The following is a 57,671-nucleotide window of genomic DNA, read 5'->3' as shown; positions in this document are numbered from 1 at the left end:
TTGTCGGGTCCATGTCGGCGGGGAAAGTTTACGCGCTCTCCGGCTTTCAGGATGGCAAGGCTACCAAGATACGAACCATCGCCTCCGACCTGAGCATGCCCGCAGGCGTCGCCTTCCATAATGGGGATCTGTATGTGTCTGACATCACCCATATTCTGGTGTTACGGGACATAGAAAACCATCTGGATGATCCGCCGGAACCAGAGGTTGCTGCCGATAACCTTCCGTATGAGGAAGGGGATCACTCCTGGAAATTCATAGCGTTCGGGCCGGATAACCGCCTGTATGTGCCTATTGGGTCACCGTGCAATATCTGTAATGTCGGGCAGCAGTTTGGCCGCATCATCAGCATGGAGCCAGACGGGACGGATCGGAAAGATGTGGCATATGGTATCCGGAATACGGTTGGCTTTACCTGGCGACCACAGACAAAGGCTTTGTGGTTTACGGATAACGGACGGGACATGATGGGGGATGACCTGCCATCAGATGAACTGAATACCGTAACAACGCCCGGGCAGTCCTTTGGGTACCCTTTCTGCCATCAGGGCGATGTGCCGGACCCGGAATTTGGCAAGAAATATGCGTGTTCGGACTTTACGCCGCCCGCCGTTAAACTGGGGGCTCATGTGGCCGCACTGGGGCTGAGGTTTTATGAAGGAACCCAGTTTCCATCATCTTACAAAGGGGCTCTGTTCATAGCCGAGCATGGGTCATGGAACAGAAGCAGGCTGTCTGGTTATCAAGTGGTGGCCGTGCCGTTTGGCAAGGATGGTAATCCGCTGGCACCGCAGACTGTGGTCAGCGGCTTTCAAAAAAATGAGCATTCCTGGGGGCGCCCCGCCGATGTGCAGCCCTTGCCCGATGGAAGCCTGCTGATCAGTGATGATAAAGCCGGGGCGGTGTATCGGCTGACATATGGTTCCGGGCAGTAGAAAACCGTAGGAAGGCTAACCCGCCTTTCACCTGTGTAAAGGAGAAAGGCGGAGGAAGCGTGACGGTCTATTTGGTGCCGAACAGCCGGTCGCCCGCATCGCCCAGGCCGGGGCGAATGTAGCCGTGTTCATCCAGCCCGCGATCAATGGCGCAGGTAATAACCGGCACATCCGGGTGGTGTTCTTTCAGGCAGGCTATGCCTTCCGGGGTGGAGAGCAGGCATACAAACAGCAGCCGCTTTGCTCCTTTTTCCTTCAGGCGTGTCAGGGCGGCGGCCGCGCTGTGCCCTGTGGCGAGCATGGGGTCCACCACCACGCACCGGCGGGAGGAAATCTGGCTGGGCAGTTTGAGGTAATATTCCACCGCTTCCAGCGTTTCCGGATCACGATACAGGCCGATATGGCCAACTGGGGCAAACGGCACCAGATCCAGCATGCCATCCAGCAGGCCGTTGCCCGCGCGCAGAATGGAGATAAAGCACACATCCGGGCCCGCAAGCTGTTCTGCCTGCATGGTTTCAAGCGGGGTGGTGATCTCCACCGTTTCCATGGGCAGGTCCCGCGTGGCTTCATAGCACATCAGCAGGCTGAGTTCCCGCACCAGACGGCGAACCCCTGCTGTTGAGGTTTCCACCTTCCGCAGACGGGTGAGTTTATGCCGGATGAGGGGATGGTCCAACACAATAGGGGAGGACGCAAAGGGAGAAGGCTGTGTTGTCATGCCCGCTCTTTTAGCGGCAGACGCGTGGGGGCGCTATGGCAGAAAAGCCGCGCATGCAGGCAAAATTTCCCCTCTTACCCGTTTCGATATGAGAAAGACTGGAGGGGAGAGGCGTTTTGCTCTTCCCCTACAGTCTCAGGGCCATTCTGCTCAGGAGGCCGGAACCCGACGAATCGGCATTTAACGGTGACGCTGTGATGGCCGCTGCGGCGTGGTTGCCGCGCCAACCGCGGCTCCCGTGGCTCCGCCCGCCAAAGCCCCTACCGCCGCCCCACCGCCGCCGCCCGCAATGGCGCCAATGGCCGCGCCGCCCCCTGCGCCAATCAACGCGCCGGAGCCAGCGCGGGCACCTGTATTATAACGGTCTCCGCACCCGCCAAGAGCTATCACTATTGTCAGAATGGCAGCGGTTGCGACGTTCTTTGAGATCGCAGGCATGGTTTTTCCTTTGTTCCGCCAGTGCAGGCGGCTCTTTCGGCCGCTCTGTGTGTCATCAGCAAGTTTCATAACTGTATAAACAGATTTTGCAGGAAGACGTTTCATGACAAAGCGGAAAACCATTGTTTTTCCAGCGTTTGAGCCGCCTCTCTCAGCTCCGTTTTTAGCGTTGTCGCCAGATCGGCAAGGCTCATATCCCTGCCCAGATGCACAGCCTGTCCGGCCCAGAGGGAGAGATGTTCTCCATCCTGCTGGGCAGAGGCCCGGCGCAAGGGCTGGGTCAGGGCATTTTGTATGGGGTAGGGCAGTGTCGGCTTGCCGCGCCCGGTTCTTAAAAAGTCATTCTGCAGGCCGCGGGCATAGCGGCCGGAGAACGCGTTTGTCAGTTCCGTGCTTGTGCCAAAAGGCTTGTTCAACAGAGCAGCGCGATAGGGCGAAGGCAGGGAGAGGTCACTGCTGGGCAGCAAGGCCGTGCCGATCTGGGCCGCGCAGGCCCCAAGGGCCAAGACCGCCAGAATGGCCCCGCCCGTGGCAATGCCGCCTGCCGCAATAAGCGGAAGCGGCACAGTACTACGGATTTCCTGAAGCAATGGCATAAGCCCCATGCCTTGATCCTGCGCGGTCAGAAAGCTTCCCCGGTGCCCTCCGGCTTCAATGCCCTGAGCACAAATGGCATCAGCCCCCACTTCTGCCCACGCCAGCGCTTCCGGTGTGCTGGTGGCCGTACCGACCACGGCGATGTTGCAGGCATGGCACGCAGAGACCTGCTCCTTGGAAAGCAGGCCAAACGTGCAACTCAGCACGGCAGGCGCTTCCGCAAGAACAGCGTCAAACTGGGCAGGGAAGGACGGTGCAAATTTCTCCGGAATGGAGAAAGGAACGTTGTGCCAGGCATACAGATCAGTCAGCCAGCTAAGGGGTGCGAGATCGGGCGTTCCCGAAGCGGGGTCTTCCAGCACGAACAGATTGACGCAGAAGGGGGCCGGCGTGGCGGCGCGAATGGCGCGGATTTCCTGCCGGATTGTTTCTGGCTCCATCATGCCAGCCCCCAATGCCCCCAGAAAACCAGCCTGAATGGCCTTAACCACAACCGCACTGCCTGAAACGCCAGCCATGGGCGCCTGAATGACCGGAAAGTCAGGGGCGAGGAGGCTGGATATGTGAGCGACCATCAGATGACCTATAAGGTGTGTAAAATATATACCTATTGTAACGTGAGCAGCCTTGTAAATGTTCCCCAGAGGGGCTGCTTGAAAAGTTACAGGGTGAGGTCAGGAAGAGGAATTTGAAGCCTGAAAAGGCGGATATAACGGCGCGATACGGGGCTATCAGGACAAAAGAAGCCCGTGCTTTCTGTTTCAAAAATCTTGCGGGGCCGCTTTGGCAGGCTGTTCAGACAGCCTCGACGCTTAAAGGAACTCGATCAGCCGCATGCCCCAGCTTTTATTCCCCTCAACCGGAGGATATGGCAGAGACAGGGCTGAAGAGAGAATGGTGGAACTGGCGCAAGGGCAACGAGCGACCCTTTGCGCAGAGGGTAAAAAAGGGAGCGTGTTTCATGCAGCAGGAACCAGTGCGCATCTGGATAGATGTGGAAGACCTGTTTGTATATGCCCGCACCGCCACGCGGCCCAGTGGTATACAGCGTGTGGTTCTGGAAATCTGCCACGCCTTGCGGAATGATGCCCACATATGGCCCGCCATTCGCTTTGTGCGCCACACTCCCACAGGCACGGACTTTGTGCCGGTGGCGTGGGCGGAGGTAGAGGCCATCAGCGTGCGTCTGGCAGGGGGAGCCGCTGCGCAGGTTACGGGGCAAATGGTGACAGCAGGCACCGCCCAGAACGCGGAGCACGTTTCCCGCTTGCGGCGTATGGCGCAACACATCCCGACCTCCCTGCGGGTTCCGGCAGGCCAGATGGTGCGGAGCCTGCTTGCGGCGGGGCAGGCGCTCGGGGCTTTAGGGCAAGCTTCAGGCACGTTTGTAAAGGATGTTGCGCAGGCCGAATGGCGCAACCGTCAAGGCCGAGGGAGCCCCGCGCAAGAGAACGGTACATTCACGCCAAGGGCAGGCGATGTTGTGCTTACGCTTGGTGCCTCTTGGACGCATGCGGCTTATGGGGCGTTGTTGCATCGCAGCAAAGAGCGTTACGGCGTGCGTGCGGCTGTGTTGGTGCATGATCTGGTGCCCCTGCTGTGGCCGGAGTGGTGCCGCCCCGGTCTACCATCCGTTTTCCGCCGGTGGTACGCAGCCGTTTTGCCAGAGTGCGACGTCATTTTTGCGAACTCCGAGGCCACGCGGCAGGATGTTCTGGCGTATGCCGCGCAGCACGCGCAGACTGTGAGGGCGCCCGTTATCACGCTTCCCATGGGCAGTGGATTTGTGACGAATACAGCGCGCCCAACAGCGGAAGAAGCACGTCTTGTGGCCGGATTGGGGGCATATGTGCTGTGTGTCGGCACGCTCGAAGCCCGGAAAAACCATGCTGTATTGTTCCGCACATGGCGTCGGCTGTTACAGGAACGCCCAGCCGAGGAGGTGCCCAAACTTGTGCTGGCGGGGTGCCAAGGCTGGCTAGTGGATGATCTGATGCAGCAAATCCGTAACAGCGTCTGGTTGGAGGGGCATGTGGTGTGGGTGGACGCGCCATCTGATGCGCTGATGGCTCATTTGTATCAGAATTGTCTGTTTACGGTTTTCCCTTCTTTTTACGAGGGGTGGGGCCTGCCGGTTACGGAAAGTCTGGCATGGGGAAAAGCCTGCCTTATCTCTGATCGCTCCTCTCTGCCCGAGGCCGGTGGCGGGCTGGCAGAGGCGTTTGATCCGGATAACGGCACGGACCTTCTGGCGCGAATCAGACGCTGGTTGGATGACCCACAGGCATTGGCGGCACAGGAAGACGCTATTCGGGCCGGATTCAGGCCTGTTGCGTGGGGGAATGCCGTTGATGTGCTGAAACAGGCCCTGCTGACAGAAAAAACGCCCGAAAAGCCGGAAACGGGTTTGCAGCAAAGCCGCCACTAGTGGCAGAAGGACCGCGGACGGGCCGGGATCATCTGGTCACGATAGATATTGAGTAGGGAAGAAGCGCCAGATGGCCGTAAATTACGCGACTGTCACGTGGGATCAATTGCACCGGGATGCCCGCCTGCTGGCTGAAGAGCTTGTGGCGAACATGCCGATCAAAGGCATTGTGGCCGTAACGCGTGGCGGGCTGATTCCGGCTGCCATTATTGCGCGTGAACTGAACTGCCGCCTTGTCGAAACCATTTCCGTGGTGACGTATGATGAGGAAGAACGTGGTGAGCCGCGTATCATCAAAGCACCGGAAGCTGCTGGTGATGGTGAAGGCTTTCTGGTGATTGATGATCTGGTTGATTCCGGTGTCACCGCCCGCGTGGTGCGGGAACGTCTGCCCAAGGCCTATTTTGCCTGCCTGTATGCCAAACCAGCCGGCAAAGCGCTGACAGACCGTTTTGTGGTGGAAGTGCCGCAGGAAACCTGGGTTCTGTTCCCGTGGGATACGGCGCCGCTGTTTGTTCCGCCGCTGGCCAGCAAGCCGATTGAAAGCGATAGCTGATTTTTTACCGTTATGGGCTTGCCAGCCGGAAGAATGCCGCTTAGGTTCCGCTGCATTCGGGGCGTGGCGCAGCCTGGTAGCGCGCTTGTTTTGGGTACAAGAGGCCCCCGGTTCGAGTCCGGGCGCCCCGACCATATAACATCTGGAGGCATTGTGATGCCGGCACGGATTTACAGGCAGCCTAAGCCAGCAGGTCAGTCAGGATTGGCAGGCACGCGGGAGTGGGTGTTTGAATATGGGCAGAGCGCCCCACGGCATCAGGATAGCCTGATGGGGTGGACTGGCAGCAGCGATACGCGTGCCCAGCTTAAGCTCTATTTTTCAAGCTGTGATGACGCTGTAGCCTATGCGCAGCGGGAACATATCGCGTTTGAGGTTGAAAAGCCTGCAGAACGGATCCGTTCTCCTAAAGTCTATGCTGATAATTTTGCTTCTAATCGGATTCAGAACTGGACCCATTGATTTTCCGGTTATTCCTCGGTATCCGGAACGAACATCACGCGCCCTTAGCTCAGTTGGATAGAGCAACAGCCTTCTAAGCTGTGGGTCGCTGGTTCGAATCCAGCAGGGCGCGCCATTCTTTTTAATGGACCCGAACAAGATAGGTGTCCTTGAAGGATACCTGTCTTCCTTTCTCCTGATAAAGTATTTTCCTATCTGCAAGCGCAAAGCATCCGCCAGGTTGCCTGTGTGTATGGCGGTGGGCATGTTACGCTTCAGGAAAATAGGTCGTTTGCCGTAAAGCCCTTTTTCTGGTGCAGAAGCTTCCGCAGAGGAGCGAGATATATTCGCTCCGTCTAAAAGGCCTTCATTCAAGGAAAAGGTTTTTGTCGCTTTTGAAATACTCTTGAAAAAGCGCCCGGTTACTTTTCTCAAATCGTTTGAGAAAAATCTCTTTCTCTCTGGTGTCTGATTTTTGGGGTGATGGCCCCGGTATCTGGCAAACAAGCCAGATCAGCCTGTCTCTTATCCATGAATACTGCCCATTCTTCCTGTATCTGGGAAAAATCCTGTTAATGAGTCGTGCAACGCGTATTTGAGGCTGAGAGAGACTTTTATTCGGTCTTTCTTTCCCGAAATGGAACTCTGTTTTGTCGGGAAGGTGAGGGTCAAGGAAAGATAGAAAATCTTTCCTCAAATCATATCCTCGCCAGTTTTTTTGTTCAAAAAGTCTTGGGTGAATGTTTTTCTGGCCGAATTGATCGGCCCATTTTGAAAGCATTAAATGGTAATTATAATAAGGAACACTGTCATCCACATCATCCTGAAACAAGGCGTAAGGTGTGGTTTCTCCGTGTTTGATGGCCGTGCTGAACAGGCTGTGCCTTAAAGAATATTGATCCCGCAGATAGCAGATGATTTTTATCTCTGAAAATAAAGGTTGAAGAAATAATTTGAGGTTTTCAATATCTTTCGGATCTTGCAGACGACTGTGAAAATGTTCGGAGCTTATGACTAAAACGGTATGGTTTTTCCGTAACCTCTCAATTTCTTGGCTGAACCGTTCCAGAAAGCCGGTAAAATAATCTGCTTTTCCTTCTTCAGTCCTGATGCCTCGGTCCCACATGGCGTCATCCAGATAAGACTGGAAATAGCTGCATAAAGCCCGGTTATTATTGCACCATAAGACGTGGCTGAGTGCGATACCGTGCCCGGAGAGTGCAGCTTCATTCTGGTACAGCCAATCCTGAATGGCTGTTGATCCGGTTTTTTCCGTGCCGATGTGCAGGATACATTTCACCTGCTTAAGCCCGAATACGTTTTTGAAGGAAAGGGATGCGCTGCTTGTGTTTGTAAGTCATGACAATTTTCGCCATCAGAACCACGAGAGTTCTAGACAGACATTAAGGCTGAGATGGTGCTCATTTGTTTCTGATATGAAATTAAAGCTGATAAATATTTCTCTGGTATTGTTGCGTGGTTGTTTGTGGAGAATAAATTCAATGGTAATTTGATGTATTATTTAGAATTGTATGTAGATAATTAAATTAAAAATACAAATTTAAGTCATTATTATGTGATTTTCTCAGGTAATATCGAAGAGGGTCTCAGAAAAAAGAGTCGCACCTTCGGAGGGAGCTTTCCCAAACAGGCTCAACGTTCTGAGGGGGCTTGATGGTCCGGCCAAGGTGTGCGTTCGTTGTGTGGTGTGTCAGCAGGGCATGGGCTTTGCGTCCTTGAGAAGCCGGGTGCGGGAGCGAACAGTCCTGCCAGGGTTAGAAAAGACCCCCGTTGCCTTTAGGACGTTTTGCTGCGTGCTGAGAAAGTGCTCTTTTGATTTTTTTCAAACGGTTGAAAATATGCTTTTTCAAGCAGCGTTTCAGGCTCTGTGGTAAACACAGGCCCGCCTTCGTGCGCCGCCAGGTGGTTTGATCAAAGGGATAGTCGTTTTCATGCTCACTGTTCTGCATACTCTTATTTGCCCTGAAGCAGATATTGAGCATTGCGCGGAAATGTATTTTCGCGGCGGCATGCCTGGCGTGGAAGCTTCAGGAACAGGGTTCTCCTTGCCTGATAATGTGCTTCTTTCAGCCGATACGTTTTATAATGGTCTGTCTGTCGGGAAGTGGAAAAGTCTGGGCACGATCAACTCGTTGAGTCTGATGCTTCGGGTTCGGGGGCAGCTTGTGCTGGAACTGTGGCACCATGCTGCGGATGGGGCATCATCCTGCTTGCAAACCCATGAATTTGAGGAGCCGCAAGCCCGCACTCATGTGCTTCCCGTTTCGGAATGGTCCGGTATGGCGGAAGGCATGCTCTTTCTACGCCTGAAAGGGAAGAAGCAGGCTGTTGTAGAGCAGCTTTGTTTTGCCACCGATGCTCCGCCATTGATGCAGCCAAAACTTGGTGTGGTTATCACGCATTTCAACCGTGTTGCGTACGTCACCCGTTCCATTGCCCGTGTGCGGCAAGCATTGCTGTCTGATCCTCGGTATCAGCAGGTTATTGATTTTATTGTTGTTGATAATTCGGACACTCTCGACCCGACTGAACTGAAAGGGGCGCAGATCATTCCCAACCAGAATTATGGGGGGAGTGGCGGCTTTGCACGCGGGCTTCTGTATCTGAAAGATCAGAACACCTACACACATTGCCTGTTCATGGATGATGATATCTCGTGCGAGGTGGAATCCATCAGGCGCGCTTATGCTGTGCTCTCTTACAGTCCAGACCCAAAGATCGGGTTGGCGGGCGTGTTGCTGGATGCACAAAAACCTTGGAGCGTGCAGGAAAAAGGGGCGGAGTTCCATCAGGGCCTGTTTCGTCCACTGCACCAAAACGAGGAAGTCCGATCAGTTTCGTCTTTGCTGGCGCTGGAAAAGGACAAGGGAAATCCGGTGTATGGCGGATGGTGGTTTTTTGCCTTCCGGCTGGATGCGGTGGACTACTATCCGTTTCCGTTTTTTGTGCGCGGGGATGATGCTCTGTTCGGGCTGATCAACCGCTTCAATGTGTTTACGCTGAATGGTATTGCCTGTTTTTCAGACCATTTTCTGTCCAAGGAAACTGCGTTCACGCGGTATCTGGGGTTCCGGGCGTCTCTGGCCGTATTCCTGATGGAAGACGGTGGGAGCGTTACAGCAGCGCTGAAACTGCTGTCTGCCAGCTTCCTGTGGTGCGCGCTTTCATACCGGTATCAGAGCGCAAAGGCCATCACTCTGGCATTACGGGACGTGAGCAAAGGTGTTTCCTTCTGGCGGCGTACGCTCACTTACCCACCAAGCCTGAAAGAGATTGGCCGGGAACAAAGCCGGGCGGAAGAGGCCGCTTATTTCACGGCTCATCCCTTTGTGGAAAAGGCGGGTTCTGAATCACGGTTTCGTAAAATGGCAAGGGCAGCCACGTTGAATGGTCACCTGCTGCCAGATGCGTTCATGCGTAAAGCGCCTGTTTATGTCGGGGAGTATACGCCGGGCCTGTTGTCTTCCGTTTTTTTGCGTCAGCGGGTGATCTATCGCAAATACGAAACGCAGAGCGTGTTTGAGGAACAACTGAACAGAAAAACGTTCTGGGACAATGTCTGGGCGTTCGCATGGCATGCCGTGTGGTTTGCCGTGCGTTTTCGTGCGCTTGCCCGTGAGTACCGGGTAAACGCCAAACAGTTGTGTTCGGAACATTTCTGGCGGAGTGTTTACGCTCAAAAGAAGCCGTAAGCGCTTGTGTCTTACACAGGTATGCTATGGTTCATTACACATGAGGCATTATTTTATCTGAGCAAGAATTGAGGATAGACATGACGCAAAGCACGGCAGGAACAGACCGCACGGTGTATTGGGAAAAATCTTCTCGCAAGAAATCACGTGCTCGGGCGTGGCATCGTGCGGCGGCACTGTGCCTGACCACCGCTCTGGCTGTATGGGGTGGTGGTGTGCCGGGGGCCGTTGCTGCGTCTGAACAGCAGGTCTCTCCCAAGGCGTATGCGCCCATAGATCCGCAGCGGATGTCTGATGTGATGCGTGTTCTTGCGTCTGATGCCTTTGAAGGACGCGCTCCCGGCACGCAGGGGGAGGAGCGGACTGTTGCATGGCTGATAGAACAGTATCAGAAAATGGGGCTGGAACCGGCAGGGGAAAACGGAGGCTGGACGCAAACTGTGCCATTGCTGCGCACCCGTGTGGGCCAACCTACTGTTTCCGAGGTACGCTTTCTCAAGCAGACGCTTCCTTGGCAGCAGAACAAGGATATTTATGTCTCCACGGTGCGGCCGGTCAAACAGATCGCGCTGAGCAACGTGCCCATGGTGTTTGTCGGTTATGGCGTGCACGCACCAGAGCGGGGATGGGATGATTTCAAAGGTGTTGATCTGAAAGGCAAGGTTGCCGTTTTTCTGGTCAATGATCCGGATTTTGAAGCAACGCCCCAAGATGCCGCCTATGGTCGCTTTGCTGGCCGAGCCATGACCTATTATGGCCGCTGGACTTATAAATATGAGGAAGCTGCCCGCAGAGGGGCCGTTGGGGCATTGATTGTGCATGATACGCCCGGAGCATCCTACGGTTGGCAGACCGTTATTGCCCCCGGTGGGGAAGCCTTCGATATTGTGCGTAATGGTGATGACCAACCTGTGTTGATGCAGGGCTGGATCTCAGGAGAAGCAGCGGAAAAGCTGTTTGCCGCTGCGGGCCTTGATCTGGCTGTGGAACGTGCCAAGGCACGGCAGACCAGTTTTGCGCCAGTTACGTTGAAAGACGCCACGTTTTCTCTGAAAGTGCCGGTACAGACGGAAAACCTGAAAAGCCAGAATGTTCTTGCAAAAATAACCGGCGCAAAACAGCCTGATCAGAGCGTGATGTTTGGCGCACATTGGGATGCCTTCGGCACCAGTACCAATGCCGAAGGCCAGATGGTGATGCGGCGCGGCGCGATTGATGATGGTTCCGGCATTGCGGGTGTTCTGGAAATAGCACGTGCGTTCAAGGCTGGGCCACAGCCGGACCGGACTGTCGTGTTTGCTGCGTGGACAGCGGAAGAGCGCGGGCTGTTGGGCTCAGTCTGGTATGCCACACACCCCTTGGTTTCTCTTGAGAAAACGGCAGCCAATTTTACAATGGATGTTTTGCAGATGGCCGGACCATCCCGCACGGCGTTTATGGTTGGCGCGGGCCAGAATACGGTTCAGGAGGATGTAGCGGCAGCGGCCCGGCGGCAGGGGCGTGTCATGAAGCCGGAAGCCATGCCGGAACGCGGGGCGTTTTATCGGGCGGACCACCTGCCGTTTGCGCGGGCCGGCGTGCCCGTTGTAGCCATGATGGATATGGCCGGTTATCCTGATCTGCTCAAAGGGGGTGTGCCCGCAGGCAAGGCATGGCTGGAAGGGTACATGGCCTGTTATCATCAGGCGTGTGATGCCTGGAGCCCTGACTGGGATGTGCGCGGCGCTGCGGAGGACGTCGCGTTGCTCTATCGTGTGGGGCATGATCTGGCGTTTTCGCAAAAATGGCCGCATTGGAAACAGACATCTGAATTTGCGGCCATTCGGGATGCCAGCAGGGCCACGCGCGGGGATTAAGCGTTTCTCAGCGCGCCCGTTTCCAGCCTTTGTCTTCCTGCCGCCAGTAGGCCAGTTCATGCCCGGCGGCTTTCAGGCTGGACCAGCGGGTGCGGGCTGCAGCCACGGCGTCTTCATCATGGCCGTCGAACAGATCAAAAATCCGGTCAAAGCGGGCGCAGTCCTCACAGGCGCGGCTTTCCAGCAGAAACAGGAAAGGGGCGTTGTTCGGGGTATCGTCTTCCAATGTCAGCCAGATGGGCTGGCGCTCCGGCAAAAGCACTCCCGCGCTGCCATGGGGGAGCCATGTGGGGGAGGAGACTTTCCAAAGGGCTTTATCCACATTGTCCAGCGTGGCTTTGCTGGCGCACCACACGGCGGCTTTCTGGCCGCTGGCCAGCGTGCGTGACAGAAGCTGCGGCAGGGCTTCTGTCACACTGGTGCGGGTAAGGTGGTAAAAGCCGATCTGCGTCATGATCCCGGGTGTCCTGTGCTCTGGCGGGCGGAGTATAGCAATCTTGCTGATGGACAGAAGGGGGGACGGTGTTTTGCGCCCTGCGTGAAAGGCCCGGGTTCTCCCATGTGTGACAGACATGCGAGCGTCCCTGTGGGGAACGATCTTTTTCCGTGTGCGCTGGCATAGCATGAAATGACTGATGGCGTGCGCAGACCATAGCCCTCAAACCCGAGGCGCAGCCCATGCAAGAAGCCGGTTGAACGGCCTTATGGGGTTGCCGGGAAGAGGGATGATCTGCGCGCGCCGTGTGAACAAGGAAGATGAGACACCATGCAAAAGACCGTCACGCTGGCCGATGGCACTGTTTTGCCTGCACTGGGAATGGGCACCTGGAACATGGGGGAAGGAGATGCAGACAAAAGGCGGGCGGAAATGGCCAGCCTTCAGTATGGCATAGATGCCGGGCTGAAACTGGTTGATACCGCTGAAATGTATGGAAGTGGCCGCTCTGAAAGCTTGGTAGGGGAGGCTCTTTACCGCGAGCGTGACAAGGTTTTTCTGGTGACAAAAGTGCTGCCCTCCAATGCTTCGGAAGAAGGAGTGGCCAAGGCCTGCCGCAATTCCCTCCGCCGCTTGGGGACGGACTGGATTGATCTTTACCTGCTTCATTGGCGGGGCGGCGTGCCGCTTGAAGAAACGGTGCAGGGGTTTCGCAAGCTCAAGAAGGAAGGGCTGATCCGGAACTGGGGTGTTTCAAACTTTGATGTGGAAGACATTCTGGAACTGGAAAACTATGTGCAGCCCGGTGAGTGCCAGGTGAACCAGATTTTATACAGTCTGGAACATCGCGGTGTTGAATATGACCTGCTGGATGCTGATCGGTACCGCAATATCGTGACAATGGCTTACTCACCCATCGGGCAGGGTGGAGCCTTGTTGCAGAACAAGGCGCTTCAGGCGGTAGCCAAGCGGCATAAGACCTCAACGGGCCCGGCAACAGCCGCGCAGATTGCTCTGGCATGGGTGCTGCGGCAGCGGAACATGATTGCCATCCCCAAGGCAGGGTCTATTGACCATCTGAAGCAAAATATTGCCGCGCAGGAAATCACGTTGAACGATGCCGATCTGGCTGAACTGGACCGCGCATTTGCACCGCCGGAAAAGAAAGTTTCTCTTGAAATGATCTGAGAAAAACGAAAACCAGTCACCCCTGTCCGCGTAGATAGTGGCCCAGACAGGGAGCTGGCATTTGCACGCCTGGCCACCAGTGATAAGCACGGCAGTTCTTGCAGGGGGCCGATTTGAAAAAAGCCTGGTTAAACCAATAAAGAGCGGTTTAACCAGGCGACGTTGGTTCCTCAGAGCGTGACGTTCACACCGAACTGGAAGGAGCGGACGACAACCCCTTTCTGAGACCAGGAGGAGTTGTAAAGGTAAGAGCCGTATGTTCCGAAATCATACGGAGAGCGGAACCCGAGCAGGTTGTAAACCGTGGCATAAAGACGCCATTTCCGATTGATGTTGTAGCTGACATTCAGGTCAACATCCCACCAGTTGCGAATATGGCACTGTGTGGTGGGGGCGGCGGAACTGCCCACCAGCAGATTGGCGCTGTCCGCGCAGCTGCGGGTGCCGGGGCCGTTGGTGTCTTCAGCAACGTTCTTGTAGCCGCTGGTGTAATATACGGTTGGCGTAACAGACAGGTTTTTCCAGATAAACGTGTTGGACCAGTTGGCACGCCAGCGTGGTGTACCGGAAGCCGCAACCGCGTTATAGGGGGCCAGTGTGCCCGCCCAGTGCTGTACCTGCCCATCAGCCATGGTCAGGTTGAAGGAGCGCACAAAAGTTGCCTGCCCTATACTGATCAGTCGGACATCATGCAGGATGCCGGGCAGACGGGTATTGGCGTTAATCTTCATGTCAACACCATCTGTTACCAGACTTCTGGTGTTCACATAGCCAAGGTTCACCATGTAGGGGCGGACTTGCCCTGTTGGGTTCTGGGCATCCACCAGGTCTGGTGTCACGCTTACGCCGCTGGGGAGTGCGGCATCTCCGCCAGCAAGCCAGGCGTTGGCAATGGTGGAGGCACCAAGCGGATTAGCTGCGATGTAGCGGTTCTTTTTGATGTAGTAGTAGCCAAAGGTCAGGTTCAGCCAGTTGGTCGGGCGGATGACGGCATCACCCGTGAAGTTGGTGGAAATTTCCGGCTTCAGGTTGGGGTTGCCAGCGGTGTTCTGCCCCAGAGAATACGCCTGAGCATAGCTGTTGGGTGTGCCGTTGGCGTTCAGATGCTGGTTGATGAAGTTCTGGTTGGTGATGTTGTATGTGGTGTACGCCACGTTCATACCGTTGGTTTCCGCAAAGCTGGGCACGCGGAACCCGCGGGAGAACGTGCCGCGCAGTGTGAACTGCCTGACAGGCGTGACGCTGAGCGAGGCTTTGGGAGAATAACGGCCAAAGCCTGCGCCCTGTGCGTAATGGTCATATCGGCCAGAGATGTCCGCAGTTACCATCTTGTGGAACGGTAGCCCCAGTTCCCAGTAGCCGGCTTCTACCCAGCGGCTGCCTTGCGCGTTGAAAGGGTTGATGTAGCCCGTCCACTGGGCATCTGGGTTGTTGCGGTCATAGGGGTTTGCGCTTGGGTCGTTCAGGGCTTCCCAACGGATATTGCCGCCAATGGCCAGATTGGCCATGCCGCCCGGCAAGTGGAACAGCCCTTTGGTAACATGCATGTCACCTGAATATTCCTGAGAGCGGGCGTTCATCACGTTCTTCGGCGCAATGGAGTTCAGGACTGCTTCACTGTTTTGGGAGGGATCAACAAAATTGTAGGTCCCGTTCAGGATGGCGTTCTTTATCCCTGCAATGGTTGGTACGCCGGTAATGGTCTGCTGGAGCATGGTGTTCATGCCCGTGAAATTGACATCCCAGTTCCAGTCAGACCCCCAATGAGACGCTGCCGAGCCAGTGTAGCGCAGGGCCCCGCGAAAGTTCTGGCTGTACTCATTTGTGGTGGGCATCAGATCACCAAATTTGTAGTAAATCTGGGCTTCTTGCCCCTGTGCCGCAAACGGGTTGTTGGGGTTCAATTCCCCATTGGGTAGGTAAACTGGCAGCGGGGTGCTGTATGTATCAGCATTGCGGGACTGAGAATATGCACGGGCGTTATACGGTGTTCCCGTAAACTGGGAGAGCGCCTGTGAGTAGGTGAACATCGCAGTGAACTGAGAGCGCGGGGTAACATCCACGGTCAGGTGGGCTGTAGCGCTGATACGCCGCAGCGAGGGGGAAACCTGATAATAATCCTTGGCAAGATTTTGCGAACACGCCTGGCTGGTGCCAGAAGCCCCCGCTACGGAGCCTGTCACGACGGAGCCGTATTTGCCGCAGCCTGCGGCCTGATTGAGAAGCTGCCACGCGCCCGTGCCGCCATCGCTACCGTCACTGGGGCGTACAAGGGCTACGGGCGTTGCCGCAAAGTTGGAAATACCACCCGCACCGTCTGAGACGTTGGTGATGCCGTTGATGCCGCCCAGGCCAGAAAGATCACTGGTGTTGTAAGGATAATTCAACTGCCGGTTATAGATGGCGTCATCCTGCTGGTATTCGGAGTTGACGTAGAAATTGTAGCCATCCTTGTGCAGATCACCCACGCCATAGGTTGCGTACAGTTTCTGGTGCCCGCCATAGCCGCCCTGTGTCAGGCCGCCTTCAGCGTTTCCTTCAAACCCTTTGATTTCCTTGCGCGTAACATAGTTGATGACCCCGGCCACAGCATCCGCACCGTAGAGGGAGGAGCCTGCGTCTTCCATGGTGTCCACTGTTTCCATAATGGAAGAGGGCATCCAGTTGGTATCAACAAAGTTCCGCTCTCCATCATCAGAAAGCGGATAGTAGGACAGGCGCATGCCGTCCATCAGCACCAGGGTTGAGTCGGTGGAAAGGCCACGCAGGGAAGGGGCGGAGGCCCCGCTTGCAAACGCGCCGTTGGCCGAAAAGGAGTTGGTGAGTGTACCCGATCCGTTGGAGGAGAGGGACTGCAAGGCGTCCGTCACGTTGGCAAAGCCACGGCGCTGCATATCCAGGCGGGAAATACGTGTGATGGGCGACATGCTTTTCAGGTTCGGGTCCCGAAACAGCGAGCCCACAACAGTCACGTTTTCCTGTTCTGGTTCTGGTGCCTTGATGGATTTTGCTTTTGCAATGGTTGCGCGCGCATTGTTCGGCGCGGCTGCCGGGGCGGCAGGTGTGGCTGGCTTGGGTGTGGCTTTTGCCTTGGTGGCGGCACGGGCTTTTTTGCTTGGTGCAGGCTGGGCTGTAGAAGCGGCAGGGGCAGCCGTGCTGGCCGTTTGGGCGTAAGAAGCTGAAGAAAAGACAAAGCTGCTCATGGCTGAAACAGTCAGCAGGATTAGCTTTTTATTATAGAGACCACGGGGGGGCTCGTGGCTCAGAGGGTACACGCCCATATAGTCTGTCTCCCGAGCTTGTAGCGGGTTTACGTTACGTTATTGAGTTGTTTTTCTTCGCGCATCAGAACAGAGCGTATAATATTGAGGAGAGGGAATACTGTATTCTTCCTGTCCAGAGGCAAGTATTACTTTGCGGAAGGACGGAAGGCGCGAAAAAGTTCTCAGGCAATACATGCCTGCTCCAGATAAAGTACATTCAGTTTTGATGTGCAACGTTCTGAAATTTAGGAAGAGATCAGCCATTCAGTCAACACGCGTTAGGTATGCAGAAAGATAAAAGCTGCGCCCTGTTGCAAAGATGAAACAGGGCGCCTTGATCGTGCCCTCTTTATGTCAGGGTTGAATCAAAAGAGATCTGTGATGAAATCTAGATGAATAGAACAGCAATTTTTGAGATTTTGAGCGCGCGAAAATTGCCTCAGCATGTGTGCAGAGGGTTCTGAGACCAGATTTTTTTGACCATTTGGTAAAAGCGGGAAGAGGCGACTCAGTCTTCCGAGCGTGGGCGGCGGCCGATATGCACTGTCAGCACCACCGGCTGGTTTTTACGCTGTACGGTAACCTGAAGGTCACTATTGGGGCGGGCAGCGGCAATGGCGCGAATCATGCTGCGGGCCGTATCCATATGTTCGCCCGCCATGGCGGTAATGATGTCACCTTTTTTCAAACCCCCATGTGCGGCCGGGCCGTTGCGGTCCACTTCTGCCACCAAGGCGCCGTTATGGGTGATGATGTCCTCCAGCGTGGCGCCAAGCCAGCCCCGGTCAAGGTGGCCGTCATGCCAGAGCGAGTTGACAATGGGGATGACAATTTCGGACGGAATGGAAAATCCAAGCCCCACGGAGCCTCCGGTCGGGGAGACAATGGCGGTATTCAGCGCAATCACCTGCCCGGCCAGATTGAAGGTGGGGCCGCCGGAGTTGCCGGGGTTGATGGGCGCATCAAGCTGAAGGAAATCATCAAACGGCCCGGTGCCGATGTCCCGCCCGCGCGCGGAGACAATGCCCGCCGTAACAGATGAGCCCAGACCGAAGGGGTTGCCGGCTGCAACAATCCAATCCCCCACCTGCACAAGGCGGCTGTCACCCCACTGCACATAAGGCAGGGGGGTGTTGCTCTGAATCTTGATGACGGCAATATCCGTCAGGGTATCAATACCAAGAAGCTGGGCGGTGTATTCCTTGCCGTCCACCAGGGCGACGGTGATTTTGTCTGCATCTTCCACCACATGCCCGTTGGTGACGATCACGCCGGATGGGTCAAGGATAAAGCCTGAACCCGCGCCCAGCACTTCATCGCCATGCCTGCGCATCCGTTCACGGAAGCGGCGTTCTAACGGTGTGCCTTTGACGGCGGAAGGCAGTTTTTTCCGTTTGTCAGAATCGGAATCCCGCGTCACGGCAATATTGACAACCGCAGGCACAACCTTGCGCACCAAGGGCGCAAAGGAAGTGGGGCCGGGCGGGGCGACCAACGGGACTGCAGGTGCAAAGGTGGGCAGAGGTTGCGCCTGGGCAGTGCCTGCTATGCTCGGTGTTGCGGGCAGGCAGGTGGCAGCAAGAACAGGCAGGCTGCGCAGGAGTGTCTTCATCGTGCCGTGGTCAGGTTTCCAATCATGGTTACTTCTGCCCTTGTTTCCTGCTCTGACGCAATGGTGATGTGTTCTTGTTGTAACAAAACCGCATGAAATGTCATGAAAACATCACTCGTCACTGGCAGCATTATCGCTTTGGTGTGCGTGGTTTTGCGGGGGCAAGGGCCGGGTTTTCGGGCCATTCGTGCCGGGGGTAGCGGCCGCGCATATCACGCCGCATGTCTGCCCATCCCCCTTGCCAGAACCCGGCCAGATCCGCCGTGATGGCCTGAGGCCTGCCTGCGGGAGAAAGCAACGCCAGACGCAGCGGCACACGTCCACCCGCAAGTTGGGGTGTTTTGTCCGTGCCGTAGAACACCTGCGCCCGTGCCTCGGCTACCGGAACGGGCTGTGTGTAATCCACCTTGGCTGAGCCCCCGGGAAAAGGCAGGCTTGCGGGCAGGTGGGTATCCAGCCAATGAGTGCGGGCGTAACCCAGATGGTTGCGGAGCAGGGTGGTCAGGTCCAGCCCTTTGAGGTCTGTCAGGGAAGAAAGTCCTTCCAGCCAAGGCGCCAGCCAATCCTCCATGCTTGCAGCCAGTGAGCTGGCTGAAAATTCGGGCCAGTCTTCTTCCACCCCATGCGTGCCGCCGGGCAGGGTGCGCGCCCATTCCACGCGGGCCTGAAGCTGGCGTGCGGAATCACTCCATTCAAGTGCGGTTTCGGGTGATGCCTTGGCTTGGGCCAGTAACAGGGCGCTGGCGTCTCCGCTCTGCACCTTTTCCGTGCGGTCCCGCAGGACAAGGCAACCAATACGGGTGCGGCGACGTGCGAGAATATTGCCCGATACGGAATCAAGCGAGGTTTCAACCTGTTCCTTCGTGCGGTCCAGCAAGGCCGACGGCAATGCGTTGAGGTCGAGTGGCGCGGCCATCCGGATTTCGGCTGAAGTGCGCAGGTGCAGACTGGCCACCGCCAGCAGTTTTTTCTCTGCCAAAGTGTCATCACGGCGCAGGCGGGCATTGGTCCCGCTTGAAAGCCGGAAAGTGCCGGCCTCCCCGCGCGAGAGGGCAATGCGGTCAGGAAAGCCTGCGGCCAGTAGGGCGGCTGGGTCTCCGCCCGCCGGGTGTCGGGCTTTCAACCCAAGCCGCAGGCGGAAGCGGGCGGCTGCCTGCCGAATACGGGCCAATGCGCCCCGGTCTGCATCAGGGTGATCTCCACCTGCTATCAGGTCCAGGCGCAGAGAAATATCAGCCGGAGGAATGGGCGGAGGGCCAGCACGGCCAGCAGCACGGGGGCGCAGTGGATCACGCTCTTCAAGCAGGGCGGCAAGGTCAGCAGCCAGCGCGGCTTCTTCTTCTGTATTGGCCGCCAGCATCATGGCGGCCAGACGCGGGTGCGTGCCCAAAGCGGCCATATTGCGCCCAAGTTTTGTAATTTTACCGGCGTCATCCAGTGCGCCGAGCATGGTCAATAGCTCCCGCGCTGCCGCTACGGCGCTGCCGGGAGGTTGATCTGGCAGAGGGAGGGGGGCGTCATTTTCCCCCACGCTATCGGCCCACAGCGCTGTTGCCAGCACAAAATCCGCCAGATCGGCTTCCAGAATTTCCGGGCGGTCATGTTGGGGCAGACCGCGCTCTGTGGCAGTTGTCCATAAACAGATAGCGGTGCCGGGGGCTTCTCGCCCCGCGCGGCCTGCGCGCTGACGGGCCGCAGCTTTGGAAATGCGCACCGTTTCAAGGCGGGACAGCCCGGCCCCGGCGTCAAAGCGCGGTGCCCGTCTGAAACCGCCGTCAATCACCACACGCACGCCTGGAACGGTCAGAGATGTTTCAGCAATGGAGGTGGCCAGAATCACGCGCCGTTCTCCTTCCGCGCCGGGGCGCAGCACGCGGGCCTGTTCGGCTGGGGGGAGTTCGCCATGCAGGGGTAGAACGGTGGCTGCGCAGCCGTCCAGAAGCTGCATGGTGCGCCGGATTTCGCCCGTGCCAGGCAGAAAAACCAGAATATCGCCTTCCGTGTCCGCCAGCGCCTGCCGCACGGCGGCGGCGGTCACGTTTGTCAGATCACGTATGTGGGGAATATCGCGCTTGGCGTGCTGCACCGTCAGGGGGAACATCCGTCCCTCACTGGTGAGCACCGGTGCATTCATCAGGGCGGCCAGCCGTTCTGTTTCCGCTGTGGCGGACATGGCGACAAGACGCAGATCTGGCCGCAATGTGCGTTGCAGATCCAGGCAGAAGGCAAGGGCGAGGTCTGCTTCCAAAGACCGTTCATGCACTTCATCCACGATCACGCAGGCCACATTTTCCAGCATGGGGTCACCCAGCAGGCGACGCAGGAACAAACCTTCCGTGAGCACTTCAATGCGGGTGCGGGCGGATATGGCGGCATCCAGCCGAGTGCGATAGCCCACAAAGCCGCCGACCTCTTCACCCATCAGCGCGGCAATGCGTTGCGCTGCGGCACGGGCCGCCAGCCTGCGTGGTTCCAGCATGATGATGCGATCTGCCTCAGCCCGCCACGGAGCCTGCGCCAGAACCGGCGGCACGGTTGTGGTTTTACCCGCCCCCGGAGGCGCCACCAGAATGGCGGAGGGAGGATGCGTGTCAGACGGTTCCCGCGTGAGGGCGGCGTAAAGGCCCGGCAGCGCTTCCTGCACGGGAAGGCCATCAGCCAGAGAAAAGAGATCCTGAGAGTGAGGTGACGTTGGCATAGGCGCTTTATGACGCTCCGCTGCGAGGGCGGCAATGTTTGCGCGGCACGAAGTGGGGACGGAGTGAGGAGAAAAAATCGGAGCAAGACGTGTTGTTGTTGCTATTTATCACAAAAATGTTATATGAGAATAATTCTCATTCACTAAAAGAAAGCAGGGGCACGGTGGCACTCAAACGGTCGGCGGCACAGACGGCACAACAGGAGAGGCAGAAACTGACGGCGCGCAAGGCGTGCCATTATGGTGTTTTTCTGTGGAGTATGGCCACTGGCCTGCCTGTTATGGCGGCACAGGCAGCCGACACGGATGAAGACGCCAAAAAGAAAAGCCAGGAGCAAACCGCCGAGAGCGACGTGCCCAACAGTGTGGAAAATCTGGTGGTGCAGGGGGAGCGGCACAAAAACGCCACAACGGATGGCACCGGCAGTTACGTTGTAAAAGCCGTTTCCATGGGCAAGATGCTGTTGCGTCTGGATGATATTCCGCAGTCGGTTTCCGTTCTCAGCCGTCAGCAGATGCGTGACCAGAACCTGAATACTGTGGATGATGCGCTCAAGCAGGTGCCGGGCGTGAATGTGAACCTGTATGGTGATGGCACCGCAGGGATGACGGCGCGCGGTTATACGCTGACCCCTCAGTTTGATGGCGTGCCCTCAACTGGTGGCTTGCAAATGAGCCAGCAGTTTGATGTGGCAATTTATGATCGGCTTGAAGTACTGCGCGGCCCCAACGGCATGTTTCAGGGATCAGCCCCTCCCGGCGGCAGTGTGAATTTTGTACGCAAGCGTCCGCTTGATCATTTTAAGGCGCAAGGCTCTTTCAGTGGTGGGTCATGGAACAATCTCCATGCCGATGCAGATGTGACAGGCCCCCTGACGGCGTCAAAGCGTGTCACGGGCCGGTTGGTTCTGGCGGGCACGGATCGTGACTATTTCTATCAGAAAGCGCATGACCGGCGCTGGACCGCGTATGCGGATATTGATGTGCATGTGACCGACCATACCACCGTGTCTCTGGTGGCGATGGGGCAGAAAAACGATACCACCCGCTTTATGGGCCTGCCCCGTGCTGCGGATGGCAGTGACCTGCATCTGAGCCGGAACAGTTTTGTGGGGGCGGACTGGGGGCGCACCAGTTCTCCCATGTACGAACTGGGCGGCGAACTTGAACACCGCTTTGGCGGTGGCTGGCGCGCCCGGCTGAGTGGCCGCCACCGGATGACAGATAACACCCTGCATTACACCTATCTGAGTAGTGCTGTCACGGCACAGAAGCGCGGTAACTTTGTTGTCGCCAACTCGTTAATTCAGGATCAGTATGACGGTGCGGACCTGTATTTTACCGGCCCCGTACGTGTGCTGCACCATAAGATAGATCTGCTGATTGGCGGCAATTATGATTCTGATCTGATGGTGGACGGCGGCGCAACGCGATCATGGCGGACGGATACATCTTTGGCAGGACTGGATATTTTCTCGCCTGCCATTTCAAGCACGATCCAGCCGGATATCACGACCAAGTATCGGGAGCCGACAAAGCAGGGCGGTGTGTACGGATCAGCCCGTATTCATCTGTTGCCGTCGCTGGAGTTGCTGATGGGCGGTCGGCTTAGTTTTTACGAGTATAAGTATAAAAACATCTCGCAAAACACGCCTTATGTTATCAGCCAGAAAAACAACGCGGTGCCAACGCCGTATCTGGGGCTGGTGTGGCATTTTGTGCCCAACCTTACCGCCTATGTCAGCTTTACGGATACGTTTTCACCCCAGTCTGCCTATAGCCTGTCCGGGCGTTTGAAGCCTGTGCTGGGGCAGCAGATTGAAGGGGGGCTGAAAGGGAATTTCTTCCACCGCAACCTGAATGTGACCGTTGCCGGGTATCGGGTGGTTGAGCGCAATAAGGCGATTGAAGACGGTGATCAGGATCCCATTTGTGGTCGTTCCGGCACCAGCACCTGTTACAGGGCCGCAGGCAAGGTGCGCAGTCAGGGGGCGGAAGTGGAAATGATAGGCCGCCTGCTGCCGGGGTGGGATATCAATGCCAGCTACACCTACAATGATAACGTTATTCTGAAAGACAGCACGGCATCTCTGGTCGGGCAGGCTTATACCCCCAACTCACCCAAGCATCTGTTCAAACTCTGGACCCATTATCGTTTTGCCCCGCCGGAGGCAACGCGCAATGTGTGGAGCGTTGGTGGTGGCCTGACGGCGCAAAGTGGCACTTTTGGAACCTCCCGCACGGTGACACAGGGGAGCTACGTTGTTGCCAATGCGCAGATTGGCTATCAGCTTCGGCCTGAACTGAATATTACTGTCAACGTCAACAACCTTTCCAACACACGTTACTATCAGCGCCTCGGAAATATCTATTACTACAACTACTATGGCGAGCCGCGAAACTTTATGGCCACGGTACAGAGTGTTTTCTAAAACCTGGTTGCAGGGAAAGAAAAACCCCCTCCTGAGTGAAGGGAGGGGGAAGGGTATTCAGTTGCCTGATGAGGACGTGGTGCTTTTTGTCGTGGGCACCTTCAGATAACTGGGCTTGGGCGAAAGCGTTTTGGGCTTTGCGGTTGATGAGGTGCTGTCATCGCCCTCACCAGCAGGGAACACTGGGTCAGGTTCACTGCTGGAGGGTGATGCGGCGGGTGCCGTCGTGTTCTGAGGAGCCTCCGTGCCCGGCACGTCCACCTTGGGTGTTGTAATATTTGGCACCTCTACTTTTGGGGTGGTGATGGGTGCGTTGGTTGGCTCGGTGGTGGATGAGGCCGGTTCCGCTGTGGATGCGGTGGGAGAGGTGACAGCCTGCGTTGTGGCAGCAGCGGCGGGTGCTGCGAGTGTGGCGGGAGTGCTCTCACCGGGTTTGCCCAACTGCTGGGTCTGAATGGCAGAGCCGACGGGTGTGCCCCCGGCATCCACAAGCCACGTGCTTAAGGAATGGCGAACCTGATATTCAAGTTCCACATTCATCCGCTGCATCATGTTCTGTGTGATTTCGTACAGATTGGCCGGGCTATCCGCATCCCCTTTTGAAAGGTCAGGATGCACGGTGCTGCTTACATGGGCTTCAGCATGGGCGGCCTGCGTGCCACCGGGGTTGAGGATGTTCAGATGCACATCAATCTGCCCGTTCAGCGTGCCACCGGCATTATGCAGGATGGAGGCACGGTCAATCACGAACTGGGCGGTGCTGCCGTTGTTGCTGGCTGCGGCCAGCCGATCCTGAACCATCTGACGCACGGCCTGAACGGGGGGCGTGGGGGCACGCGCGCCAATATCGCCGGGAACAGGGTTGGTCACGGTATTGTCCACCACTGAAAGCGTGCTGACATTCAGGTTCATCTGGCTGAGGTAATCATAGCGCAGCGGGGCAAAGTGCGTGGGTTGCTGTTCGCTCGCACAGCCAGCCAGCAGGGCTGGCAGCACAAGGGCGGCAGTGAGCGACAGGCGTAACGGGCGAGAGAACAGCGTCATGGTGTGGACCCTTTCTAGTCAAAGATCCCGGATCAAACTCGGATGAAGGCAGGAGCCGAGACTCTGCCCCGCCAAATCCTGCCTTCGGTGGCGGCGGCGGTCAACGGCCCGTTATGGTGTGTGCTGCGCTTCCTATCCGGGCTGGCATGCAGTAGGGTCCGGCCATCAACAAGGAGAGTAAGTGTGGAGCGTAACCCGAGTTGCCCGACCTGCGGCTGTGAACACGTTTATCCGGATGGCAGCCTGTGGATCTGCCCGGAATGCGGGAACGAGTGGAGCCAGGACGCCACGGGCAACGATGCAGCGGAAGATACCAGCGTTGTGAAAGATGCCAACGGAAACGTTCTGACCGATGGCGATACCGTGACCGTTATCAAGGATCTGAAAATCAAAGGGTCTTCTCAGGCGGTGAAGGGTGGCACCAAGGTCAAGAATATCCGGCTGACCGATGGTGCGGACGGGCATAATATTGCCTGCAAAATTCCCGGTTTTGGCGCGATGAATCTGAAATCTGAATTTGTGAAGAAGTCCTGAGGAGCCATCTTTCCTAGGGATCAGAGGCTTCCCGAAAGGGGCAGGACGGTTTTTGAGAGCCAAGTTGCCCATCATAAAAACGTCCTGTCAAAACACTCTGTCTGCAAGCCCGGTGCCAGTGCATCGGGCGTACAGCTATTTGGTGTTTTTGTGCACATAAAGGCGGGCATCCTGACCCGGACAGCCCGCCGCACCAAGCCGCCCGAACTTGTTTTTCATTTTGGTGCTCTTTTGTCGGGAAGCCTTGTGTAGAAAAGGGCGGGGCTTTCAAAGGCCTTCAGGCAATTTTGACTGCATCATTTCTTTTCTATCAATTTTGCGGCCATCGACGATAAAGGTGCCGTCCCCTACCGCATGTAGGGTCCGTTGTTCCTTCCGGCTGGTGTCAAAATAGGCTTCAAGTCCTTCCAGAATAAGAATGTTGTGGCGGTCAATTCTGTCCACCAGCCTGCACTCGATATTGGCGAGGCATTCCTTGATAAGAGGCGCTCTAACATGGGCTGCTTTGAGGGGCGTGAGCGCGAATTTATCAAATTTGTCAGTATCTTCGCCTGAGCACGTGCCGATCCCCACCACGGTATCAATCATGTCCACAGTCGGAAGTGAGATCACGCACTCCTTTGTTTTTGTGAGTGCGGTATAAGAATAGTTCCATGGTCCGGTGGTAATGGCAAAACTGGCTGAAAAATCCAGCACCATGCTCCACGTCAGCGTCATGATGTTGCTTCTGGTGCCATCGTGCGTGGTGATCAGAAGAACCGGGCCGGGTTCCAGCAGCGTAAAAGCGCGGTTGAGGGGCAAATGCTTCATGTCATCCTCTCCTGCTCAAGCCTGTCCACACTGGCACAGTCTTGGTGAGAGCGCTCTTCAAAAAGCCAGCGCTTTTCAAAGGGGAACTCTGGCAGACCTGACGCGCAACCAGGCTGAACGTTACAGACCAAAAGAGGCGTCATGACGCTGGAAGCAAAACGGCCCATGCAACAGGGCTTGTGTGCATGGGCCGTTAAGGGATGTCTGGTTTAACAAAAGCCGAAAAAAGAAGGAGGTTTCAGCCCGCGTGAGATGAAATATCCTTCCGGGGGAACCGGAAGTCGATGTTGCAGAACTCACAGGTCATGACAATCTGGCCGTCATCCTGTGCCATATGGTCCAGATCATCATCCGGGAAGCCCTGAAGCACATCGGCCAGACGCGCGCGCGAGCACCGGCAACCATAGGCCAGAGCGCGCGGATGGCCTATTTGCAGATCTTCCTCATGGAACAGGCGATACAGGAGATCAGCCGGAGGCAGGCTATCATCCAGCAGTTCCCGGCTGGTGAGGGTGGTGGCCAGAATGGTCGCTGTTTCCCAGCTTGCATCGCCATCCTCATCTCCCACGACGTGAGAGCCGCCTTCACCTGCGATGCGCTCCAGTACCAGTCCGCCAGCGCGCCAGCCTGCGTCAGTCATCTTGCAGCTTAGATAGATCCAGCAGGCGTGCTGTTCACTGGTAGCGAAGTAGTGGGAGGCCATGGCGGCAAGATCGTCTCCCGCAATGTCCACAATACCCTGATGGCGGTCCGTATCCGGTCCCTGATCGACCGTCAGGGCAAGGTAACCATTGCCCAGAAGGTCACGGTCTGTCGGGTTGGGTGTTTCGGCCAGCAGCGCGTTCAGAGCATCTTCATCCGTGCGGGCGTAAAAGCGCAGTGCGCCTGTATCCGTGCAGTCCGCAACCAGCAGCGGCACAGGACCATCGCCCTTGATCTGAAGAGAAAAGGAGCCCTGAAATTTCAGGGCGGAGGCCAGTGCCGCCACCACCGTCAAAGCCTTGCCCGCCAGCCGGGTGACGGGGGCCGGGTGGTCATGGCGGGTCAGCAGCACATCCGCCAGCACGCCAAGGCGGATCAGCCGTCCGCGCACGGGGCGGCCTTGCAGGAAAAACGGGGTTATGCCGCCCGGCACAACCAGATCAGGCACATCGGGACGGTCACGGTCAAGAAAAGCGGGGGTTTGCATGATGGGGGGCCTTGAAAAAAGAAAACGGGCAGAAAGTGCGCGGAGGCCATCCACATAAATGCTTGAGAAAAAGCATCCTATGGCTGGCGGCGCTCTTCTGCCCGCGTCAACACGTTCTGCTTTAAATGGCGCTTGAAATGTCCAGTTCAAGCTTTTCCAGCTTCTGTTCAAGCGCCCGGCTGGTTTCAGCATCCATGTCCAGCCCATCTTTCAGAGCGCGTAGCAACCCCTGACGGCAGGCATCATGGGCGCTGTCCAGATCAGCAGCACGGCCGCATCCTGCCAGACAATCCAGATAGGATGCACGGAACGGAGCCAGCTTGTCTGCCGGGAACGGCAGGGTTGCCAGAATTCTGTCCAGCGAGTCTTCCACCCAGCCGGGGGCGGCGGGTGTTTCTTCCGTGCTGGTGGGGTGTGCGTTCTCCGTACCGCTCATTGCTTATTCCTTCCCGAAAGAAAGCCAGTCTGCGCCGCCCATGGCCCATGCCAGCACACCTTTCTGGGCGTGCAGGCGGTTTTCAGCTTCATCAAACACCACGGATTGCGGGCCTTCAAACACGTCCTTTGTCACTTCCTCTCCAATATGGGCAGGCAGGCAGTGCATGAACAGGGCATTGGGGGCTGCAAGTGCCATCAGGGCAGGATTGACCTGATAGGCTTCCAGCTTGGCCATGCGGGTGGCGGCTTCTTCTTCTGAATCAGACATGCTGATCCATGTGTCCGTCACCACGCAATCAGCACCTTTAACGGCTTCACGCGGGTCGGCCGTCCATTCTACAGCGCCCCCTTCACGGGTGGCCCAGTCCAGCACGTCCTGCGGTGGGCGCATGTCTGGCGGGGTGGCGGCACGCAGTTTGAACCCAAAGCGCACGGCCCCTTCAATCAGGGACACCAGCACATTGTTGCCGTCACCAGTCCAGGCAAAGGTGCGGCCTTTTACGGGGCCGCGATGTTCTTCAAACGTCAGAACATCTGCCAGAATCTGCACCGGGTGAGAGCGGGGCGTCAGGCCGTTGATAACGGGCACGCTGCTCCATTTTGCCAGATCAAGCAGGGAGCTTGTCTTGCCTGTGCGCAGCACCAGCGCATCTACAAAGCGGGAAAGCACGCGGGCGGTGTCGGCAATGGTCTCGCCCCGGCCCAACTGCATTTCGCCCGGTGTGAGGATAATGGCGTCCCCCCCAAGCTGCCGGATGCCCACTTCAAAAGAAACGCGGGTACGGGTGGAGGGTTTGGAGAGGATAATGCCCAGCATCCGCCCGGCCAGCGGCAGGCGCGGATGCAGTGGGAACCGCCGCCCCTGCTGCATGGTCTTCATGCTGCGGGCAACATCCAGAATCTGGCGCAGGGTTGCCGCGTCCAGATCTTTCAGGTCAAGAAAATGGCGCGGCCCGGCCTGGGTCTGGGTAGGGGAGACGGTGGAAAGGGCAGCGCTCACGGGGTTGGCTCCAGAACTGTCTTGTTATTATGGCTATTGGAAAAAACGGCCTGCCGCAGGCGGGATACCGCTTCCATGCAGTCTTCTTCCGTAATGGTAAGGGGCGGCACCAGACGGAGAACATTGTCTCCGGCCGTTACGCACAACAGGCCGGCATTTTGTGCGGCAGCCTGCACTTCCCCTACTGGCGGCACGCAACGCAGGCCGATCAGTAGGCCAAGGCCACGGCGTTCGGAAAACACGCCCGGCGCTTCCTTCACCAGTTTATCCAGCTGGGTGTCCAGCAGTTTGGCGCGCGCCTGCACCTGCTCAAGAAAGCCCGGGGCCAGCAGAACATCCAGCACGGCGTTGGCGGCGGCGCAGGCCAGCGGGTTGCCGCCAAACGTGGTGCCGTGGGTGCCGGCTGTCATGCCTTTGGCGACCGCTTCCGTTGCCAGAACAGCGCCGATGGGAAAGCCGCCGCCCAGCCCTTTGGCGGTGGAGAGCACATCCGGCTTGATGCCTGCCCATTCATGCGCAAACAGCTTGCCGGTACGGCCAACACCACATTGCACTTCATCAAGTGCCAGCAGCACGCCCGTTTCATCACATAGGGCACGCAGCGCCCGCAGATACTCAGGCGAGGCAACCTTGATGCCGCTTTCACCCTGAATGGGTTCCAGCATCACGGCGGCGGTACGGGGCGTGATGGCGGCCTTCACGGCCTCGATGTCATTGAACGGCACATGCAGGAAGCCCGGAACCGGCGTGCCGAAGCCTTCCAGATATTTCGGGTTGCCTGTGGCGGAGAGCATGGCCAGCGTGCGGCCATGGAACGCGCCATCCATGCAGATGATTTCCGTCCGTTCCGGGTGGCCTGCAAGAGCCTGTGCCCGGCGGGCGAATTTCACCATGCCTTCATTGGCTTCCGCGCCGGAATTGCAGAAGAACGCGCTATCCGCAAAGCTGTTATCCACCAGCCGCTGCGCCAGCTTTTCAGCCTGCGGAATACGGAACAAGTTGGACACATGCATGACCTTGGCGGCCTGCTGCTGCACGGTCTCCACCAGATGCGGGTGGCCATGGCCAACGGAGCATGTGGCAATGCCAGCAGCAAAATCCAGGAATCGTCGCCCGTCCGTGGTGTACAGCCATGCGCCTTCGCCACGCTCAAAGGCGAGGTCAGCGCGGTTGTAGGTAGGGGTCAGGGCTGGAATCATGGAGGTTATCTTTGTGTTGCTGTCATTGTTCAAAAAAGGGACAAAATCACGCAAAACAGAAAACGCCCGCTGCCTGTGTGGAGCGGGCGACCCGTTGCGGACGCAATGATGACTGCGTTGTGCAGCCAGAGTCAAACGCAGAGTGCGAAAATCATACATGAAACTGTCACATTTCTTGCGTGCAGAGATGTGCTGACGTCATGAATAGTCATTTCGGTGTGTTTTGAGGCATACTCTCTTGCATGGCGTCTTCTTCCTCTTCCGGGCCTGACAGCCCACCACCTCCTCCTCCTGATCGCGCAGCTTTGCGAGAAGCGGCTTTGGCGCATCTGGCCCGTTTTGGCACCACCCGCCATGGGCTGGAGCAGGTGTTGGCGCGCCGTGTGTCCCGGTGGGAGCGTGCGGCGCTGAAAGCCGGGGCGGAAGCGGATGAGGTCAGCGCCGCGGTTGCCGCCCTGAAGCCCGTCATTCAGGCCGTGGCGGCGGATATGGTGCAGCTTGGCGCGGTGAATGATGAAGCCTTTGCCAGAGCGCGAGCCAAAAAGCTGGTGCGCTCCGGGCGATCAGGCAAGGCGGTGCAGGCGCATCTGGCTGCCCGAGGGGTGGAGGCAGATGTGCGCAATGTTGCCTTGCAGGATGTGGTGGAAGGGTTTTCTCCTCAGGAAACAGAGCTTTCAGCAGCTCTGGTTCTGGCCCGCAAACGGCGGCTGGGGCCTTTTGCGGGCAGGCCATCGCTGCGTGCGTCTTCTTATGAGGAAGAGGAGGGGCAGGATGAGAGGCAGAAAGCCATGGCCGAGCGGCAGCGCGCGCTTGGTGTGCTGGCCCGGTCCGGTTACGGGCGGGATGTGGCAGAACGGGTGCTGGATATGGAGCCGGAAGAAGCCGGACGATGGATGGAGCGGTTGAGGTCCGAATCGTGAAGCGATACGTGTTTTTGCTGCTGCCGCTTTTTCTGGCGGCCTGCGGCGGTGGGTGGAATGGCTCCGTGCAATGCGCCCCTTATGCCAGAGAGCACTCTGCCATTAATCTGCGTGGTGCCGCAGCCAGTTGGTGGAACCAGGCACGCGGCCAATATGCACGGTCTTCCGCGCCGCATCAGGGAGATGTGCTGGTGTTCCGCTCTACGCGCCGGCTGCCATCTGGGCATGTTTCCGTGGTGCGGAAGGTGGAAAACTCCCGCCTTGTGCTGGTGGATCACGCCAACTGGGAGCCCGGGCGGGTGACGCATAAGGCGCCGGTGGAGGACGTTTCTCCTGCCAATGACTGGACGCGCGTGCGGGTATGGTGGTCACCTGTTCACGGGTTGGGGAAAACCGTTTATCCTGCTTATGGCTTTATAGAGCCCATTGTGATGGGCAGTAGCTGAGAGACGCTGGCGGGGTCGGGCGTTTGGTATTGCCGCGGCGGGTTTTGCGGTCAGATGCAGGAGTTCGGGCTTGCATGAGAAGACAAGCGCCGCCATGTGGTCTAAGACAGACGCAGGATTAGATGGGCCGTCCCGGCTGTGTCGGCATGTAAGCAGAGGACTGTTGAATGGGTAGCTTGAGCATCTGGCACTGGCTGATTGTGCTTGTGGTTGTGCTGGTGGTTTTTGGTGGCGGCGGCAAGATCAGCTCCATGATGGGAGACTTCGCGAAGGGGATCAAATCCTTCAAGAAGCACATGGCGGATGATGAACCGATGGATGATAGCGCCAGCCGCCCCAACGGGCATATTGCGCCGCCTTCGGCCACCACGCCGGTTGAGCCTGTTCCCGCAGCGCGGGACAAGACACCGCAGCCCTGAACCCAAGGCGCTGGCAGGATCAAGGTATGAGCGAGAGCATGACGGATTTCGCGCGGGCCGTGCAGGATATTCTCACGGCCGGGCAGCGTATGGATTCCCGCGGATGGGTACCCGCCACGGCTGGTAACATCAGCCGCAGGCTTGCGGATGGCCGTATCGCCATTACCCGTTCCGGTGGTCATAAAGGGTTTTTGCAGGCGGCGGACGTTATTACCGTGGATGAAAACGGTAAGCCGCACCGCGCAGGGGATAAACCCAGCGCCGAGACGTTGCTGCATTGCCAGATCTACCAGCAGGACCCTACGGCGAGTGCTGTTCTGCATGGGCATTCCGTGGCGTCTACCGTACTTTCCATGGTGGAAAAAAGCCCAGCCCTGCACCTGTCTGACTATGAAGTGCTGAAAGTGTTTGAAGGGCAGACCACGCACGAGACAACGGTGCCGGTACCCCTGTTTGATAACGATCAGGATATTGCCCGTCTGGCCACGGTGGTGGCTCCGGCGTTTGGGGCCATGCCAGCAGGGTACATCATTCGTGGCCATGGTGTGTATGTGTGGGGCAAGGACATGCCAACCGCGCTGGCCCGGCTGGAAGGGTTGGAGTTCCTGCTGGCCTGCGCTCTGGAAAGAAGGAAGCTGGGCGTATGAGCACACTGACCATCTTTCAGGATACGGTGCCTGAAAAGCCTGTTCTCCTGACGCATGATCCGGTTGAGATTGCCGCCGAACTCAAGCCGCTTGGCGTGCGCTTTGAACGGTGGGAAGGGCCAGCCATTCCCCCGCGTGATGCGGATGAGGAAGCGGTACTGGCAACCTACCGTCCGTTTCTGGATAAACTGATGGGGGAAACAGGCGCGGGATCAGCGGATGTTCTGCGCGTGGATGAAAACACCCCTAATCGGGAAGCGCTGCGCGGCAAGTTTCTGTCCGAACATATTCATAGCGAAGATGAAGTCCGGTTTTTTGTGCATGGTGGCGGCCACTTTATCCTGCATGTGGGAGACCGTATCTATGATGTGGAATGCACCCAGACAGACCTGATTTCCGTGCCGGAAGGCACAAAGCACTGGTTTGACGGCGGGCCCGAACCCGATTTTGTCACGCTGCGTATCTTTACCCATAAGGAAGGCTGGGTTGCCGATTATACCGGCACGGATCTGGCCCACCGTTTTCTGGCGTATCCTCTATGAGTGTTTCTGCTGCTCCCCGTGTTGTGCTGCTGGATATTGAAGGCACAACAGCCCCGGTTTCCTTTGTGCATACGGTTCTGTTTCCCTATGCCCGCACGCATCTGCCACGCCTGATTGCCGAGCGGAAGAATGACCCTGTGGTCAAGGACGCTCTGGCGGAAACCGAACGGCTGGCTCCCGGCGTGCCGCCGCTTGAGCAGCTTGAGCGCTGGATGGATGAAGACGCAAAGGTAGCCCCCCTCAAGGCTTTGCAGGGCATGGCATGGGCGGAAGGGTATAAGCGTGGGGAACTGGTAGCCCGTCTATATCCGGACGTGGTGCCCGCGCTGGAAGCATGGTCTCGCGCCGGGATTGAACTGGCTGTGTATTCCTCAGGCTCCGAACCCGCGCAGAAGCTGATTTACGGCCATACCGAGCAGGGAGATGTGACGCCCCTGTTCAGCCGTTTTTTTGATCTGCGCGTAGGCGGTAAGAAAGAAGCTGAAAGCTACAGGGCTATTCTGTGGGAAACCGGCTGGCAGGATGAGGACGTTCTGTTCCTCTCCGATGTTACGGCGGAACTTGAGGCCGCGGCGGAAGCCGGGTTGCGCGTGTGCCAGATTGTGCGGCCTGAAGATGGTACAGTCGCCGGGGAAAAGTTTCCAACAGCGGCAACCTTGCCAGAAGCGGCAGCGCTGTTCGGCCTGCCGGGTGCGGAGCGCGCGTAACCATGCGGGCGCGGCTGCACCAGAACTGGCAGGATATTCCCGTAGAAGCTCGGGGCTGCGCTGCGGCCCTTGGTAATTTTGACGGGGTGCATCTAGGCCATGCTCATCTGGTGCATACCCTGCATACCACGCGGCCAGATCTGCCGCTGGCGGTGGTCACGTTTGACCCGCATCCGCGAGAACTGTTTCGTCCACAGGACCCACCTTTCCGCCTGACCCTGTCGGATGAGCGGTTTGCCGCACTTGCAGCGCTGGGTGTGAAACATGTGTTTCAGATCCGGTTTGATGAAGCCTTTTCTCTCATGCCCGCCGAACGGTTTGTGGAAGACGTGCTGTATGAGTCCCTGGGGCTGCGGCATGTTGCCTGTGGGCCGGATTTTGCGTTCGGGCATCGGCGTGGTGGCAGTGTGCCATTTCTGGCTGAGCGCACGGCTGAACTGGGGGTAGGGTTTACGGCAGTGCCTGCTCTGGCAGATAGTGGCGGGCCTTATTCGTCCTCCCGTATCCGCCGTCTGTTGCAGGATGGCTACCCTGAACGGGCCGCGGAAGAACTGGGGCGGCCATGGTTTATTCGGGGTGAAGTGCAGCATGGGGACAAGCGGGGCCGCCTGCTGGGGTTCCCCACCGCCAATATCCCGCTTGGTCGGCATCTGGAGCCTGCCCGTGGGGTATATGCGGTAACGGTGCGCCTGCCAGATGGCAACACGCGGCCCGGTGTGGCTAATATTGGCCGCCGTCCCACCATTGATGACGGGCAGGAAAGCCGGGTTGAAGTCAATCTGTTCGATTATGAGGGGGATCTGTACGGCCAGACCCTTTCCGTTGCGTTGCACCGCATGCTGCGGGCGGAAAAACGCTTTAACGGACTGGATGAACTGAAGGCCCAGATAGCGCAGGATGCACAGGCCGCCCGCACCGTGCTGGACGCGGAACTGGCAGGGTCATGACGGCCGTTTTCCCTCATCTTGTTTCATGCCTTGTCGGCATACCGTTAATGGCGAGTGCCCGGCATTTTTGGGTTCCGCCGCATAACGTTGTGATGTCTGCCGTCATTATCTACAGTGTCTATGTGGGGGTAAATTATGGCGTCAGAACACTGATTTTCCCTCGTAAAACGTAAGCAGGTCCTCTGGCGTGCAGTGCAGTATCCGTTGCAGCACACCGGTTTTTCGCCTGATTTTGGAAAAGGGGAGCAACCCGTTATGTTGTGTTGCTTCTTGACCCTTTTCCTTTGCGCTTTGATAACACGTCTTTCGCACTGGTGCGCCATCCGGGCACCTGTTGCGTGTTGAGCTGAACCCGAACCAGAGTGACACCTGCCGTTCCATGTCTACATCCAGCAGCGACCCAGAAAAGACCTCTCCCGCCGATCTGTATCGCGATACGGTCTTTCTGCCCCGCACGTCCTTTCCCATGCGGGGGAACCTACCCAAACGGGAGCCAGACTGGCTGACCCGGTGGGCGGAAATTGGGCTGGATGAGCAGATTAAACAGCAGGCGGAAGGGCGTCAGACCTTCACGCTGCATGATGGCCCCCCCTATGCAAACGGACATCTGCATATCGGGCACGCGTTGAATAAGATCATCAAGGATGTGATCAACCGTGCTCACCGGATGTCCGGCTATGCCGTTCGGTACGTGCCGGGGTGGGATTGCCACGGCCTGCCCATTGAATGGAAGGTTGAGGAAGAATACCGCAAGGCCAAGCGGGACAAGGATTCCGTGCCTGTGCTGGAATTCCGTGCGGAATGTCGTGCCTATGCGGGCAAATGGCTGAACGTGCAGATGGAAGAGTTCAAGCGGCTGGGGGTTCAGGCTGAATGGGCCAACCGCTACGCGACCATGGATTTTTCCTCCGAAGCGGCGATCGCGGAAGAAATTGGCCGGTTCCTGCTGAATGGCGGTCTGTATCGTGGCCTGCGTCCGGTTATGTGGAGCCCGGTTGAAAAGACCGCTCTGGCAGAAGCCGAGATCGAATATCACGATCATAAATCCACCACCATTCTGGTGGCCTTCCCGGTGGTGAAAGACCCGACCCCAGCCCATGCGCTGGCCGATGTCTCCGTGGTGATCTGGACCACCACGCCATGGACCATCCCCGGCAACCGGGCACTGGCTTACGGGCCAGAGATCACTTACGTGGTGCTGCGGGTGGATGACACGGGTGAGGGCGCTCTGCTTGAACCGGGTGCCAAGGTGTTGGTGGCCGAAGCTCTGGTGGATGCCTTCTGCAAGGAAGCCCACGTTACCGCGCATCATGTGCTCTATACGCTGCCGGGCAGCGCGCTGGAGGGGGCCGTGTGTGCCCATCCGCTGCGTGGGGCCGGGTATGATTTTGATGTGCCCATGCTGCCGGGTGAGTTTGTCACCACGGAAGCAGGGACCGGCTTGGTTCATATGGCCCCGGCCCACGGTGAGGACGATTTCCGCCTGTGCTGCGCATATGATGTGGAAGTGCCCGAGGTTGTGCAGGACGATGGCACCTACGCGCCATGGGTGCCCGGTTTTGCGGGTGTGCATGTGTTCAAGGCGGCTGATGTTGTGTGCGCCACGTTGACAGCCGTGATGGAGCAGGCCAACGCGAACGGTCTGGCCCCGGCAGGGCTGGTGGCACGGGGCGAACTGGTTCATTCCTACCCACATTCCTGGCGGTCCCGCGCGCCGGTGATCTACCGCGCCACGCCGCAATGGTTCATCCGCATGGATGGAGAAGGCGCACTCCGCAATAAGGCGCTGGACGCACTGGATGATGTCACCTTCGTGCCCGCACAGGCGCGGAACCGGCTGACCTCCATGATCCAGAACCGCCCGGACTGGTGCATCAGCCGCCAGCGCGCCTGGGGTGTGCCGATTGCCGTGTTTGTGGAAAAACGTACGGGCGAAGTCCTGCGTGACGCCACGGTGATGAAGCGTGTGGTTGACGCCTTCCGTGAGGAAGGGGCGGACGTCTGGTACAGCGCTCCGGCTTCCCGCTTCCTTGGCCCGGACCGTAACCCTGATGATTATGAACAGGTGTTCGATATTGTCGATGTGTGGTTCGAGAGTGGGTCCACCCATTCCTTCGTGCTGGGTCAGCCGGGTCTGAGCTTCCCGGCAGATCTCTATCTGGAAGGGTCTGACCAGCATCGTGGCTGGTTCCAGTCCTCTCTGCTTGAAAGTGTGGGCACGCGTGGCATCGCCCCGTTCAAGGCGCTGGTGACCAACGGCTTTGTTCTGGATGAACAGGGCCGCAAGATGTCCAAGTCTCTGGGCAACGTGGTGGCCCCGCAGGACGTGAATGACAGCTTGGGCGCAGATATCCTGCGTCTGTGGGTCATGAATTCTGACACCAATGAAGATCTGCGCATTGGCAAGGAAATCCTGAAGCAGCAGGGCGAGCTCTATCGCCGCCTGCGCAATACCCTGCGCTGGCTGCTTGGGGCGCTTGATGGCTACACGCCTGAAGAAGCCGTGCCATACGCAGAACTGCCGGAACTGGAACGCTGGGTTCTGCATCGTCTGACAGATCTGGGCGGTCTGATTGCCCGCGCAGTGGAAACGCATGAATGGGTTGGTGTCTATCCCGCCCTGCATGGCTTCTGCACAACTGATCTTTCCGCCTTCTACTTCGATATCCGCAAGGATGCGTTGTATTGCGATGCGCCAGACAGCCACCTGCGCCGTTCTGCCCGCACTGTGCTGGATCATCTGCACCGCTGCCTGACCACATGGCTGGCGCCCGTACTTGTGTTCACGGCGGAAGAAGCATGGACAGCCCGGTTTGGTGATGTGGAAAGCGTGCATCTTCAGGCGTTCCCGGACATGCCTGCGGAATGGAGTGACCCGGCACTGGATGAACGCTGGGCTGGCCTGCGGGCCGTACGCCGTATCATCACCACCGAGATTGAAGGGGCGCGGCGTGATGGCACGATCGGCTCTTCCCTTCAGGCACAGGTGGAACTCACGCTTTCTCAGGAGGAAGCCGCGCACTTTGCCAACGTGAACTGGAGCGAACTGGCCATTGTTTCCCACGTGGAGGTGATGATCGATCCGGAAAGCAGCTCGGTTTACGTGGAGGGCTCGGAAGGCGGCACGCTGCACGGCGCGCCTGTTGTGCGGGCTGCCGAGGGTGAAAAATGCGTGCGGTGCTGGAAGGTACTGCCCGAAACTGGCTCCCGGCCAGAATTCCCGGGCCTTTGCCTGCGCTGTGCGGATGTGGTGGAAACCACATTCAAGGCATCGGCGGTGTCTGCTGCTGCGGGGCAGGAGGGCGCGTGAGCAAACCCTTCATGCTTCGTCCCTTTGGTTTGGGGCTACTGGTGCTGATGCTGGCGCTCTCGGCTGATCAGGTGAGCAAATACTGGATTCTGTATGGGCTGGACCTGCCCAACAAGGGATCCATTGCCCTGCTGCCGTTTCTGAACTTCACCATGGTCTGGAACCATGCCGTCACCTTTGGCATGTTTGGTGGCGTTGGCAATGCGGGCCGGGTGGTGTTTTCCGTGGTGGCGCTGGCGGTAGCCTGCTGCCTGCTGGTATGGATGGCCCGTACCCCCAGCAAGCTGACAGCCGCCTGCGTGGGGGCTATCACGGGCGGGGCCATAGGGAATGTGATAGACCGCGTGCGCTATGGTGCCGTGGTTGATTTTATTCATGCCCACGCTTTTGGGTGGTCATGGTATGTATTCAACGTTGCTGATTCCGCTATAGTGTGTGCGGTCTGCGTTCTGCTGGTGCAGAATGTCCTTATGGGCAGGCAGCAGCAGACGACATGAACAAAAGCAACCTGCCACTCTGGCAGGCTGGGCAGGAAGGATAAAAGGCAGAAGATGGCGCGCCGTGTCTCGACACTGATTTCTCCGCTGCTTCTTCTCGGCGGGTGTGCAATGCTGACCGGGTGTTCCGGTTCAGAAGCCGCACGTGCGTTCGGGCTCGAACGCAGTATGCCAGATGAATATACCGTCACCACGCGCGCGCCGCTTTCCATGCCGCCGATGGATGAACTGGCCAAGCCGGTCAGCGGTGCGGACCGCCCGCAGGACGAAAGTGAACGCCTGCAGGCGCTGGAAACCCTCTCCCCCGATGTGGCTCTGCATGGGGAGGGCGGCTCAACCAGCGAGGGCCAGAGCATGCTGGTCAGCTCCGCCACGGAAGCGTCTGATGCACCGGATGAAGGTGAGCTTGGGCAGGCCGGGTCTGGCTTTGTGCAGCAGCTCATGTTCTGGAAAGGCGGCAAGGCAGGATCGGTTGTGGATGCGGATGAAGAAAACCGTCGTCTGAAAACCAATGCGGCCTTGGGCAACAAGCCCACAAAAGGGGTAACCCCCACACAGCATCCTCCCAAAAAAGGGCTGTTCTGATATAAGGGGTCTGATCATGTCAGACCCTTTTTTTTCTGTCCCTTCGCCTGAACCGGATAGCACGCTGCCGCTGCGTCCTACGTTGCGCCGCCTGCCGGAAGTGCTGGTCAACCGCATTGCCGCAGGTGAGGTGATAGAACGCCCCGCCGCTGCACTGAAGGAACTGGTTGAAAACGCCATAGATGCCGGAGCCCGCAGGCTGGACGTAAGTCTGGAACGGGGCGGCATAGACCGCATTATCGTCACGGACGATGGGTGCGGCATGACGCCGGATGACCTGCTTCTGGCGGTGGAACGGCACTGTACCTCCAAACTTCAGGACGAATCGCTGGTGCATATCCGCACGCTGGGGTTCCGGGGAGAGGCGCTGCCTTCTATCGGCGCGGCGGCGCGGCTGACGATTACCTCCCGCACACCGGGGGAGACCGGCGCGTGGCGTATTCATGTTGAAGGCGGCAAGATTACGCCTCCAGAACCCAGCGCGGGTGCGCAAGGCACCAGCGTTGTGGTGGAAGATCTGTTTTTTGCCACCCCGGCCCGCCGTAAGTTTCTGAAAAGCCCCCGCGTGGAGGGCAACCACGCCGAGAGTGTAGTGCGTCGCTTGGCGCTGGCCGTGCCGGAAACAGCTTTCTGTTTCACCATGGATGACCGGGTACTGTTTGATCTGCCTGCTCAGGATATGGCGGCGCGTACGGCGGCTCTGCTGGGGGCGAACGAGGCCGATGGATTTCTGAGCATTCACGGCGAGCGGGATGGCATGGTGCTGTCCGGCTTTGCATGCGGGCCGTCCGTGCATCGCGCCACAGCGGCGGGGCAGTTCATGCTGGTGAATGGCCGCCCGGTGGTGGACCCTGTGCTGCGGACGGCGGTGCGCGTGGCTTACCGGCGGGTGATCGAACCCGGCCGTCACCCCGTGGTGGCGCTGATGCTTACCATTCCGCCTGACCGGGTGGATGTGAACGTGCATCCGGCCAAGACAGAACTCCGTTTTGCAGATGAGGCATCCGTCCGCTCCCTCGTGATCGGCACGCTGACCCGTGCGCTGGAAGGGGGCGCGGGCAATGCTGGCGTAAGGCCCTCTTTCTCTGCCTTGAAGCCGGGACGTATCTGGTACCCGCCAGAGAAAAATGCGCCGCCTGTTGTGCCTGCTCCTGCGCCGGGACGCACAATTCTGCCCTTACGGTCCGGCTCGGGATTTGCGGAACCGCGTCTGGGTTTGGGGGATGCTCCAACCGCCCGCATGGTCTCGCCTTTCCAGCAAGGTGATGGTCAGACGGGGTGGGATGCCGGAACTGTGCCGTCAGGCTTTGCCTCTCCATCTCCCTCTGCAGAGGGGGCTTTCCCCGATAATGGGAGTGCGCCAGCACCCGCTACTGGTGTGGGACACATGCCCGACTCCATGCCACATGACACGGCATATCAGCCTCTGGCGGAGCATCCGCTGGGGGCTGCGGTGGCGCAGGTGTTGGATACATATGTGATTGCCGTGGCGGCAGATGGCAGTCTGGTTCTGGTGGACCAGCACGCTGCGCATGAACGGCTGACCCATGAGCGCCTGCGCGAGCAGTTTCTGGGAGGCACGGTAACAGCCCAGCGTCTGCTGGTGCCTGACGTTGTGGAACTGCCCCGCCTGCAGGTGGAGTTGCTGGTCGCCAGACAGGCCATGCTCTCCAGACTGGGGATCGAGATTGAAGCCTTTGGCGGAGACGCCGTGCTGGTTCGGGCGTTGCCAGCCATGCTGAACAGCAGTGATGCCGTCGGTTTGCTCCGTGATCTGGCGGATGAACTGGAAGCGGACGAAAGCGGCAACCCGGACGAAATGCCATCACTGGATGGCAAACTGGATGCCGTGATTGCGCGTATGGCCTGCCATGGCAGTATCCGGGCCGGGCGGCGGCTGACTCGGGAGGAGATGGATGCCCTGCTGCGCCAGATGGAAGCCACGCCGCGCGCGGGTACATGCTCTCATGGACGGCCAACCTGGTTGAAACTGAGCAAAAAAGATCTGGAAAAACTGTTCGGCAGGCGTTGAAGAGTGCGTGAGCACCGGCTGAAACAGCTGGTGCTCGGCGGAACGTGAACAGGGCTTGTCTGGTCTGGGCAGGTAAAAAGGCGCAGGTTGCGGATGATGTGATGCAACCCGGATGGTAAGAACACCGTGCACTCCACCCTGCTTTCCCTGATCACCTATCTTCCTCTGGCCGGGGCGTTACTGGCTTTTCTGTCTGGCGGCAGCGGCCCGGAAAAGGACCGCATCACCCGCTGGCTGGGGTTATGGACCAGCCTTGGTGTGCTGGGCCTGAGCGTGGTGATGTGGCTTGGCTTTGATCCCGCCCAGCCCGGTTTGCAGTATGAAGCGCGGTTAGGCTGGCTTTCAGAGTATGGCATTTCCTACCATACGGGGGTGGATGGCATTTCTCTGGCCTTCATTCTGCTCACGGCCTTCCTGACCCCCTTGGCCATGGCTGCCGGGTGGCGCACGGTGCAGACGCAGGCGCGGGATTTTGTGGTGGCCATGCTGATGCTGGAAACCGCCCTGTTTGGCGTGTTTTCCGCGCAGGATCTGGTGCTGTTCTATGTGTTTTATGAGGCCACGCTGATCCCTGCCAGCCTGATGATTGGCGTGTGGGGCGGGCCGAAGCGGGTGTGGGCCTCGCTTCAGTTTTTCCTGTTCACCTTTGGCGGATCACTGTTCATGCTGATCGCGCTGATTGTGATGTGGCTGCACGCGGGCACCACGGATATTCCCGCGCTGATGCAGGCCGGGTTCTCCTGGCAGTTGCAGATATGGCTGTTGCTGGCTTTTGTGCTGGCTTTTGGTGTCAAACTGCCGCTGTTCCCGCTGCATGCGTGGCTGCCTGACGCGTATTCCGAGGCTCCGGCCCCAGCATCTGCCATGTTGTCCGGCGTGCTGTCCAAAACAGGTGCCTATGGTCTGCTGCGGTTTGGGGTGCTGATGTTCCCGGATGCCGCCCACGCCTTTGCGCCTTACGTGCTGGCGCTGGGTGTTGTGGCTATTATCTATGCCGCATTCATCGCCTTTGCGCAGACAGACATGAAACGCGTGATTGCGTATTCCTCTTTCTCGCATATGGGCATGATCGCGGTGGGGCTGTTTACTCTCACGGCTGAGGGCGTTGATGGCGCAATCTTTCAGATGCTCTCCCACGGGGTGGTGATTGCGGCACTGTTCTTCTGTGTCTCTGCCGTGGCGTGGCGGTCTGAAACGCGTCAGATTGACGCGCTGGGCGGCGTTGCCCGCCAGATGCCCGTTCTGGCCCTGCTGACCATGCTGTTCACCATGGCCAATGTCGGCCTACCCGGTACTGGCTCCTTTGTAGGGGAACTGCTGGTGCTGATGGGGGCCATTCATGTGTCTTTCTGGGTCGCTCTGCTGGCTGGTAGTACCATGATCATGGGGGCTGTTTACATGCTCAGCCTGTATCGTCGGGTGCTGTTTGGCAGCGTCAAAGGCACTGTTGGGCTGCTGCGGGATCTGACCCCGGCAGAAATTGCCGTGCTGGCTCCGCTGGCTATTGTCACTCTCTGGATGGGTATTCACCCGGGCAGCTTCACCCGCCTCTTTGATCCCGTGGTCATGCAGAGCATGGCGACCGGCGCGCAAAACGTGGCGGCAGCTTCCGCTCATGCTGCGACACAGCTTGCTGCCCGGTAACGTGCAGGTGTGGGCTGGTGAGGTATTTCCCAGCACGCAATGAGGCGAGGCGCATTTTTGAAAGCGAGTTTCCTCAGTCAGATGCAAAGAGACAACCTGACTGAGGACTTATGGGGTGAAGGGGCGGTGGAAAACCGTCATGGCCCCCAAGTGGGGCAGAGTTTACTGTCGGCACCCTTTACTGGGGCGCTTCCGGCACATCTGACAGGGACGGTTTCTTGCTGGGTGTCAGGACGGTCCCTACGGACGCTGTGGCGATGAGTAAGACGCCACATATCCGGGACACAGACAGAGTTTCATGCAGGACGAAAACACCCGCCAGTGCTGCGCAGACAGGTTCCAGACTGTAGAGCACGCCAAGGTCCCGTGCGGAGAGGCGGTGCATGGCCTGCATTTCCAACGCATAAGGCAGCGCGGAAGAGCAGATGGCGACAATAACGCTAAGCGCCAGCATGGAAGGCTGTGTCACGCCCGTGGCCATGGCTGGTAGAAAGCTGGGTATGAACAGCACGATGCTGCCACAGACCAAACCAAGAGCTGACGCATTGCCGGCGGAAAGCTTGCCGGTTAGCCGTCTGCCAAAAACAATATAAAGCCCCCAGAATAAGGCGGCCCCTATAGCAAACAGTACGCCCAGCGGGTCTGGCGGCGTGGAAGAAGAGGGCTTGAGTAGAAGGGCCAGCCCGCCGATGGTGACGGCCAGCCACCCCACATCGCTCAGGCGGCGTGAGCCGATAAAGGCCAGAAGCAGGGGGCCAGTGAATTCAATGGCCACTGTCATGCCCAGCGGAATACGTTCCAGCGCCAGATAGAAACAGATATTCATGGCGGCCGTCGCCAGGCCGTAGGGAAAGACCACCCGCAACGCACGCCATGACATGACATTCCAGGACCGATAGACACAGACCAGAATCACCGCTGCAAAGCTGGTGCGCAACCCCACCATGCCCACCGCACCAAAGACCGGGAAAAGGCTTTTGGCGGTAGAGGAGCCAAATTGAAGGCAGATCATACTGCCAACCAACTGGGATAGAGCCGTAACCCGCTCCCTGACCGATATATCGCCCGGTGTGGCGCTCATAGGGGGGCGGGAGAAAGAAAGGCCATTACCGAAACTTTCAGGCGGAGGGGCGGGTCAGACGTCCAGCAGATCACCAACGGATTGCGCATGTTCCTGAATGAAGGCGAAGCGGAGTTCCGGCTTGCGGCCCATCAGACTTTCCACCCGTTCACGCGTGGTCAGACGATCTTCCGGCAACGCGACCACGCGCAGCAGCGTGCGGCGCGATGGATCCATGGTGGTGTTTTTAAGATCCGCCGGCGGCATTTCACCCAGACCTTTAAAGCGGGAGACATCAATCTTGCCTTTACCCTTGAACTCGGTCTTGATCTTCCGTTCACGGTCCGCATCATCCATGGCGTAAACGGACCGTGCGCCCTGCGTCAGCCGGTACAGCGGCGGCTGGGCAAGGTAGAGATGTCCGTTGCGGATCAGATCCGGTAGTTCCCGATAGAAAAACGTCATGAGCAGGGAGGCAATGTGGGCACCGTCCACATCCGCGTCAGTCATGATGATCACACGGCCATAGCGCAGCTTGGAAAGGTCAAACCGATCGCCTGACCCACAGCCCAAAGCTTCAATCAGGTCGCGCAGCTCCTGATTCGCGCGGAGCTTTTCCGTAGTGGCACTTGCCACGTTCAGAATTTTTCCGCGCAGAGGGAGAATGGCCTGTGTTTCCCGGTTGCGGGCCTGCTTGGCAGAACCACCTGCCGAGTCGCCTTCCACCAGAAAGATTTCTGTCTCGTCTGCCCGTTCGCGGGTGCAGTCTGTCAGTTTGCCCGGCAGGCGCATGCGTCGGGTAGCGCTTTTACGAGGCGTATCTTTTTGTTCACGCCGCCGCAGCCGCTCTTCTGCCCGTTCAATCACAAAGCCCAGCAGAGCATCCGCCTGCGGCGGGTTTTGCGCCAGCCAGTGGTCAAAGCGGTCGCGCAGGGCGGTTTCAACCAGCTTGCTGGCTTCAGAAGAGGTCAGCTTTTCCTTGGTCTGCCCCTGAAACTGCGGGTCCCGGATAAATACGGAGAGCTTGGCTGCAATCGTGCCCAACACATCTTCCGCCGTGATGGCGGAGGCCTTTTTGTTGGAGCGTTGATCTCCCCAGGTGCGAAGGCCTTTGACCAGCGCATTGCGGAAGCCGGTCTCATGCGTGCCGCCCTGCGGCGTGGGGATGGTGTTGCAGTAGGAGGCAAGCGCTGCCGTGCCGCTTTCCAGAAACGCCACAGCCCATTCCACACGGCCATTGTCCGTGCCATCGGCAGCGGGGGGCAGGGCAGCATCACCCGCCCATAGTGGCGTCAGCAGCGGCGCGTTGGGGCCGAGTTCATCCGTCAGGCTATCAGCCAGACCGCCGGGAAAGTGCAGAACGGCTTCTGTTGGTGTGTCATCCCCGCTTTTGATCAGCGAAGGGTCACAGGACCAACGGATGGTCACGCCCCGGAACAGGAACGCCTTGGACCGGCAGAGCTTGTAAAGCCGGGAGGGGGAAAAATGGTGGGTCCCGAAAATCTGGGTGTCTGGCACAAAGGAAATCTGCGTGCCGCGCCGGTTCTGGGTCGGGCCGATTTTCTCCAGCGGTGTGACGGGAATACCGCGCTCATACACCTGCTGCCACACAGCGCGGTCACGCGCGATTTCCACTTCCATGCGGGAGGACAGGGCGTTCACTACGGAAGACCCTACCCCGTGCAGGCCGCCTGATGTGGCATAGGCCTTGCCGGAGAACTTTCCGCCTGCGTGCAGGGTGGTCAGAATCACTTCCAGCGCCGAGCGATCAGGAAAACGGGGGTGGGGATCAACCGGAATGCCACGGCCATTATCCCGAATGGTCAGTTTGTCTCCGGGTTCTAAAGACACATCAATGGTGGAAGCGTGGCCCGCCACGGCTTCATCCATTGCGTTATCAAGAACTTCCGCTGCCAGATGGTGCAGAGCGGTTTCATCCGTGCCGCCAATATACATGCCGGGGCGGCGGCGTACGGGCTCCAGCCCTTCAAGAACTTCAATGGCGCTGGCGTCATAGGCCTGCGTGTTGCCTGCCTCTGTTCTGGCGGCGGAAGAGGCCGCCGTCTTTCCGGCAGGTTTACGGGGCGGAGGGGGCTCGGAAAACAGGTCGCTCATGGGTAAGGTCTGTCCCGCTTTGCCGATGATTCGTCAAGCAGAAGCATTAACAGGTTTGCGGAATAGGGCGGACGGAAAAAAAAGAAGTGCACCGGAAACACTGCAAAAGAGAATGACACCTGCCTGAATAAACGGCCGGATAAAGGCGTGCTGGGCGCAAAGAACGCGCCATTCAGGATAAATGCGCGCTTGAACTGGGCACAAAAAAACAAGGCCGCATGAAGCGGCCTTATGTCTTTCACGCTGCAAAGGCAGTGCTTCAGGCGCGGCGTGTGCTGCGCGTGCGGCGTGCAGGGCGGGTGTTGGTGGTGGCAGGTGCTGCACAGGTTTCAAAGGACGCAGGCTGCGTGATGTCCTTGGCTTCCGTGTAATTGGACAGATCTTCCGTGGTGTCCAGCGCATTGACTTCATCAAACATGGCCATGCGCTGCAGGCAGAAGATGGTGCCTGCGGAGAGCCCTTTTTCTGACTGCACGTTGGCAAGCTGGGTGATGTAATCATCATGCTCGCGCTGGGCGCTGCGTCCGTAGGTGGAGCGGAAGTAGGTGTTCAGTTTCTGTTCTTCATTCAGCAGGTTGGTGCGGAACTTGGCAACAAAGGAGTTGTAGCGTTCCTGGGCGTTGCAGGAGAGCGCGGTGACCATCAGTTCGCTCTTGAGAGCCTGCACCGCAAAGGCTTCATGTGCGGAGGAATGGCCACAGGGTGTTGCGGCAAGGCTGTAAGAACTGTGCAGCACGCCCGCAGCAAACACACCGGCGGCCAGAAGACGGGAAAAAGAAGACATGCGGTTCCTCCGATATATGCTGGAACGGGCCTCCCTCATCACTTTAAGGTGTTCCCTGTCACGCAGCGTATGTAACGGTCTCTTCAAGGTTTGACGAAACGAAATAGCGTATTCAGCAGAGAAAGATACAGGTATTTTTTCATACCGCGTCTCAGCTTTTCTAAAGGCCGTTTCCTCCTTCAGAACAGGCTTGCGCAGCAGAAGGCCATACGTACGGACTCAAAGCGCGAATTTGGGGCAAAATAATGTTTTTGTTGGCCCGTTGGCGTGCGGGAAGCAGGTGTGTGATCACGTGGCATCTTATGCCTCTTTCTTCCTTGCTCGGGATGTTCTAAACGCAAAGGCGAATCATGGCGTGCAGAGCACACGGCAGGGCAAAAGCGCCTGCGGGGTGGCTTGGAGGCGCGCGGGTTCATCCTTTTTATTATTTAAGCGGAGCTGACGAGTGCGCTTGCGAGGAATTGCCGTTCTGGCGCTAACTGGTGGTATGCTTGCCGGCTGTGCGACAACAAGCGGCCCTGTTCAGGTTGGAACACCCAATCCGTTCGGGTATATGAAAAAGTCGGCCGTATGTAGCACAACACCCATCAAGACGGGTGCGGATGGCCAGATGTCCACAACCATGACTGTCCGGTCTGATGACGGGCTGTGCGAACTGAAAATCTCGCAGCCTTCCGGCAAGTCTTATGCGTCCTTTGGCGTGTCTCCAGCTCCGGAACACGGCAAGGCGTTTCTCTACAGCCTGGATCGGGATACGCACGTAACCTATACCCCCACCATGGGGTATGCTGGTACGGATACCTTCACGGTTATTCTGGTGCCTGGCCCGGGTGAGAAGCGTACGCGTCTGACCGTAACCGCGCAGGTGGATGCCACGGGTGTTGTGCTGCCGCGCCCTGTTGTGCCAGCAGTAACGGCCCCGACTGAAACCAAAAAGACCACCACAACCCGCCGTCGGGTCACGACGGCCCGCAAGAAATAATTTTTTTACCAGCAGGGCAGGGTAAACTCTGTTCTGCTGGGTGAAATAGTTGCGGTTATAAAAAAAAAGCGCGTCCGGCTTTCCTGTTTGCCGGACGCGCTTTTTTTACGACAGGATTTTTTTGACGCTCAGGCTCAGCGAGGGTGACCGCAGTACGCGGCGCAGGGTGCTCCAGAGTGAAAAGCAATAGCTTCAGGCTTGCGTGATATGCGTGCCTGAAGCTGGATCAGAATTCAGATTGAGAAGGTGATGGGTTCGCTCAATGGGCGCTTCAGGCCGGAGCTTTCTGCTTTTTTGACCAGATCATCCAGACTGGTCTTTTTCATCTGGATGGTCAGTTCCTTGTCAAACAGCTTCCAGCTTGGCTCAATGACTTTGGTGAACAGTGGCCCCTGCGGACCATCATCGCCCCCTTGATCGTCCTGCGTAACGGCATTGATGATATCAACCAGTGAAATATCACGCCGCGGGCGGCCCAACCGATAACCGCCACGCGGGCCACGAATACTTTCCAGCAAGCCGGAACGGGAAAGTGCCTGCAGAAGTGGTTCAATACCGCGGCGCGCCAGATTGGAGCGTTCTGCAATATCCGCTGCGCTGACTGTGCCAGAGCGTCCGGCATGGAAAGCAACATCAAGCATGATAAGCACGGCAGTCATGGCTCTATCACGGCGCAGGATCATGGGCCTGTTTCCTTTCACCTCAAAAAAGGGCAAATGTAGTGGTATGTCTTGGCTGTCCTGACATATAGCAGGGGATGTCAGATTTATCTACGTTGTTCATTCGTATTATGCCGGACCAATTTATGCTGACAGATAAAAAGGCGGGTTCATGACTGTTTCTGATCGTTCTGCTGAAAACTACGGTTTTGCCGCGCCGCGCGGACAGATTTATGAGTCTATCGTTAATGTTGTGGGCGGCACGCCGCTGGTTGCGCTGCCCCACATTACTGAGGACGACAAGCTGAAAGCCCGCGTGCTGCTCAAACTTGAGTTTTTCAATCCGCTGGGGTCAGTAAAGGACCGTATTGGCGCGGCCATGGTTCTGGCGGCGGAAAAGGAAGGGCGCATTGTGCCCGGCCGCACGGTTCTGGTGGAGCCTACTTCCGGCAATACGGGTATTTCACTGGCATTTGTTGCTGCCGCCCGTGGATACCGCCTGATTGTGACCATGCCGGAAGGGGCTTCTATCGAGCGCCGGCGCATGCTGCGTCTTATGGATGCGCAGGTTGAACTGACGCCGTCCCGTCTTGGCATGGCGGGCGCTATTGCCCGAGCCAATGAAATTGTGGCCGAAACGCCGGATGCCTGGATGCCGGACCAGTTTGATAATGAGGCCAATCCAGCCGTCCATGCCGCCACCACAGCCGAAGAAATCTGGGCAGATACGGACGGCAAGGTGGATGTTGTGGTTGCTGGTGTGGGCACAGGCGGCACCGCCACCGGCATTGCGGAAGCCCTGAAGCCGCGCCGCAAAAGTTTGCAGGTGTTTGGTGTAGAGCCTGTTGAAAGCGCCATTCTGAACGGTGATGAACCCGGGCCGCATGGCATTCAGGGCATTGGCCCCGGTTTCTGCCCGGCTACGCTGCATACCCAATCTCTGGATGGGGTGCTGACAGTCTCAGAACGTGAAGCCATCGCAGCGGCTCGTCGTTGCGCGCGTCTGGATGGTATTCCGATTGGGATCTCCTCTGGCGCAGCCCTGCATGCAGCCCTGCAACTGGCGCAGAAGCCAGCCTATAAAGGCAAAACCATTGTTGTGATTACGCCCTCTTTTGCCGAGCGTTATCTTTCAACCTCTCTGTTCAACGGGCTGTAAAACCTCTTTAGCCCGCATGACGAAAACGCTGGCTCCCACCCGAGGGCCAGCGTTTCTGTTTTTAAGGCGTGGGGGCAGCAGCTTTCTGGAAACAGGATTCAGTCTTCCTGTTTTTCCGTCAGCGGCAAAAAAACTGACGGAAAAATTCTCAGCAGAAGGCTGGAGAAAATTCTATGAGGCTGAAAGTCTGGCTTTCAAAATCCAGATGGCAGCCCATCGGGCCTTTTAGCCAAAGCCTTCGTAGCAAATAGCCCTAAAACCGACGAGAAGACGGCTTAAGCTGCCTCTCCTCAGGGGAGAGGGGCTGTTGTCTGATACAGCGTGATGCGCAGGCCACCATGGGGCACTGGGGCGGTATGTGGCAGGAATGGTAGGCCGGTCGCGTAAGCCAGTGTCGGTTCGCTGGTGACCATCCCCACGCGCCATCCAGAAAAGCGGTCTCGCATGGTCTGCCCAAAAGCGCGATAGAGGGCGGCAAGCTGCGTCTTGTCCCCAAGGCGGGTGCCGTAGGGTGGGTTGGTGATGACAAGCCCTGCCGGACCCGCTGGGGGTGTCAGCTCGCTAATGGTTTGCTGCGTGAAGGTGGTGCAGGTGGCCACATCTGCCCGCTCCGCATTGGCGCGACTCATGGTTATGGCCCCGGCATCACGGTCACTGCCGTAAAAATGCGCGTTTGGAGTGCGGCTGCTTTTCACGGCACGCATCTGCTCCCATGCCTCGCTGTTGAATGAGACAAGATGTTCAAAGGCAAAATGGCGCGTACGGCCCGGATTAAGGCGGGCTGCTATCTCGGCTGCTTCAATTACGAAGGTGCCTGATCCGCACATGGGGTCCAATACGGGCTCATTCCCGGTATAGCCGCATTGCAGCAGGAAAAGGGAGGCCATGGTCTCCCGCAAAGGGGCGCGGTTGACGGCTTCTTTGTGCCCCCGTTTATGCAGAAGCTCCCCGGATGTATCGATGCTGATAGTGCAGATATTCTGTTCAATGCGCGCTTTCAGCACGATATCGGCATCGGGAGAGTGCGGCGCGCCCAGTGTTTTCTCAATGGCGTTGGTAATGCGTTCGGCGGCGGCACCAGCATGGTAGATGCGCGAGCCTGAGCAGGAGGCTTCCACCCGGAACGGAACATCAGCCCGCAGGATCTCCGCCCACGCCATCTGCCGGGTGCGGCGTTCCAGTTGAGAAAGATGCAAGGCCGGGAAAGAGACGAGTCGCGCCAGAACGCGGCTTGCGCCACGAACCCACAGGTTGGCGCGCCAGACTTCCGGCCATCCCCCTTTGATGGTGACCCCGCCGGGAACAACCGTAGGTTTTTTGAATCCTTTCAGGCGCACTTCGGAACACAGAACGGATTCCAGGCCCGGTGTAGTGGCAAGAAAAATCTCGAAGTCAGCCTGTTTTGTCATGGCGCCTGAATGGCAGGAACGGGAGAAGAGAGCAATGCGGTGGGCCGTACTAAAAAAGCCGCTCAGGCAGGGCACCGGAGCGGCTTTCAGAAAAACGGAAAGGAAAAGACCGTTTAGCGGAAAATGATTTCCACCCGACGGTTCTGGGGTTCCTTGGTGTTGGGCCCGGTTGGCACCAGCGGATTGCTCTCACCATAACCGTGAATATCAATGGTGGCACCTGGCACACCATCACGCATCAGTTCGGCTTTGACAATTTCCGCACGGCGCAGAGAGAGCTTCATGTTGTAAGCTTCCCCACGTTTCTGACCCGGAAAGGCGGAAGAGTTGTCCGTATAGCCTGAAACGGTAATGCGCGTCAGGTTGGTGTGGGTAGAAGCCTGCGCCGCTACAGATACAATGGAACGGGCGCGGTCTGTCAGATCGGCTTTGTCCCAGTCAAAAAACACCAGATAGCTACGGGCGGCCTGTGGGGCCGGGGCGGCCTGCTCGGCAGGCGGCGGCGGGGGAGGCGGTGCGGGGTTGAATTCGTACCGCAGGCCCAGCATCAGCGAGTGATTGAAATCGGTTTTCGTATCACGGTTGCCACTGGCAAAACTGTAAGACTTGCTCTGGTTGGCACCGCCAATGGTGCCCCATGCCGTTGCACCATGAGACTGCGGGCCAAGCATGGTCCAGAAGCGATATTCAGCCGTAAAGGAAAGCCCGACAACCCAAGGGGTGGGGAAGGCCAGACCAAAAATGCCCTGATACGCAAAATTGCCGAACGTGCCGCCAATATGCTGGTTGAACTGGTTGCCCGGTGCGGTCACGGTGGTGTTCAGATGGGTCCAGCCATAACCGATGCCCGCGCCAAAATACGGGAACAGCCACGGCTTGCCGATATCCATGTCAAACAGGGCGTTGGCCATCACACCATAGGTTTCACGGCGACCATCAGCACGGCTGTTCAATGTGTTGGTGACAAAGCGTGAATATGCCATGGAGCGGTAATCCCCCTCCACCTCAACGCGGAATCCGTTGCCCAGCCCATAACCAAGGGACCCGATTCCGGTGCCGCCGGTATGCCAGCGGTCTCGCCCGTCCGGGAACATGGGGGATGTTCTGACGCGTTGATCCTGGTTGAAGGTCGCTCCGCCTTCACCTGCAATATACAGCCCCTGCACGGGCTGAGCCATTGCCGGGGCGGCAAACAGCAGGAAGCCAGCGACAAGCGGCGCAGAAAGCAGTGATTGCGCGAGGAGGCCTTGGCGCAGCTTCATGTTCTTCTCCCTGCTGTGGCACTGTTTCCGCAGTGACCGGGCATCACGATATTGGTGCGTATAAAGCACATATGCCTGCCTTCTTTGCTGTAAACTTGCGTTGTGTGCAACAGGCAGGGACGGCAGATTTCAAAAACACAGGGGTTTTGTGTGTCATCTGGCCGGTCTGCGTGTGACATAAGTCACACATCTTCAGGTTATTTCAAACCAGAGTTGCTTCAAATGGAGGTCTGAATCCGGGGGCTTCAAGTTCCAGCACCCACAGATCCGGATCAAAACGTGTCTGGCGTTCAATATAACTGGCTGTTTCTTCTGGCGTGAGCGGTGTTTCACCTGATGCACGAAGCCAGGCGGCCTCGCCTTCTGCTGTTCTTGTCTGGCTGAGAACAACAGTAGAGCCGTCCCGTTCCAGAAGAAGGACTAAAATACTTCCGGCATCCGGGTCTCCCTTACGCAGCAGCATGGCAGAACGTCCATCCTGCGCACTTTGCCGCAGAATGGCCCGCGCAATAAAATCAGAACGCAGACGAGGGCTGGTCATTCCCGCACCGGGCTTGGCAGGGCGGCAGGGTCATCCGGTATGGCGGACAGGGCCGTCGCGTACCATGCTTTGTTTTCCAGCACGGAACGCGCAACAGTCATGTCCCGATCGCTGCCCAGTGCAGCAGGGCATGCCTTGCGGATAGCCAGAATGCGCGAGACCGGCAGCGGAAACCGCGCCGCGCGGGAAGCCTGCACGGCGGGCTGGTTATCAAGCTGGCCATGGGCAAGGTCATGCATCTGGCGTGCGCTGTCCGCTTCACCCAGACTGGTGCAAAGCTGCGGCATCACGCCCAGCCCCTGCAACGGCCAGTGCAGCGGCGCGATCACGCGGCTCCATGTCACAAACAGTTCCCCTTCATCAGGCAACTGGGCCACGGTCTGCACCAGCCCTTTGCCCAGCGTGGAACTGCCAATCACCACCGCTCTCTTGTGGTCGGCCAGGGCTGCGGCGAGAATCTCGGCAGCACTTGCTGTCCGGCCGTCTACCAGAATGGCAATGGGCAGGCCGTTCGTCATGTCTCCACCCTGAACAGCCCAGATATGATTGGCCTGCGCGTCCCGCCCATCGGTGACGGCTGCCACGCCACGGTCCAGCAGCAGGGCGGCAGCGGTCACGGCCTGTTGCAGCACGCCCCCCCGGTTGCCGCGCAGATCAATGATCAGGCCTTTCAAGCCTGGGTCCTGCGTGGCCTGATCCAGATACTGGCTCATCTCCTCTGCCGTGTCGGAGGAAAAAGATGTGACTCGCAATACCACCAGAGATCCACTGGCGAAGGCAAAAACCGTTTCCGGCGGAACTTTGGCGCGACGGAGCACCACGGTGTGGCCGCGCCGTTGACCGGGGGAGAGCAGCCGCAAGGTCACGCGGGAGTCTTCTTCTCCCCGTAGCCAGTTGGTAACGGTCTCGACCGATTGTCCGGCCGTCAGCCGGTTATTGACTGCCAGAAGCTTGTCCCCGGTATCCACTTCCGCAGACCATGCCGGGCCGTTGGCGTTGACGGCTGAAATCACGATATCCCGCCCTTTGCGGGTCAGAGTGACTCCGGCATCAGCCTCCCCCCCACACGGGCTTCCCGATCCGTGCTGGCGGAGGAGGGGCCAATATAGCGGGAGTATGGGTCAAGATGGTTGAACAGTTCGTCAAAAAACGCCTGCACCAATTCTTCCCGCGTGGCGGTGCGCACGCCGTCTGAGTGCTCACGGGCTGCGGCTAGAAAATCAACAGCAAGCTGGGCCCACCCCTCGTCATTCTGGGGGGCTGGGGTGGCACGGGTGAGCAGAGGCGTTTGTCCCGCCAGCAGGCGGATGTCGGCTCCCCGGGAATCGATCGCCAATGTGGGGTCAAGCGCTGTCAGACTGCCAAGCCCCCACAGGGTAAAATCCCGGCTGGAGTGCTGCTCAGCGTGCGGGGGCCGAGGAATTCCAGGGCGGTTGCATCACGGAATGCACAAGCGCCATATCAAGCGGGGGTGCTGCGGGCGCAGGTGGCGCGGCTTCCGGCAACGCGGCCGAAGTCTGCTCTGGCGCGGCGGCGGTTCCCGTCGTGCCTTCCGCTGAGGATGCCGACGGCTGAGGCTGTGTGTCCGCTGTTTTTGTAACGGAACCGGAGGGCGCTTCCGGAGCCACGTTGGCGGTAGCAGACGCAGATGTGGCTTGCGCTTTCTGTGCGTCCGGTTGCGCGGAAGGGAGCGTGTCCGGCCGTCCTGCGGGGCTGCCCGTCTGTGCCTTGAGCGGCATGGGTTGGCAGACCAGCAATGTAGCAATCAGGACACAGGGCAGCACCCGCCGTATGGGTGGCACAAGGCGTAAGGCAGCTTCAGCGCGCATTGCGGGCAAGAGCCAGATCAAGCGTGCCTTGCGCCGGATTGGTTGAGATCAGGACAACAGACAGCACAGTACCCACCTGAAGCGTGGCTTCCGGGTTCAGGTTTGTGCGGGGGGCAGGCGAGTCGTCATTCATCCGTAATTCATCCGGCAAGGCGCTTGAAAAAAGGAAAGACGGAGTTCCGGTTTTCGTCAATGTCACGGCAACGCCGGTCCGTGTTGTTCCGGTCACACAGGCCCGCAGGGTTTGGCCAATGAAAGGCCGCAGGAAGAGCGCTGCCAGCCTATTATAGCATGCTTGTGTGGCAGAAGAAGCACGGCGCTCGGCAAGATGCAGGTGCCCGGCCAGAGCATGCATGGCGCTGGGTGAGAGCGTGGCTGATTCGCCACGGCCCTCCATCGCGCGGTCAGAGGGCATCAGTGTCGCCAGCAGGGCACGGTGGTTCACCAGATCCGCATACCGGCGGATGGGGCTGGTGAAATGCGTATAACAGGCAAGCTGCAATCCATCATGCCAGGCCGGGCGGGGCGCATAACGAGCCATCTGGCGTCTTTGCTGCGTGGAGGAAGGCGCTGCCGGATGGACACGGAACAGGCCCGGAGCCGCGTGGCGATCCAGTTCTTCTGCGGCAAAGCAGTTGGCGGCAATCATGAAGCTGGCAACGAGATCATGCGCGGGCAGTCGTTGGCGTGGGGTGAAGGCGGTCGGGTGCCCAGAGGCATCCAGCGTGACCACAAACTCCTCTTCCCCCGTTCTATCTGCCGGGTGAGGGGGCTGCGCCTGTTGCAGGGCATGGGCGGCCGCCATCAGGGTGGGCAGCAGATCCGGTGGCAGTGCGGCCCAAGGCGTATTTGGCTTGGAAGCCGGGGGCTCAGGGGCCTCGCTTTGACTCTGTGGAGAAGACTCGAGTGCCTCCTGCACAGCCTGATAGGTCAGGCGGGCAGCACTCCGCATCAGCCCGCGCCCAAAACGACCTGATACCCGTTGCCCATCGGCAGTGATGTGCAGGTCGATATAGACACACAGCCTGTCTTCTCGCGGTTTGAGCGAACACACATCGGCGGAAAGAGCCAACGGCAACATGGGCACAACCTGCCCTGGTAGATAAACGGAATTGCCCCGGTTTCTGGCGTCCTGATCCAGCGCGGAGCCGGGGCGGACATAATGGGCGACATCGGCAATGGCGATGAGGAGATGGAAGCCGTCAGTGGTGCGTTCTGCCCAGATCGCATCGTCAAAATCTTCGGCGGTGGCCTCATCAATCGTGACAAGAGGGATGGTGCGAAGGTCACGGCGCACAACAGGGTGACCAGAAAGCTTGCGTGGGAGCGCGCGCCCAGAGAACGTTATGTCGGTGTCGGTGTCGGTGTCGGTGTCGGTGTCGGTGTCGAGGGGGAGGGCTTCTGCGTCAATCGGGAGGGTTGCCAGATGACGGGCTTCTGCCTCTGCTTCGGGTGAGAACACGGTAGGCATGGGGTGCGTGAGAAGTGCGAGGCGGGCCGCCATCCCCGGCGCATCGACTGGCCCAAGAACGGTGCGGATGGAGGCTTTAGGTGGTTTTCCGGGTTGGTGGGGAACGAGTTCGGCCAGAACCACAGTCTCTGGTGAGAGAGACCCTGAAGCTGCGTAAAGAACCTGACCGAATCGGCGGTCGCAGGGAACGAGGGCGATAGGGTGCTCCGCAGCACCCGCTTCGGCGGGCTGCACGCTGGCAGCAGACTGATCTTCTTTAGCGTTGCCCTCAGGAAGAATCGTGCGGTTTTCAGATACATCGTTCGCAGTCGCGTCAGTCGGCGACGTGCTTGGAAGAGACGACGTAGGGGGGGCGCTTGCAGGAGAAACATCTGGCTGTACGGTGGCAGGAAAGAGGCGCGGGGCAGCGGAAAGCAGCCGCAGAGGCCGACCTTCCCGTCTCCCACGGAGGGACAGACGGGGCCGCAGGCGGGCGACCACTTCGTCACCCGGCAAAAGCAAGGTGCCATCTGGTAATGTTGAGACCAGCAGAAGGGAGATAGCGGGCTCATCCGGCAGGTGAGCGTAAGCCTGTCCGTCTGATCTCAGGCGGGTTATTTTTGCCCTGACGGTTTCGGGTAGACCTGTGACGCCTTTCAGGCGACCCGGTGGCAGGCAGGCCAGATCACCCGCCAGCGCCATATCATGCAGCGTTGCACGGAGGGCCGCCTTCAGGCGCGCAGGCAGACCGAGCGCCCGCAGAATGTCCGTAGGCCCTACGGGAGCGCTGTCTGCCTCCAGAAACTGGCGAATGACCTCATGCCCGGGCAGGGCCGAGGCCCCGATGCCCTTGGGCATGATGGGCTACTCCGCCTTTTTCTTCCGTGTGGTGGTGGCGCGTGGTTTTTTGGGCGCTGCTTTCTTCTCCTTGGCAGGAGCAGCCTCACCCTCAGCGGTTTTTGCTGTCTTTTTGGTGGCGGTTTTTTTCGGTGCGGCCTTGGTGGTGCTTTTGGCTGCGGTCTTCTTCTTGGCCGCCCCCCCTTTGGCTTTCAGGGGTTTGCCTTTTTCAGCCAGTAACGCCACTGCCTCATCCAGCGTAACGGCGTCCATATCCGTGCCACGGGGAAGGGTCGCAACAATCTGGCCATGCTGCACATAGGGGCCAAACCGGCCCTTGCGCACCATAACGGGTTCCTGATCCTTGGGGTGGTTGCCCAGCGTACGGATGGAGGCCAGTTTTTTGGCCAGCGCATCCACAGCCCGGTTCAGGCCGATGGTCAGAACATCATCGTCCTTATCCAGAGACCCATAGACCGCGCCCATTTTCACAAACGGGCCAAAGCGCCCCAGTCCGGCCTGAATGGGTTCTCCTGTTTCAGGATGAATGCCAACCAGACGTGGCAGCGAGAGCAAGCCCACGGCCTGATCAAGCGTGATCTTTTCTCCATCCAGCCCTTTGGGCAGGGAAGCACGTTTGGGTTTGGCTTTCTTGTCCTCCGGGTCTGGTTCACCCAGCTGCACATACAGGCCCCATGGCCCCTGACGCACGGTGATATCCTCACCCGTTTCGGGGTGTTGACCCAGAACGCGCATACCGTCCTTCAGCGCGCTGCTGCCGTCACCGTCTTCTGCACTGTCAGCAGAAAGGCGGCGGGTGTACTGGCACTCAGGATAGTTGGAGCAGCCAATGAACGCGCCATAACGGCCCAGCTTCAGCCCAAGCCGCCCCGTGCCGCAGGCCGTGCAGTGGCGTGGGTCAGACCCGTCCGGGCGCGGCGGGAAGAAGAACGGCCCAAGATCCTGATCCAGTGCGTTCAGCACATCAGTGATGGTCAGTTCCTTGGTGTCATCCACTGCCTTGGAGAAATCGTGCCAGAAGGAGGCCAGAACCTGCTTCCATTCCGCACGACCGCCGGAAATATCATCCAGCAGTTCTTCAAGGCTGGCGGTGAACTTGGTGTCCACATAGCGTTCAAAGAACGAGACAAGGAACGCCGTGACCAACCGTCCGCGGGCTTCCGGCACAAAGCGCCGGTTTTCCAGCGTGACGTAATTGCGGTCACGCAGCACGGTGAGAATGGAAGCGTAAGTGGAAGGGCGGCCAATGCCGATTTCTTCCATTTTCTTGACCAGCGAGGCTTCCGAGAAACGCGGCGGCGGCTGCGTGAAATGCTGATCGGCCTTTACATCCTCACGC

General features: G+C 58.3%; 47 protein-coding genes, 2 tRNA genes and 1 pseudogene (2 of these 50 cut by a window edge). 26 read left to right on the top strand and 24 right to left on the bottom strand.

What is annotated here, in order from left to right:
* Window positions 1-935, top strand: partial view of a PQQ-dependent sugar dehydrogenase gene (locus ASN_RS01725; RefSeq protein ID WP_197603317.1) — the 3' portion only. It extends 178 nt beyond the left edge of the window; only the last 935 of its 1,113 coding nucleotides appear in the window; its start codon lies off the left edge, out of view; the stop codon is at window positions 933-935.
* Window positions 936-1,002: 67 nt separating this feature from the next.
* Here ASN_RS01725 and upp read toward each other — a convergent pair whose 3' ends face one another.
* The 3 genes from upp to ASN_RS01710 all read right to left on the bottom strand — a co-directional run bounded on the left by upp (window position 1,003) and on the right by ASN_RS01710 (window position 3,266).
* Window positions 1,003-1,656 (bottom strand): uracil phosphoribosyltransferase, encoded by a 654-nt coding sequence (upp, locus tag ASN_RS01720; protein WP_006557962.1) that lies wholly within the window; start codon window positions 1,654-1,656, stop codon window positions 1,003-1,005.
* Between the two features lie 180 nt (window positions 1,657-1,836).
* A complete protein-coding gene (locus tag ASN_RS01715) occupies window positions 1,837-2,094 on the bottom strand; it encodes a hypothetical protein (protein ID WP_039903735.1) in 258 nt (85 codons plus the stop codon).
* A gap of 101 nt (window positions 2,095-2,195) precedes the next feature.
* Window positions 2,196-3,266 carry an NAD(P)H-dependent flavin oxidoreductase gene (locus tag ASN_RS01710; protein ID WP_058987024.1) on the bottom strand — a complete coding sequence of 357 codons (1,071 nt, stop codon included), beginning with the start codon at window positions 3,264-3,266 and terminating at the stop codon, window positions 2,196-2,198.
* Between the two features lie 386 nt (window positions 3,267-3,652).
* Here ASN_RS01710 and ASN_RS01705 point away from each other — a divergent pair, with 386 nt between their 5' ends.
* The 5 genes from ASN_RS01705 (at window position 3,653) to ASN_RS01685 (ending at window position 6,252) form a co-directional block, all read left to right on the top strand.
* Window positions 3,653-5,119, top strand: coding sequence for a glycosyltransferase family 4 protein (locus tag ASN_RS01705; RefSeq protein ID WP_058989051.1), 1,467 nt, complete (start codon window positions 3,653-3,655; stop codon window positions 5,117-5,119).
* A gap of 70 nt (window positions 5,120-5,189) precedes the next feature.
* Window positions 5,190-5,675 (top strand): xanthine phosphoribosyltransferase, encoded by a 486-nt coding sequence (gpt, locus tag ASN_RS01700; protein ID WP_006557967.1) that lies wholly within the window; start codon window positions 5,190-5,192, stop codon window positions 5,673-5,675.
* Between the two features lie 57 nt (window positions 5,676-5,732).
* Window positions 5,733-5,809 (top strand) — tRNA-Pro (locus ASN_RS01695).
* Between the two features lie 22 nt (window positions 5,810-5,831).
* Window positions 5,832-6,137 carry an ETC complex I subunit gene (locus ASN_RS01690; protein ID WP_006557968.1) on the top strand — a complete coding sequence of 102 codons (306 nt, stop codon included), beginning with the start codon at window positions 5,832-5,834 and terminating at the stop codon, window positions 6,135-6,137.
* 38 nt (window positions 6,138-6,175) lie between these two features.
* Window positions 6,176-6,252 (top strand) — tRNA-Arg (locus tag ASN_RS01685).
* A 231-nt stretch (window positions 6,253-6,483) separates the two neighbouring features.
* Here the strand turns inward: ASN_RS01685 and ASN_RS01680 are convergent.
* Window positions 6,484-7,416 carry a hypothetical protein gene (locus ASN_RS01680; protein ID WP_058987023.1) on the bottom strand — a complete coding sequence of 311 codons (933 nt, stop codon included), beginning with the start codon at window positions 7,414-7,416 and terminating at the stop codon, window positions 6,484-6,486.
* Between the two features lie 652 nt (window positions 7,417-8,068).
* Between ASN_RS01680 and ASN_RS01670 the strand changes: the two genes are divergently transcribed.
* Window positions 8,069-9,829: a glycosyltransferase family 2 protein gene (locus ASN_RS01670; RefSeq protein ID WP_058987021.1), complete on the top strand. Its 1,761-nt coding sequence runs from the start codon at window positions 8,069-8,071 to the stop codon at window positions 9,827-9,829.
* Between the two features lie 80 nt (window positions 9,830-9,909).
* Window positions 9,910-11,685: a M28 family metallopeptidase gene (locus tag ASN_RS01665; protein ID WP_058987020.1), complete on the top strand. Its 1,776-nt coding sequence runs from the start codon at window positions 9,910-9,912 to the stop codon at window positions 11,683-11,685.
* Window positions 11,686-11,692: 7 nt separating this feature from the next.
* Here the strand turns inward: ASN_RS01665 and ASN_RS01660 are convergent, their stop codons facing one another.
* Window positions 11,693-12,139, bottom strand: coding sequence for a DNA polymerase III subunit chi (locus ASN_RS01660; RefSeq protein ID WP_058989050.1), 447 nt, complete (start codon window positions 12,137-12,139; stop codon window positions 11,693-11,695).
* 312 nt (window positions 12,140-12,451) lie between these two features.
* Here ASN_RS01660 and ASN_RS01655 point away from each other — a divergent pair, with 312 nt between their 5' ends.
* Complete coding sequence (locus ASN_RS01655; RefSeq protein ID WP_058987019.1) at window positions 12,452-13,309, top strand: aldo/keto reductase; 858 nt, start codon at window positions 12,452-12,454, stop codon at window positions 13,307-13,309.
* Between the two features lie 170 nt (window positions 13,310-13,479).
* On the opposite strand, the gene ASN_RS01650 is transcribed toward ASN_RS01655, so the two are convergent.
* From ASN_RS01650 to hrpB, 3 genes are all read right to left on the bottom strand, one after another.
* Window positions 13,480-16,590, bottom strand: coding sequence for a TonB-dependent receptor plug domain-containing protein (locus tag ASN_RS01650; protein ID WP_058987018.1), 3,111 nt, complete (start codon window positions 16,588-16,590; stop codon window positions 13,480-13,482).
* Between the two features lie 490 nt (window positions 16,591-17,080).
* The gene (locus tag ASN_RS01645) at window positions 17,081-18,184 is read right to left on the bottom strand and encodes a S1C family serine protease (RefSeq protein ID WP_058987017.1); all 1,104 of its coding nucleotides are present in this window, start codon (window positions 18,182-18,184) and stop codon (window positions 17,081-17,083) included.
* A 130-nt stretch (window positions 18,185-18,314) separates the two neighbouring features.
* On the bottom strand, window positions 18,315-20,882 hold the full coding sequence (hrpB, locus tag ASN_RS01640; RefSeq protein WP_058987016.1) for an ATP-dependent helicase HrpB: 2,568 nt from the start codon (window positions 20,880-20,882) through the stop codon (window positions 18,315-18,317).
* Between the two features lie 164 nt (window positions 20,883-21,046).
* Between hrpB and ASN_RS01635 the strand changes: the two genes are divergently transcribed.
* Window positions 21,047-23,314, top strand: coding sequence for a TonB-dependent siderophore receptor (locus ASN_RS01635; protein WP_231948322.1), 2,268 nt, complete (start codon window positions 21,047-21,049; stop codon window positions 23,312-23,314).
* 57 nt (window positions 23,315-23,371) lie between these two features.
* On the opposite strand, the gene ASN_RS01630 is transcribed toward ASN_RS01635, so the two are convergent.
* The gene (locus ASN_RS01630) at window positions 23,372-24,358 is read right to left on the bottom strand and encodes a hypothetical protein (RefSeq protein WP_058987015.1); all 987 of its coding nucleotides are present in this window, start codon (window positions 24,356-24,358) and stop codon (window positions 23,372-23,374) included.
* A gap of 183 nt (window positions 24,359-24,541) precedes the next feature.
* Between ASN_RS01630 and ASN_RS01625 the strand changes: the two genes are divergently transcribed.
* Window positions 24,542-24,892 (top strand): zinc ribbon domain-containing protein YjdM, encoded by a 351-nt coding sequence (locus tag ASN_RS01625; RefSeq protein ID WP_035379400.1) that lies wholly within the window; start codon window positions 24,542-24,544, stop codon window positions 24,890-24,892.
* 267 nt (window positions 24,893-25,159) lie between these two features.
* Here the strand turns inward: ASN_RS01625 and ASN_RS01620 are convergent, their stop codons facing one another.
* The 5 genes from ASN_RS01620 to ASN_RS01600 form a co-directional block, all read right to left on the bottom strand.
* Window positions 25,160-25,702, bottom strand: coding sequence for a flavin reductase family protein (locus tag ASN_RS01620; RefSeq protein WP_045542400.1), 543 nt, complete (start codon window positions 25,700-25,702; stop codon window positions 25,160-25,162).
* A gap of 238 nt (window positions 25,703-25,940) precedes the next feature.
* A complete protein-coding gene (hslO, locus tag ASN_RS01615) occupies window positions 25,941-26,891 on the bottom strand; it encodes an Hsp33 family molecular chaperone HslO (protein ID WP_058989049.1) in 951 nt (316 codons plus the stop codon).
* 121 nt (window positions 26,892-27,012) lie between these two features.
* On the bottom strand, window positions 27,013-27,327 hold the full coding sequence (locus ASN_RS01610) for a hypothetical protein (RefSeq protein WP_006558525.1): 315 nt from the start codon (window positions 27,325-27,327) through the stop codon (window positions 27,013-27,015).
* Between the two features lie 3 nt (window positions 27,328-27,330).
* On the bottom strand, window positions 27,331-28,329 hold the full coding sequence (argF, locus tag ASN_RS01605) for an ornithine carbamoyltransferase (protein ID WP_058987014.1): 999 nt from the start codon (window positions 28,327-28,329) through the stop codon (window positions 27,331-27,333).
* The gene (locus tag ASN_RS01600) at window positions 28,326-29,528 is read right to left on the bottom strand and encodes an aspartate aminotransferase family protein (RefSeq protein ID WP_058989048.1); all 1,203 of its coding nucleotides are present in this window, start codon (window positions 29,526-29,528) and stop codon (window positions 28,326-28,328) included. Before ASN_RS01600 ends, argF begins: the two co-directional genes overlap by 4 nt.
* 242 nt (window positions 29,529-29,770) lie before the next feature.
* On the opposite strand from ASN_RS01600, the gene ASN_RS01595 reads away from it, so the two are divergent.
* The 13 genes from ASN_RS01595 to ASN_RS01540 all read left to right on the top strand — a co-directional run bounded on the left by ASN_RS01595 (window position 29,771) and on the right by ASN_RS01540 (window position 42,224).
* The gene (locus ASN_RS01595; RefSeq protein WP_058987013.1) at window positions 29,771-30,448 is read left to right on the top strand and encodes a regulatory protein RecX; all 678 of its coding nucleotides are present in this window, start codon (window positions 29,771-29,773) and stop codon (window positions 30,446-30,448) included.
* Entirely contained in the window at window positions 30,445-30,894 is a 450-nt protein-coding gene (locus ASN_RS01590) for a CHAP domain-containing protein (RefSeq protein WP_081473559.1), read from the top strand. Before ASN_RS01595 ends, ASN_RS01590 begins: the two co-directional genes overlap by 4 nt.
* A gap of 167 nt (window positions 30,895-31,061) precedes the next feature.
* Window positions 31,062-31,313, top strand: coding sequence for a twin-arginine translocase TatA/TatE family subunit (locus tag ASN_RS01585; protein WP_006558530.1), 252 nt, complete (start codon window positions 31,062-31,064; stop codon window positions 31,311-31,313).
* A gap of 26 nt (window positions 31,314-31,339) precedes the next feature.
* Window positions 31,340-31,960, top strand: coding sequence for a methylthioribulose 1-phosphate dehydratase (locus ASN_RS01580; protein WP_058987012.1), 621 nt, complete (start codon window positions 31,340-31,342; stop codon window positions 31,958-31,960).
* Window positions 31,957-32,502 (top strand): 1,2-dihydroxy-3-keto-5-methylthiopentene dioxygenase, encoded by a 546-nt coding sequence (locus ASN_RS01575; protein WP_006558532.1) that lies wholly within the window; start codon window positions 31,957-31,959, stop codon window positions 32,500-32,502. The genes ASN_RS01580 and ASN_RS01575 overlap by 4 nt, the downstream gene beginning before the upstream one ends.
* Window positions 32,499-33,209, top strand: a complete 711-nt coding sequence (gene mtnC, locus ASN_RS01570; protein ID WP_058987011.1) for an acireductone synthase — start codon at window positions 32,499-32,501, stop codon at window positions 33,207-33,209. The genes ASN_RS01575 and mtnC overlap by 4 nt, the downstream gene beginning before the upstream one ends.
* A 2-nt stretch (window positions 33,210-33,211) precedes the next feature.
* Window positions 33,212-34,156 (top strand): bifunctional riboflavin kinase/FAD synthetase, encoded by a 945-nt coding sequence (locus ASN_RS01565; protein WP_006558534.1) that lies wholly within the window; start codon window positions 33,212-33,214, stop codon window positions 34,154-34,156.
* Window positions 34,153-34,329 (top strand): hypothetical protein, encoded by a 177-nt coding sequence (locus ASN_RS19810; protein WP_167541276.1) that lies wholly within the window; start codon window positions 34,153-34,155, stop codon window positions 34,327-34,329. Before ASN_RS01565 ends, ASN_RS19810 begins: the two co-directional genes overlap by 4 nt.
* 206 nt (window positions 34,330-34,535) lie before the next feature.
* On the top strand, window positions 34,536-37,466 hold the full coding sequence (gene ileS / locus ASN_RS01560) for an isoleucine--tRNA ligase (protein WP_058987010.1): 2,931 nt from the start codon (window positions 34,536-34,538) through the stop codon (window positions 37,464-37,466).
* 11 nt (window positions 37,467-37,477) lie between these two features.
* Entirely contained in the window at window positions 37,478-37,963 is a 486-nt protein-coding gene (gene lspA / locus ASN_RS01555; RefSeq protein ID WP_035379489.1) for a signal peptidase II, read from the top strand.
* A gap of 54 nt (window positions 37,964-38,017) precedes the next feature.
* A complete protein-coding gene (locus tag ASN_RS01550; protein ID WP_006558539.1) occupies window positions 38,018-38,548 on the top strand; it encodes a DUF3035 domain-containing protein in 531 nt (176 codons plus the stop codon).
* A gap of 16 nt (window positions 38,549-38,564) precedes the next feature.
* Window positions 38,565-40,580: a DNA mismatch repair endonuclease MutL gene (mutL, locus tag ASN_RS01545; RefSeq protein ID WP_058987009.1), complete on the top strand. Its 2,016-nt coding sequence runs from the start codon at window positions 38,565-38,567 to the stop codon at window positions 40,578-40,580.
* A 126-nt stretch (window positions 40,581-40,706) separates the two neighbouring features.
* Entirely contained in the window at window positions 40,707-42,224 is a 1,518-nt protein-coding gene (locus tag ASN_RS01540) for a complex I subunit 4 family protein (RefSeq protein WP_006558541.1), read from the top strand.
* Window positions 42,225-42,402: 178 nt separating this feature from the next.
* Here the strand turns inward: ASN_RS01540 and ASN_RS01535 are convergent, their stop codons facing one another.
* From ASN_RS01535 to ASN_RS01520, 3 genes are all read right to left on the bottom strand, one after another.
* Window positions 42,403-43,305 (bottom strand): EamA family transporter, encoded by a 903-nt coding sequence (locus ASN_RS01535; protein WP_058987008.1) that lies wholly within the window; start codon window positions 43,303-43,305, stop codon window positions 42,403-42,405.
* A 54-nt stretch (window positions 43,306-43,359) separates the two neighbouring features.
* Entirely contained in the window at window positions 43,360-45,399 is a 2,040-nt protein-coding gene (gene parE / locus ASN_RS01530; RefSeq protein ID WP_006558543.1) for a DNA topoisomerase IV subunit B, read from the bottom strand.
* 259 nt (window positions 45,400-45,658) lie between these two features.
* The gene (locus ASN_RS01520) at window positions 45,659-46,183 is read right to left on the bottom strand and encodes a hypothetical protein (protein ID WP_006558545.1); all 525 of its coding nucleotides are present in this window, start codon (window positions 46,181-46,183) and stop codon (window positions 45,659-45,661) included.
* A 445-nt stretch (window positions 46,184-46,628) separates the two neighbouring features.
* On the opposite strand from ASN_RS01520, the gene ASN_RS01515 reads away from it, so the two are divergent.
* Window positions 46,629-47,165, top strand: a complete 537-nt coding sequence (locus tag ASN_RS01515; protein ID WP_058987006.1) for an Ig-like domain-containing protein — start codon at window positions 46,629-46,631, stop codon at window positions 47,163-47,165.
* A 233-nt stretch (window positions 47,166-47,398) separates the two neighbouring features.
* Here the strand turns inward: ASN_RS01515 and ASN_RS01510 are convergent, their stop codons facing one another.
* Window positions 47,399-47,848, bottom strand: coding sequence for an RrF2 family transcriptional regulator (locus ASN_RS01510; protein WP_058987005.1), 450 nt, complete (start codon window positions 47,846-47,848; stop codon window positions 47,399-47,401).
* A gap of 148 nt (window positions 47,849-47,996) precedes the next feature.
* Here ASN_RS01510 and cysK point away from each other — a divergent pair, with 148 nt between their 5' ends.
* Window positions 47,997-48,983: a cysteine synthase A gene (gene cysK / locus ASN_RS01505; protein ID WP_006559945.1), complete on the top strand. Its 987-nt coding sequence runs from the start codon at window positions 47,997-47,999 to the stop codon at window positions 48,981-48,983.
* A gap of 290 nt (window positions 48,984-49,273) precedes the next feature.
* On the opposite strand, the gene ASN_RS01495 is transcribed toward cysK, so the two are convergent.
* From ASN_RS01495 to topA, 6 genes and pseudogenes are all read right to left on the bottom strand, one after another.
* Window positions 49,274-50,392 (bottom strand): THUMP domain-containing class I SAM-dependent RNA methyltransferase, encoded by a 1,119-nt coding sequence (locus tag ASN_RS01495; RefSeq protein WP_058987003.1) that lies wholly within the window; start codon window positions 50,390-50,392, stop codon window positions 49,274-49,276.
* Between the two features lie 113 nt (window positions 50,393-50,505).
* On the bottom strand, window positions 50,506-51,654 hold the full coding sequence (locus ASN_RS01490; RefSeq protein WP_006559948.1) for an OmpA family protein: 1,149 nt from the start codon (window positions 51,652-51,654) through the stop codon (window positions 50,506-50,508).
* Between the two features lie 202 nt (window positions 51,655-51,856).
* The gene (locus tag ASN_RS01485) at window positions 51,857-52,195 is read right to left on the bottom strand and encodes a DUF1491 family protein (protein ID WP_006559950.1); all 339 of its coding nucleotides are present in this window, start codon (window positions 52,193-52,195) and stop codon (window positions 51,857-51,859) included.
* Window positions 52,192-54,024 (bottom strand): annotated as a pseudogene (locus tag ASN_RS01480) (S41 family peptidase). The gene ASN_RS01485 and the pseudogene ASN_RS01480 overlap by 4 nt, the downstream one beginning before the upstream one ends.
* Window positions 54,014-56,332 carry an RNB domain-containing ribonuclease gene (locus ASN_RS01475; protein ID WP_058987002.1) on the bottom strand — a complete coding sequence of 773 codons (2,319 nt, stop codon included), beginning with the start codon at window positions 56,330-56,332 and terminating at the stop codon, window positions 54,014-54,016. Before ASN_RS01475 ends, ASN_RS01480 begins: the two are co-directional and overlap by 11 nt.
* A gap of 6 nt (window positions 56,333-56,338) precedes the next feature.
* Window positions 56,339-57,671, bottom strand: partial view of a type I DNA topoisomerase gene (gene topA / locus ASN_RS01470; RefSeq protein WP_058987001.1) — the 3' portion only. The gene runs 1,364 nt beyond the window's last position; 1,333 of the gene's 2,697 nt are visible here — the last part of the coding sequence; the start codon falls outside the window, past its right edge; its stop codon occupies window positions 56,339-56,341.

The sequence above is a fragment of the Acetobacter senegalensis genome (genome assembly GCF_001499615.1).
Taxonomy (GTDB): Bacteria; Pseudomonadota; Alphaproteobacteria; order Acetobacterales; family Acetobacteraceae; genus Acetobacter; species Acetobacter senegalensis.
Note: the sequence above shows the minus strand (reverse complement) of the source record. Positions and strands in the feature narration are given on the sequence as shown.

What these genes read in the sequence shown, in the direction of transcription:
- hrpB (WP_058987016.1), bottom strand. Translation starts at nt 20,882, where the DNA reads ATGCCAACGTCACCTCACTCTCAGGATCTCTTTTCTCTGGCTGATGGC.
- mtnC (WP_058987011.1), top strand. Translation starts at nt 32,499, where the DNA reads ATGAGTGTTTCTGCTGCTCCCCGTGTTGTGCTGCTGGATATTGAAGGC.
- ASN_RS01650 (WP_058987018.1), bottom strand. Translation starts at nt 16,590, where the DNA reads ATGGGCGTGTACCCTCTGAGCCACGAGCCCCCCCGTGGTCTCTATAAT.
- ASN_RS01495 (WP_058987003.1), bottom strand. Translation starts at nt 50,392, where the DNA reads ATGACAAAACAGGCTGACTTCGAGATTTTTCTTGCCACTACACCGGGC.
- ASN_RS01710 (WP_058987024.1), bottom strand. Translation starts at nt 3,266, where the DNA reads ATGGTCGCTCACATATCCAGCCTCCTCGCCCCTGACTTTCCGGTCATT.
- ASN_RS01705 (WP_058989051.1), top strand. Translation starts at nt 3,653, where the DNA reads ATGCAGCAGGAACCAGTGCGCATCTGGATAGATGTGGAAGACCTGTTT.
- ASN_RS01585 (WP_006558530.1), top strand. Translation starts at nt 31,062, where the DNA reads ATGGGTAGCTTGAGCATCTGGCACTGGCTGATTGTGCTTGTGGTTGTG.
- ASN_RS01580 (WP_058987012.1), top strand. Translation starts at nt 31,340, where the DNA reads ATGAGCGAGAGCATGACGGATTTCGCGCGGGCCGTGCAGGATATTCTC.
- cysK (WP_006559945.1), top strand. Translation starts at nt 47,997, where the DNA reads ATGACTGTTTCTGATCGTTCTGCTGAAAACTACGGTTTTGCCGCGCCG.
- ASN_RS01610 (WP_006558525.1), bottom strand. Translation starts at nt 27,327, where the DNA reads ATGAGCGGTACGGAGAACGCACACCCCACCAGCACGGAAGAAACACCC.
- ileS (WP_058987010.1), top strand. Translation starts at nt 34,536, where the DNA reads ATGTCTACATCCAGCAGCGACCCAGAAAAGACCTCTCCCGCCGATCTG.
- ASN_RS01620 (WP_045542400.1), bottom strand. Translation starts at nt 25,702, where the DNA reads ATGAAGCATTTGCCCCTCAACCGCGCTTTTACGCTGCTGGAACCCGGC.
- gpt (WP_006557967.1), top strand. Translation starts at nt 5,190, where the DNA reads ATGGCCGTAAATTACGCGACTGTCACGTGGGATCAATTGCACCGGGAT.
- ASN_RS01600 (WP_058989048.1), bottom strand. Translation starts at nt 29,528, where the DNA reads ATGATTCCAGCCCTGACCCCTACCTACAACCGCGCTGACCTCGCCTTT.
- ASN_RS01475 (WP_058987002.1), bottom strand. Translation starts at nt 56,332, where the DNA reads ATGCCCAAGGGCATCGGGGCCTCGGCCCTGCCCGGGCATGAGGTCATT.
- ASN_RS01645 (WP_058987017.1), bottom strand. Translation starts at nt 18,184, where the DNA reads ATGAAGACACTCCTGCGCAGCCTGCCTGTTCTTGCTGCCACCTGCCTG.
- ASN_RS01485 (WP_006559950.1), bottom strand. Translation starts at nt 52,195, where the DNA reads ATGACCAGCCCTCGTCTGCGTTCTGATTTTATTGCGCGGGCCATTCTG.
- ASN_RS01535 (WP_058987008.1), bottom strand. Translation starts at nt 43,305, where the DNA reads ATGAGCGCCACACCGGGCGATATATCGGTCAGGGAGCGGGTTACGGCT.
- ASN_RS01520 (WP_006558545.1), bottom strand. Translation starts at nt 46,183, where the DNA reads ATGTCTTCTTTTTCCCGTCTTCTGGCCGCCGGTGTGTTTGCTGCGGGC.
- hslO (WP_058989049.1), bottom strand. Translation starts at nt 26,891, where the DNA reads ATGCAAACCCCCGCTTTTCTTGACCGTGACCGTCCCGATGTGCCTGAT.
- ASN_RS01575 (WP_006558532.1), top strand. Translation starts at nt 31,957, where the DNA reads ATGAGCACACTGACCATCTTTCAGGATACGGTGCCTGAAAAGCCTGTT.
- ASN_RS01490 (WP_006559948.1), bottom strand. Translation starts at nt 51,654, where the DNA reads ATGAAGCTGCGCCAAGGCCTCCTCGCGCAATCACTGCTTTCTGCGCCG.
- ASN_RS01510 (WP_058987005.1), bottom strand. Translation starts at nt 47,848, where the DNA reads ATGATCCTGCGCCGTGATAGAGCCATGACTGCCGTGCTTATCATGCTT.
- ASN_RS01690 (WP_006557968.1), top strand. Translation starts at nt 5,832, where the DNA reads ATGCCGGCACGGATTTACAGGCAGCCTAAGCCAGCAGGTCAGTCAGGA.
- ASN_RS01665 (WP_058987020.1), top strand. Translation starts at nt 9,910, where the DNA reads ATGACGCAAAGCACGGCAGGAACAGACCGCACGGTGTATTGGGAAAAA.
- ASN_RS01670 (WP_058987021.1), top strand. Translation starts at nt 8,069, where the DNA reads ATGCTCACTGTTCTGCATACTCTTATTTGCCCTGAAGCAGATATTGAG.
- mutL (WP_058987009.1), top strand. Translation starts at nt 38,565, where the DNA reads ATGTCAGACCCTTTTTTTTCTGTCCCTTCGCCTGAACCGGATAGCACG.
- upp (WP_006557962.1), bottom strand. Translation starts at nt 1,656, where the DNA reads ATGACAACACAGCCTTCTCCCTTTGCGTCCTCCCCTATTGTGTTGGAC.
- ASN_RS01655 (WP_058987019.1), top strand. Translation starts at nt 12,452, where the DNA reads ATGCAAAAGACCGTCACGCTGGCCGATGGCACTGTTTTGCCTGCACTG.
- ASN_RS01595 (WP_058987013.1), top strand. Translation starts at nt 29,771, where the DNA reads ATGGCGTCTTCTTCCTCTTCCGGGCCTGACAGCCCACCACCTCCTCCT.
- ASN_RS01565 (WP_006558534.1), top strand. Translation starts at nt 33,212, where the DNA reads ATGCGGGCGCGGCTGCACCAGAACTGGCAGGATATTCCCGTAGAAGCT.
- ASN_RS01550 (WP_006558539.1), top strand. Translation starts at nt 38,018, where the DNA reads ATGGCGCGCCGTGTCTCGACACTGATTTCTCCGCTGCTTCTTCTCGGC.
- ASN_RS01660 (WP_058989050.1), bottom strand. Translation starts at nt 12,139, where the DNA reads ATGACGCAGATCGGCTTTTACCACCTTACCCGCACCAGTGTGACAGAA.
- lspA (WP_035379489.1), top strand. Translation starts at nt 37,478, where the DNA reads ATGCTTCGTCCCTTTGGTTTGGGGCTACTGGTGCTGATGCTGGCGCTC.
- ASN_RS01715 (WP_039903735.1), bottom strand. Translation starts at nt 2,094, where the DNA reads ATGCCTGCGATCTCAAAGAACGTCGCAACCGCTGCCATTCTGACAATA.
- parE (WP_006558543.1), bottom strand. Translation starts at nt 45,399, where the DNA reads ATGAGCGACCTGTTTTCCGAGCCCCCTCCGCCCCGTAAACCTGCCGGA.
- ASN_RS19810 (WP_167541276.1), top strand. Translation starts at nt 34,153, where the DNA reads ATGACGGCCGTTTTCCCTCATCTTGTTTCATGCCTTGTCGGCATACCG.
- ASN_RS01630 (WP_058987015.1), bottom strand. Translation starts at nt 24,358, where the DNA reads ATGACGCTGTTCTCTCGCCCGTTACGCCTGTCGCTCACTGCCGCCCTT.